52 protein-coding genes, 1 tRNA gene and 2 pseudogenes (2 of these 55 cut by a window edge) are annotated in these 57,671 nt (G+C 52.7%); 17 read left to right on the top strand and 38 right to left on the bottom strand.

Going from position 1 to position 57,671, the window contains the following annotated elements; all coding sequences use genetic code 11:
• Positions 1–1,462 (bottom strand): annotated as a pseudogene (locus tag RB620_RS02995) (glycoside hydrolase family 127 protein); it reaches 484 nt to the left of the window's first position.
• A gap of 124 nt (positions 1,463–1,586) precedes the next feature.
• On the opposite strand from RB620_RS02995, the gene RB620_RS02990 reads away from it, so the two are divergent.
• Positions 1,587–2,438 carry an AraC family transcriptional regulator gene (locus RB620_RS02990; RefSeq protein ID WP_308092033.1) on the top strand — a complete coding sequence of 284 codons (852 nt, stop codon included), beginning with the start codon at positions 1,587–1,589 and terminating at the stop codon, positions 2,436–2,438.
• A 230-nt stretch (positions 2,439–2,668) separates the two neighbouring features.
• Entirely contained in the window at positions 2,669–3,427 is a 759-nt protein-coding gene (locus tag RB620_RS02985; RefSeq protein ID WP_308092032.1) for an SDR family oxidoreductase, read from the top strand.
• 56 nt (positions 3,428–3,483) lie between these two features.
• Here RB620_RS02985 and RB620_RS02980 read toward each other — a convergent pair whose 3' ends face one another.
• A complete protein-coding gene (locus RB620_RS02980; RefSeq protein ID WP_308092031.1) occupies positions 3,484–3,864 on the bottom strand; it encodes a MerR family transcriptional regulator in 381 nt (126 codons plus the stop codon).
• 526 nt (positions 3,865–4,390) lie between these two features.
• Here RB620_RS02980 and RB620_RS02975 point away from each other — a divergent pair.
• Positions 4,391–4,792: a VOC family protein gene (locus RB620_RS02975; RefSeq protein WP_308092030.1), complete on the top strand. Its 402-nt coding sequence runs from the start codon at positions 4,391–4,393 to the stop codon at positions 4,790–4,792.
• A 547-nt stretch (positions 4,793–5,339) separates the two neighbouring features.
• Here the strand turns inward: RB620_RS02975 and RB620_RS02970 are convergent.
• Both RB620_RS02970 and nrdR read right to left on the bottom strand, forming a co-directional pair.
• Positions 5,340–5,415 (bottom strand) — tRNA-Ala (locus tag RB620_RS02970).
• A gap of 80 nt (positions 5,416–5,495) precedes the next feature.
• Complete coding sequence (gene nrdR / locus RB620_RS02965; protein WP_308092029.1) at positions 5,496–5,981, bottom strand: transcriptional regulator NrdR; 486 nt, start codon at positions 5,979–5,981, stop codon at positions 5,496–5,498.
• 110 nt (positions 5,982–6,091) lie between these two features.
• Here nrdR and RB620_RS02960 point away from each other — a divergent pair, with 110 nt between their 5' ends.
• Positions 6,092–6,298, top strand: coding sequence for an alpha/beta-type small acid-soluble spore protein (locus tag RB620_RS02960; RefSeq protein ID WP_308092028.1), 207 nt, complete (start codon positions 6,092–6,094; stop codon positions 6,296–6,298).
• A gap of 102 nt (positions 6,299–6,400) precedes the next feature.
• On the opposite strand, the gene RB620_RS02955 is transcribed toward RB620_RS02960, so the two are convergent.
• The 13 genes from RB620_RS02955 to RB620_RS02895 all read right to left on the bottom strand — a co-directional run bounded on the left by RB620_RS02955 (position 6,401) and on the right by RB620_RS02895 (position 20,897).
• Positions 6,401–6,979 carry a lytic transglycosylase domain-containing protein gene (locus tag RB620_RS02955; protein ID WP_308092027.1) on the bottom strand — a complete coding sequence of 193 codons (579 nt, stop codon included), beginning with the start codon at positions 6,977–6,979 and terminating at the stop codon, positions 6,401–6,403.
• Positions 6,976–7,572, bottom strand: coding sequence for a dephospho-CoA kinase (gene coaE / locus RB620_RS02950; protein WP_308092026.1), 597 nt, complete (start codon positions 7,570–7,572; stop codon positions 6,976–6,978). The genes RB620_RS02955 and coaE overlap by 4 nt, the downstream gene beginning before the upstream one ends.
• A 50-nt stretch (positions 7,573–7,622) precedes the next feature.
• Positions 7,623–8,354 carry an MntP/YtaF family protein gene (locus RB620_RS02945; RefSeq protein ID WP_308092025.1) on the bottom strand — a complete coding sequence of 244 codons (732 nt, stop codon included), beginning with the start codon at positions 8,352–8,354 and terminating at the stop codon, positions 7,623–7,625.
• A 137-nt stretch (positions 8,355–8,491) separates the two neighbouring features.
• Positions 8,492–9,352 carry a DNA-formamidopyrimidine glycosylase gene (mutM, locus tag RB620_RS02940; protein WP_308092024.1) on the bottom strand — a complete coding sequence of 287 codons (861 nt, stop codon included), beginning with the start codon at positions 9,350–9,352 and terminating at the stop codon, positions 8,492–8,494.
• 59 nt (positions 9,353–9,411) lie between these two features.
• Positions 9,412–12,090, bottom strand: a complete 2,679-nt coding sequence (polA, locus tag RB620_RS02935; RefSeq protein WP_308092023.1) for a DNA polymerase I — start codon at positions 12,088–12,090, stop codon at positions 9,412–9,414.
• 129 nt (positions 12,091–12,219) lie between these two features.
• On the bottom strand, positions 12,220–13,473 hold the full coding sequence (locus tag RB620_RS02930; protein WP_308092022.1) for an EAL domain-containing protein: 1,254 nt from the start codon (positions 13,471–13,473) through the stop codon (positions 12,220–12,222).
• Positions 13,418–14,968 carry a GGDEF domain-containing protein gene (locus RB620_RS02925; RefSeq protein ID WP_308092021.1) on the bottom strand — a complete coding sequence of 517 codons (1,551 nt, stop codon included), beginning with the start codon at positions 14,966–14,968 and terminating at the stop codon, positions 13,418–13,420. Before RB620_RS02925 ends, RB620_RS02930 begins: the two co-directional genes overlap by 56 nt.
• A gap of 190 nt (positions 14,969–15,158) precedes the next feature.
• Complete coding sequence (phoU, locus tag RB620_RS02920; protein WP_308092155.1) at positions 15,159–15,818, bottom strand: phosphate signaling complex protein PhoU; 660 nt, start codon at positions 15,816–15,818, stop codon at positions 15,159–15,161.
• A gap of 45 nt (positions 15,819–15,863) precedes the next feature.
• Positions 15,864–16,619: a phosphate ABC transporter ATP-binding protein PstB gene (pstB, locus tag RB620_RS02915; RefSeq protein ID WP_308092020.1), complete on the bottom strand. Its 756-nt coding sequence runs from the start codon at positions 16,617–16,619 to the stop codon at positions 15,864–15,866.
• A gap of 23 nt (positions 16,620–16,642) precedes the next feature.
• The gene (pstA, locus tag RB620_RS02910) at positions 16,643–17,518 is read right to left on the bottom strand and encodes a phosphate ABC transporter permease PstA (protein ID WP_308092019.1); all 876 of its coding nucleotides are present in this window, start codon (positions 17,516–17,518) and stop codon (positions 16,643–16,645) included.
• A 1-nt stretch (position 17,519) separates the two neighbouring features.
• The gene (gene pstC / locus RB620_RS02905; protein WP_308092154.1) at positions 17,520–18,386 is read right to left on the bottom strand and encodes a phosphate ABC transporter permease subunit PstC; all 867 of its coding nucleotides are present in this window, start codon (positions 18,384–18,386) and stop codon (positions 17,520–17,522) included.
• 206 nt (positions 18,387–18,592) lie between these two features.
• Positions 18,593–19,603 carry a PstS family phosphate ABC transporter substrate-binding protein gene (locus RB620_RS02900; RefSeq protein WP_308092018.1) on the bottom strand — a complete coding sequence of 337 codons (1,011 nt, stop codon included), beginning with the start codon at positions 19,601–19,603 and terminating at the stop codon, positions 18,593–18,595.
• Positions 19,604–19,733: 130 nt separating this feature from the next.
• Complete coding sequence (locus tag RB620_RS02895) at positions 19,734–20,897, bottom strand: methyl-accepting chemotaxis protein (RefSeq protein ID WP_308092017.1); 1,164 nt, start codon at positions 20,895–20,897, stop codon at positions 19,734–19,736.
• Between the two features lie 201 nt (positions 20,898–21,098).
• On the opposite strand from RB620_RS02895, the gene RB620_RS02890 reads away from it, so the two are divergent.
• Genes RB620_RS02890 through RB620_RS02875 form a run of 4 tightly spaced genes read left to right on the top strand, consistent with a single transcriptional unit; the run spans position 21,099 to position 24,369 of the window.
• Positions 21,099–22,283 (top strand): M20 family metallopeptidase, encoded by a 1,185-nt coding sequence (locus RB620_RS02890; protein ID WP_308092016.1) that lies wholly within the window; start codon positions 21,099–21,101, stop codon positions 22,281–22,283.
• Positions 22,280–23,035 (top strand): threonine/serine exporter family protein, encoded by a 756-nt coding sequence (locus RB620_RS02885; RefSeq protein WP_308092015.1) that lies wholly within the window; start codon positions 22,280–22,282, stop codon positions 23,033–23,035. The genes RB620_RS02890 and RB620_RS02885 overlap by 4 nt, the downstream gene beginning before the upstream one ends.
• A 15-nt stretch (positions 23,036–23,050) precedes the next feature.
• The gene (locus RB620_RS02880) at positions 23,051–23,482 is read left to right on the top strand and encodes a threonine/serine exporter family protein (protein WP_308092014.1); all 432 of its coding nucleotides are present in this window, start codon (positions 23,051–23,053) and stop codon (positions 23,480–23,482) included.
• Between the two features lie 20 nt (positions 23,483–23,502).
• Complete coding sequence (locus tag RB620_RS02875) at positions 23,503–24,369, top strand: AraC family transcriptional regulator (protein WP_308092013.1); 867 nt, start codon at positions 23,503–23,505, stop codon at positions 24,367–24,369.
• Between the two features lie 53 nt (positions 24,370–24,422).
• Here RB620_RS02875 and RB620_RS02870 read toward each other — a convergent pair whose 3' ends face one another.
• From RB620_RS02870 to RB620_RS02860, 3 genes are all read right to left on the bottom strand, one after another.
• Positions 24,423–25,145: a response regulator transcription factor gene (locus RB620_RS02870; RefSeq protein ID WP_308092012.1), complete on the bottom strand. Its 723-nt coding sequence runs from the start codon at positions 25,143–25,145 to the stop codon at positions 24,423–24,425.
• Between the two features lie 124 nt (positions 25,146–25,269).
• A complete protein-coding gene (pnpS, locus tag RB620_RS02865) occupies positions 25,270–27,048 on the bottom strand; it encodes a two-component system histidine kinase PnpS (RefSeq protein WP_308092011.1) in 1,779 nt (592 codons plus the stop codon).
• Between the two features lie 46 nt (positions 27,049–27,094).
• Positions 27,095–28,078 carry a bile acid:sodium symporter family protein gene (locus RB620_RS02860; protein ID WP_308092010.1) on the bottom strand — a complete coding sequence of 328 codons (984 nt, stop codon included), beginning with the start codon at positions 28,076–28,078 and terminating at the stop codon, positions 27,095–27,097.
• Positions 28,079–28,314: 236 nt separating this feature from the next.
• Here RB620_RS02860 and RB620_RS02855 point away from each other — a divergent pair, with 236 nt between their 5' ends.
• From RB620_RS02855 to RB620_RS02840, 4 genes are all read left to right on the top strand, one after another.
• Positions 28,315–28,629: an ArsR/SmtB family transcription factor gene (locus RB620_RS02855; RefSeq protein WP_308092009.1), complete on the top strand. Its 315-nt coding sequence runs from the start codon at positions 28,315–28,317 to the stop codon at positions 28,627–28,629.
• A 12-nt stretch (positions 28,630–28,641) separates the two neighbouring features.
• Entirely contained in the window at positions 28,642–30,051 is a 1,410-nt protein-coding gene (locus RB620_RS02850) for an arsenic transporter (RefSeq protein WP_308092008.1), read from the top strand.
• Between the two features lie 26 nt (positions 30,052–30,077).
• Positions 30,078–30,503, top strand: coding sequence for an arsenate reductase (thioredoxin) (gene arsC / locus RB620_RS02845; protein WP_308092006.1), 426 nt, complete (start codon positions 30,078–30,080; stop codon positions 30,501–30,503).
• A gap of 74 nt (positions 30,504–30,577) precedes the next feature.
• Positions 30,578–31,009 (top strand): protein-tyrosine phosphatase family protein, encoded by a 432-nt coding sequence (locus RB620_RS02840; protein ID WP_308092005.1) that lies wholly within the window; start codon positions 30,578–30,580, stop codon positions 31,007–31,009.
• Between the two features lie 50 nt (positions 31,010–31,059).
• Here the strand turns inward: RB620_RS02840 and RB620_RS02835 are convergent, their stop codons facing one another.
• A complete protein-coding gene (locus tag RB620_RS02835) occupies positions 31,060–32,301 on the bottom strand; it encodes a hypothetical protein (RefSeq protein WP_308092004.1) in 1,242 nt (413 codons plus the stop codon).
• A 142-nt stretch (positions 32,302–32,443) separates the two neighbouring features.
• Here RB620_RS02835 and RB620_RS02830 point away from each other — a divergent pair, with 142 nt between their 5' ends.
• Positions 32,444–32,578, top strand: coding sequence for a topoisomerase DNA-binding C4 zinc finger domain-containing protein (locus RB620_RS02830; protein ID WP_308092153.1), 135 nt, complete (start codon positions 32,444–32,446; stop codon positions 32,576–32,578).
• A gap of 294 nt (positions 32,579–32,872) precedes the next feature.
• Here the strand turns inward: RB620_RS02830 and RB620_RS02825 are convergent, their stop codons facing one another.
• Positions 32,873–34,276 (bottom strand): NAD(P)-binding domain-containing protein, encoded by a 1,404-nt coding sequence (locus tag RB620_RS02825; RefSeq protein ID WP_308092003.1) that lies wholly within the window; start codon positions 34,274–34,276, stop codon positions 32,873–32,875.
• Positions 34,277–34,361: 85 nt separating this feature from the next.
• Positions 34,362–34,811, bottom strand: coding sequence for a MarR family winged helix-turn-helix transcriptional regulator (locus RB620_RS02820; protein WP_308092002.1), 450 nt, complete (start codon positions 34,809–34,811; stop codon positions 34,362–34,364).
• 103 nt (positions 34,812–34,914) lie between these two features.
• Between RB620_RS02820 and RB620_RS02815 the strand changes: the two genes are divergently transcribed.
• The 3 genes from RB620_RS02815 (at position 34,915) to RB620_RS02805 (ending at position 37,862) form a co-directional block, all read left to right on the top strand.
• Positions 34,915–36,018 (top strand): NAD(P)-binding domain-containing protein, encoded by a 1,104-nt coding sequence (locus RB620_RS02815; RefSeq protein WP_308092001.1) that lies wholly within the window; start codon positions 34,915–34,917, stop codon positions 36,016–36,018.
• A gap of 20 nt (positions 36,019–36,038) precedes the next feature.
• Positions 36,039–36,551, top strand: a complete 513-nt coding sequence (locus RB620_RS02810; protein ID WP_308092000.1) for an arsinothricin resistance N-acetyltransferase ArsN1 family A — start codon at positions 36,039–36,041, stop codon at positions 36,549–36,551.
• Positions 36,552–36,722: 171 nt separating this feature from the next.
• Positions 36,723–37,862, top strand: a complete 1,140-nt coding sequence (locus tag RB620_RS02805; RefSeq protein ID WP_308091999.1) for a YfbR-like 5'-deoxynucleotidase — start codon at positions 36,723–36,725, stop codon at positions 37,860–37,862.
• A gap of 538 nt (positions 37,863–38,400) precedes the next feature.
• Here the strand turns inward: RB620_RS02805 and nagZ are convergent.
• From nagZ to RB620_RS02760, 9 genes are all read right to left on the bottom strand, one after another.
• Positions 38,401–40,008, bottom strand: coding sequence for a beta-N-acetylhexosaminidase (nagZ, locus tag RB620_RS02800; RefSeq protein ID WP_308091998.1), 1,608 nt, complete (start codon positions 40,006–40,008; stop codon positions 38,401–38,403).
• A 75-nt stretch (positions 40,009–40,083) separates the two neighbouring features.
• Complete coding sequence (locus tag RB620_RS02795; protein WP_308091997.1) at positions 40,084–41,721, bottom strand: response regulator transcription factor; 1,638 nt, start codon at positions 41,719–41,721, stop codon at positions 40,084–40,086.
• A complete protein-coding gene (locus RB620_RS02790) occupies positions 41,721–43,529 on the bottom strand; it encodes a cache domain-containing sensor histidine kinase (RefSeq protein ID WP_308091996.1) in 1,809 nt (602 codons plus the stop codon). Before RB620_RS02790 ends, RB620_RS02795 begins: the two co-directional genes overlap by 1 nt.
• 13 nt (positions 43,530–43,542) lie before the next feature.
• Positions 43,543–44,919 carry an ABC transporter substrate-binding protein gene (locus RB620_RS02785; RefSeq protein WP_308091995.1) on the bottom strand — a complete coding sequence of 459 codons (1,377 nt, stop codon included), beginning with the start codon at positions 44,917–44,919 and terminating at the stop codon, positions 43,543–43,545.
• Positions 44,920–45,040: 121 nt separating this feature from the next.
• A complete protein-coding gene (locus RB620_RS02780; protein WP_308091994.1) occupies positions 45,041–45,241 on the bottom strand; it encodes a hypothetical protein in 201 nt (66 codons plus the stop codon).
• A gap of 6 nt (positions 45,242–45,247) precedes the next feature.
• Positions 45,248–48,274: a DEAD/DEAH box helicase gene (locus RB620_RS02775; protein ID WP_308091993.1), complete on the bottom strand. Its 3,027-nt coding sequence runs from the start codon at positions 48,272–48,274 to the stop codon at positions 45,248–45,250.
• Positions 48,271–49,860 carry an SWIM zinc finger family protein gene (locus RB620_RS02770; protein WP_308091992.1) on the bottom strand — a complete coding sequence of 530 codons (1,590 nt, stop codon included), beginning with the start codon at positions 49,858–49,860 and terminating at the stop codon, positions 48,271–48,273. The genes RB620_RS02775 and RB620_RS02770 overlap by 4 nt, the downstream gene beginning before the upstream one ends.
• 122 nt (positions 49,861–49,982) lie before the next feature.
• Positions 49,983–51,728 (bottom strand): sensor histidine kinase, encoded by a 1,746-nt coding sequence (locus RB620_RS02765; protein ID WP_308091991.1) that lies wholly within the window; start codon positions 51,726–51,728, stop codon positions 49,983–49,985.
• 18 nt (positions 51,729–51,746) lie between these two features.
• Positions 51,747–52,421 carry a tetratricopeptide repeat protein gene (locus RB620_RS02760; protein ID WP_308091990.1) on the bottom strand — a complete coding sequence of 225 codons (675 nt, stop codon included), beginning with the start codon at positions 52,419–52,421 and terminating at the stop codon, positions 51,747–51,749.
• A 241-nt stretch (positions 52,422–52,662) separates the two neighbouring features.
• Between RB620_RS02760 and RB620_RS02755 the strand changes: the two are divergent.
• Positions 52,663–54,219, top strand: a pseudogene (locus tag RB620_RS02755) (catalase); the annotation flags it as partial.
• A gap of 57 nt (positions 54,220–54,276) precedes the next feature.
• Here the strand turns inward: RB620_RS02755 and RB620_RS02750 are convergent.
• From RB620_RS02750 to RB620_RS02725, 6 genes are all read right to left on the bottom strand, one after another.
• Positions 54,277–54,417, bottom strand: a complete 141-nt coding sequence (locus RB620_RS02750) for a hypothetical protein (protein ID WP_308091988.1) — start codon at positions 54,415–54,417, stop codon at positions 54,277–54,279.
• A gap of 557 nt (positions 54,418–54,974) precedes the next feature.
• Complete coding sequence (locus tag RB620_RS02745; protein WP_006040330.1) at positions 54,975–55,199, bottom strand: helix-turn-helix domain-containing protein; 225 nt, start codon at positions 55,197–55,199, stop codon at positions 54,975–54,977.
• Between the two features lie 167 nt (positions 55,200–55,366).
• Positions 55,367–56,062 (bottom strand): class D sortase, encoded by a 696-nt coding sequence (locus RB620_RS02740; protein ID WP_308091986.1) that lies wholly within the window; start codon positions 56,060–56,062, stop codon positions 55,367–55,369.
• Positions 56,059–56,505, bottom strand: coding sequence for a GtrA family protein (locus tag RB620_RS02735; RefSeq protein WP_308091985.1), 447 nt, complete (start codon positions 56,503–56,505; stop codon positions 56,059–56,061). The genes RB620_RS02740 and RB620_RS02735 overlap by 4 nt, the downstream gene beginning before the upstream one ends.
• Entirely contained in the window at positions 56,495–57,499 is a 1,005-nt protein-coding gene (locus RB620_RS02730) for a glycosyltransferase family 2 protein (RefSeq protein WP_308091984.1), read from the bottom strand. Before RB620_RS02730 ends, RB620_RS02735 begins: the two co-directional genes overlap by 11 nt.
• Before the next feature lie 24 nt (positions 57,500–57,523).
• A protein-coding gene (locus RB620_RS02725) for a glycosyltransferase family 39 protein (RefSeq protein WP_308091983.1) crosses the window boundary here: on the bottom strand, positions 57,524–57,671 show its 3' portion. 3,668 nt of this gene lie beyond the right edge of the window; 148 of the gene's 3,816 nt are visible here — the last part of the coding sequence; its start codon lies beyond the right edge, outside the window — the gene reads right to left on this strand; it ends in the stop codon at positions 57,524–57,526.

The following is a 57,671-nucleotide window of genomic DNA, read 5'->3' as shown; positions in this document are numbered from 1 at the left end:
TGAAACCATGAAGGAATTCGGAGCAATAGCGTAAACGATGCCGAGTCCGTTTTGTTTTGGAGCGAAAGATTGAATTTTACCTGCCCTGACCAAGGCAACGCGGATTGCTGCTTCAGCGTCACCGCGTTGTTGACCGCTTCGAACCCGAACTCGCTGCCGATGAACAGGTGCACGTACACTTGCTTTCCATCTTCGTCCGTATCGTAAATATAATCATTCAACGAGCTAAGAAGTCTCGCAACGTTCGGCGGACAACACGAGCAGCCGAACCATTTTTGCCGGACCACCTTGACATGATGCCTGTCCGGATTTTTAGCGCTTGCCTCCGGCCAGACCTCCATAGGATTCACGTAAAAGAAATGTTTTCCATCCCTGGACATGCTGCCCAGCACATTATTAAACAGCGCTCTCTCCATCACGTCCGCATATTCGCTCTTCGCTTCCAATCGAAGCATGCGGCGTGCCCAGAAAATAAGGCCGATCGACGCGCAGGTCTCGGCATACACCGTATCATTGGGCAAGTCGTAATCGAAGGTAAACGCCTCGCCAAGATGAGTGGCTCCTATGCCGCCCGTAATGTACATTTGCTTGCGAGTCGTGTTCGCCCATAGCCGTTCGCAGGCTTCACGCAGCGCAACATCCCCGGTTAGACGGGCAAGATCGGCCATTGCGGAGTACATGTACACCGCCCTGACCGAATGTCCGACGGCAACCGATTGCTCCCGAACCGGCAGATGGCATTGATACATCTCGAGATTGGGAGATCCCTGATTCCAAATATTTTTTTTGCGCGTCTCTCCCATTCCCCGATGAAGTAATGGGGCTGGCTGCCGCGCTCGTCAATGAAATAACGGCTTTGCGCCAAATACTTGTCCTCTCCGGTTACGTCGTGCAGCTTGACCAGGGCCAGCTCAATTTCCTGATGCCCGCAATATCCTCTCGTCTGACCGGGTTCCGTCCCGAACAAACTGCCGATCAGATCCGCAAACCTGCATGCGATCTCGAGAAGCTTCCGCTTGCCTGTCGATTGATAATAGGCTACCGCCGCTTCGATCAGATGACCTGCGCAATACAGCTCATGCGCTTCGTAAAGGTTGGTCCATTGCTTACCCGGTTCTTTGATCGTAAAGTAGGTGTTCAAATACCCGTCCCCATGCTGAGCCTGTCCGATCAAGTCGATGGCTCCATCGGCAATGAACTCCAAGTCGGGATCGGGATGATTGCGGAGCGAATAGGCAACGGCCTCCAGCCATTTGTACAAATCGCTGTCTTGAAAGATCCAGCCGCCGAACTCCCCTTCCTCCAAGCCTGCCGCTATTCTAAAATTTCGTATGGAATAGCTGGGTTCCGCTCCTTCTATTCGGTCGTTTAGTGCTTCCCATTGGTATGGAATCACCGTCTGGCGCACCAGCTCGATATAGTCGTTCCAGAATGTATCTTGAATCGTGACAGCCGTATTCATCAAGTCAGATCCTCCTATCTATAATAATTGACTCACCGCTGATCACATTATATTCTGGATTTAAAGCTGCAAACAGCAATGATTTGACCTAGTTCCTATAAAATTTAACACAGGTGATGATGCCATGAATGAAAGCGACTCTATCACTTTATCCATGCCGCCCCTCCCTTATTATCTGGGTTCGGGATGCTCCCGCTTTAAAGTCGGCGATCAACATCCGAATCGGAGAAACCTTGGCATCTATGATTTGCTAATTGTCGTCGAGGGGGTGTTGCACATTGGAGAGAACGGTCGGGAATGGAGTCTGAGCCGCGGCGATACTCTACTGTTGCATCCGGATGGGGAACATTATTCCGTAGCGCCATGCATGGAAGCAACGACTTTTTATTGGGTGCATTTCGAGCATGCGGGGAGGAACAGCGTAACGGATAAGACGGGCAAAGGAGCGCTTTATACCTCCCGTCCGTTTGGCAATCCCCATACGCTATCCCTTGAGAAGAAAATGCATCTGCAGAACCTGCAGCCTTTCGTCGAGCTTCTGGATGAAATGTTAGCGATGCCGTTCGACGGACGATTCTGGGACGAGCAAGCGATGCTCATCAAACTGTTGCGCATGCTCCAAGACATCCGGACAGGCGAAGCAGCTTCCATGACCAACAAGTTGGCCGAGCGGGCCGCTAGATATATCCGAACGCATTATCAAGAAAAAGTAACCAATGAAACGTTATCGGAGGAGCTCCACTTCCACCCTAATTACATTATCCGCTGCATGAAAGAAAAGGTTGGCCAGACTCCGATGGAGTATCTGCATGAGGTTCGTCTGGAACAGGCTAAGCGCCTGCTCATTACGACGGATTGGACGATCGAGCGCATAGCCGACGAAATCGGGTATCGTTACGCTCCCTACTTCTCCTCCTGCTTCAAGCGCGGCATCGGCATGTCGCCTCGTCAGTTCAGGAAGCAGTATTTCCATTAATGCAACTTTTTGCGGCTTCGAAGCTTACTCCGATTACTTTGCGGGGACCACGTAACCAATACACCTACGGCTCTGTTCGCGCGGAAGAACCCCTGACCTCATCGCTGCCCACACAGGGACATCTCTTTTTATCACCGAAAAATTAGCTGTTGACCTTCACACTAGCGTGAACCTTTATACTCTCCTTATAAAACCGCAACAAACATTTTGAATTGGGGAGGAACAAGATCATGAGGAAGTATGAGGGTAAGAAGGCTCTTGTAACGGGCGGTACGCACGGCATGGGAATGGCTGTGGCCAAATCATTGCTGGCGGGGGGAGCCGATGTCATACTGACAGGGCGCAGTCCTGAAAATGTAGAAAAAGCAAAGCGGGAACTGGGAGAACGGGCGCATGTCATTCAATCCAATGTGTCACTCATGGCAGATATTGATGCTTTAGCTGCATACGTCGACAAACGGTTCGGCGAGATCGACTTCGTCCACATCAATGCAGGAATCGCGCTGCTCGAACCTTTCACGGAAGTGACCGAAAGCACATATGACAAAACATTTGACATTAATACGAAGGGGGCATTTTTTACGGTTCAGCGACTGGCTCCGTTCATTCGAGAAGGCGGATCGATCGTATTTACGTCATCCGTGGCAGATGAAGGTGGCACCCCGGGAATGAGTGTTTATGGAGCTTCAAAAGCGGCGCTGCGTTCGCTTGCCTCAGGTTTTGCGGCTGAACTGCTGCCAAGGGGCATTCGCGTCAATGTGGTCAGTCCCGGCTTCATCAAAACGCCGACGATGGGTGTGGCAGGTTTCTCGGAATCAGAACGGGACACCTTTGAGGAGCTTGGCAATCAGATTACACCAATGAAACGTCACGGCTCGCCGGAAGAGGTGGCAAATGCTGTGCTGTTTCTCGCCTTCGAAGCCACCTTCACAACAGGCGCCAAATTGTCTGTAGACGGCGGTCTAGGCCAAGGTCTTTTCACCGAATAAGAGAATGGTTGCGCAGACGTTCGTTCGTCGCGTCCATGTCAAGAAGCTTATGCTCGCTAGATGGATGCCCGCAGGTTCTGCGTTTTGCTGGCAAGCGTTAGCGCAACCTGCCGCTCCAGCAGCCGCTTCAATTGCAGCATGGAATCAATCTGGTCTTTCACCTTACGCAGTTTTTCTTCGTAGATTTCCTGCATTTCTTCGCAGTATTCGTAATCGTCCGGCGACGCGACCTCGCACTGGAACAGGCTCCGTATTTCATCTGTCGTAAAACCCAGCTTCAAGTAGAGCTGAATCGATCGAATCCGATCGACGGCAGCTTCGCTGAAATCGCGGTAGTCGTTATCGAGTCTTTCGGCCGTAAGCAATCCTTTTTCTTCATAATGTCTTATTGCGCGCGAGCTGATATTTGTCAGGCGGGACAATTCGCTTATTTTCATTATTTCGGGCTCCTCGCACTAGAATTATTCCCATTATATGCGGGTGTGCCAAGGAAATAAAGAGTTCAAAATGGGACAAGGTGTTTCGTTTATGGAGCCTAGCAGGATATGACTCGCACAAGCTCGTCTATCCAACATGGGATGTCCGAATCCCTTATTATATGGCTGACGAAGCTTATTCGATGAGGAATTTTAGTGGTAGATTCAGACGCCGTTTTCACACCCCACAAAGTGACGGGCAGCTTCGAAGCTTACTCCGATTACTTTGCGGGGACCCCGTAACCAATACGCCTTCGGCTCCGTCCGCGCAGGCGAACCCCTGACCTCATCGCTGCCAGCGATGCGCTCTCCCGAGTGAGTCGGTTTCACTACCATAAATCTTCAAATCATACCTTCACCTTTCGTGGTTATCATTGTGTTCCGCTTTTCATTTATGTAAATCTCACAGAATCGTTCTCATAGTTGTTAATATATTACATGTAGATTTATATAATATGCTAAACTCTATATGGAGGTGGGGTAAACCATGAAGATAGTCAAATTGGAAGGACTTAAACTGATAGCAGAAGATGTTGCTCGATTGGCCCGGTTTTACCAGGAAGTCTTGGGATTTGCAATTGTTGTTGAAGAGGAGCATTACGTAGAATTCAGCAATTCAGGAGTGAGATTGGCCATTTGCTCTAAATCGCTAATGGCGGAGAATACCAATGGTTATTTTTCTTACAGGGAAAGTCGCACAGGACAAGCCTTCGAGCTTAATTTCCAATGTGATTCGCCGGATCAAGTATACGCCTTGTACGATGAATTCGTTTCGAAGGGAGCCATTGACGTCACAGCGCCACAAATCAAGTCCTGGGGTCATACTACCGGCTTCTTCGGCGATCCCGAGGGTAATATTCATTCCATTTTCGCGGTGAACCCTACGTAAATAAGCGGTAAAATCAACCACTACAACTCCATGTCCGAATCTTGATTATATGGCTGACGAAGCTTACTCGACGAGGACTTTTAGCGGTAGATTCAGACGCCGTTTTCACACCCCACAAAGTGACGGGCAGCTTCGAAGCTTACTCCGATTACTTTGCGGGGACCCCGTAACCAATACGCCTTCGGCTACGTCCGCACGGACTGAACCCGGGTTCGCTCCCCCCTTGGGCTCCACCAAAAACAACAAAAAACCACTTCAACTGATGTGGTTTGAATTTGTTGTTTGGTGGAGCCTAGGGGGATACGACTTGCACTAGCTCGTCTATCCACCATGGGATGTCCGAATCTTGATCTAATGGCTGACGAAGCTTATTCGGCGAGGACTTTTAGCGGTAGATTCAGACGCCGTGCTCGTACGTTTGAGGTATATGCTTCGTAGCATCCCTTCCACTTCCTGCGCGCGGACTGAACCCCGGGGTTCGCCCCCTAGGAGCTTCCACTAATAAAACAGAAAACCACATCCAACGGATGTGGTTAAATTGTTTTATTGGTGGAGCCTAGGGGGATCGAACCCCTGACCTCATCGCTGCCAGCGATGCGCTCTCCCAGCTGAGCTAAGGCCCCGAATCACGACAAGAATGATCATATCACATGGATGGAAATACTGTCAATCCATTTATGATTTATTTTGCATCTGTCATGAATTACGTTCTTTCGCTGCCCCCGCCGTTCATCGGATGCTTAGACAACAGGTTGTTCAGCTCTTTCATGAACATGTCGATATCCTTGAACTGCCGGTATACGGATGCGAAACGGACGTACGCGACTTCGTCGACCGGGTACAGCTGGCTCATGACGATGCTGCCGATCTCGCTGCTGTCGACTTCGGCGACGGCCGTCGTGCGCAGCTCCTTCTCGACCTCGGATACGATCACTTCGAGTTGCTCGACCGGAACGGGTCTCTTCTCGCAGGCGCGAATGAGGCCCCGCAAAATTTTGTCACGGCTGAATTCTTCGCGGCTGCCGTCCTTCTTGATGACGATAAGCGGAGTTTCTTCAATCATCTCGAAGGTCGTGAAGCGACGGTTGCACTTCTCGCATTCGCGTCGGCGGCGGATCGATTTGTTTTCGTTGGCCGGACGCGAATCCAGCACCTTCGTCCCCGCGAAGTCGCAATAAGGACATTTCATTGATTAGCGCCTCCTTCCTTACTTTCGTTGTTTTCTCCCATTGGTTTCCTGTAATGAACTTTGGAATAACGCACATAATACAGTTACCAACCGCAAGGAGGTGAACATCAATGGCAGCGTCCAACAACCTGGTTGTACCACAAGCGAATGCAGCTCTGGACCAAATGAAATTCGAGGTCGCACAAGAGCTTGGCATCTCGTTTCCGCAAGACGGCTACTACGGGAACATGACAACGAAAGACGCAGGCTCCATCGGGGGTTCCATCACTCGTCGCCTGGTCCAAATTGCCGAGCAATCCCTGGCTGGCCACAAATAACGTTGATTCATTAGGCTAGTATGAATAACAGAGGCTTTGGAGGTGCTTGTCCTGAAGCGACAAGCCCTTCAAGGCTTCTCTGTCTATATACGCATGTCGGAATTACTCGAAGTCGGGATACAAATCCTTGTACTTATTATAATAATAAATGACGCGTTGTACATAGTGCCTGGTCTCGCCGAACGGGATATCGCTTACGGATTCCAGCTTCCCGTTCCATTCCCCGCTATCAAGCCATTTGTTTACGTTGCCCTGACCGGCGTTATAGGCGGCCACGGCGGCGATTACGTTATGGTCGAACTGGTTCTTAAGCCAGCTTAGATACCAGGCGCCTACTTCGATGCTCACATCCGCGCGGTGTCGCAGCATATCGTCGTTCACGGTATCGAACCCCGCCTTCTCCACGACCCAATGGGCAGTCGTTGGCATCAGCTGCATTAAGCCGAGCGCGCCCTTCTTCGATTCCTTGCCCGTCTCGTAATTGGATTCGGCCCGAATGATGGCGGCGATCAGATGCGGTTCAAGATCGTAATTCGCGGCGCTGGCGCGAATATCTTCTTTGTAATGGACGGGATACATCCATGTTGCCAGCCAATCCGATTTCAAAAATAAGATCGCAATAAGACCAATCAACACAATGAGATAAAATCTTTTCTTCACCCGTATTCGTTTCTTCTTCATGTCATTTCCTGCTGCTTCCAAAAGATTTCGATCTGCTTGTTTGTTTCTTCGATCGTACCGCTATTGTCGATTACCCAATCCGCTAAGCCGCGTTTCTCCTCGATATCCATCTGAAGCGAAACTCTGCGCTCCGCTTCCTCGCGTTCCATCCCGTTACGCTCCATAAGCCGTTGCACTTGAACGCTCGCCGGCACGTAAACGACCATAACACCTTTGTACAAATGTGCTTGCTTCGTTTCGTACAATAAAGGAATATCCGCGACGACAAGCCGTTTCGGATCGGCTTCCGCATGCCGCCTGATCGTTTCCCGCATGCGCGCCCGAATAGCGGGATGGGTGATGCCTTCCAGCTTCTCCAGCATCGCTTTGTCGCGGAAGACAATATCGCCGAGTGCCTTGCGGTTCAGCGTGCCGTCTTCCTGGATGACGGCTTGTCCGAACAGAGAGGAAATCGCCTCCAGCACGGCTTCTCCCGGCTGGACGACCTCCCTGGCAACCGCATCGGCATCGACCAGAGCGGCTCCGCGCTCGGCAAGCATTCGGGATACCGTGCTTTTCCCGCTGGCGATTCCGCCGGTCAATCCGATAATCATGGTCTCACCTCAACTTAAAATGCAAGTTCAAAAAGTTCGGTTCATGGCGCTCACAGCAATCTCAGAATGCCCATCATAATAAGTAATATACCTGGCAGCACCGATAACGCCCGCCCCATGCCCTGCCTTGAAGAGAAGCGCAAGCCTAGCTGCGTTCCGCCGACGAGGAATACCGCGCTCGATACCGCGATGACGACGGCCGTGAGCATCGCCGGCAATCCGAGCAACGCGGCGCCGAGGCCGGCTCCGAACGCGTCCAGCGACAAGGCGACGCCGAGCATGACCGCTTCAGATGCCGAAATGATGCCGGACCGGTCAACGTCGGCAGCTTGCGGCGTACGCAGAATTTGGATCACGAGGCCCAACCTTTTTAATTCCAGCTTGATGATTTGCATGGCGGCGGCTTCTTCGTCGCGGGCGGTTCGATTGGTGTCGGCTAAACGAAGGCTATCGACAGCGCGGGCGGGACCCGCAATCGGTACTTGGTCTTCCGATGGATCTTTGTGATGCTTGCTGCGCCAAAGCTGGATGAGCGCCCAGCAGCCGATCGCGATTAGAATCGATGCGCCGATTATTTTGGCCGCGCCTTCCGAGACGAAACCGCTTAGCCACCCTCCCGCTTGCATGGATAACCATATGATGAGACCCGAACAGCACGCGATAATGAACACCGATACGATTGGGATCCGGATATTCCTAAGCCCGTACGTCACGCCGACCCCGAATCCGTCCAAGCTGACGGCGAACGCCAACACGACCAAGGATAACAGATGTGCAATCAACCTATGGCTCCTCCCCGCAATCAGCGGATGCCGGCTAACGGTTGATGTTGTTAGGGGCATACGCCTATCGTTCGTAACAACATCATCATATGCGGGGAGATGGCCGCGGTGCACAATGACAAGAATAAGAGTGGGATCTACTCGACAATCGCTGCTTTTGCTCTCTTCGGCTTCAATGACTGGCAGTTCTCGCAAATATGCGTGCCCCTGCCGCCGACAACGAACTTCTTGATCGGCCTCGAGCACGACGGGCATGGTTCGTCCTTGCGGCCGTAAACAAGCAGCTGATGCTGGAACATGCCCATCTCGCCTTGGCCGTTCACGTATGACTTCACGGATGAACCGCCTGCTTCCACCGCCCGAGATAGCGTCTCGCGAATCGCTTCGTACAGTCGTTTCCACTCGGAACCGCTTAAGCTGCCCGGCTCCCGCTCCGGATGAATCTTCGCTTGGAACAAGGCTTCGTCCACGTAAATATTGCCAAGACCGACGATATGCTCCTGAGCCAGCAGCAGCGGCTTGATGCGAGTCGATCGTTTCTGCAGCCGCTCGCGCAGCGCATGAAGCGTGAACTCCGCTTCCAGCGGCTCCAAGCCCAGCTTGTTCAGCGGCGGCAGCAGGAACTCCTCACCCGGCAGGAACAGATGCATCGTGCCGAATTGGCGAACGTCCTTGTAGCGAAGTTCGGTCCCGTCATCGAAGCGGAACAACACATGGGTATGGTTCTCGACCGGCTCATCCGCGCCGAATAAGCCATAACGACCTTCCATGCGCAAATGCGACACTAACACGAGACCGTCCAGCACGATGCGCAGAAACTTTCCTCTACGCTCCACGGTCTGGACGGTGCGACCGGCCAGCGCCCGTTCGAAAGCTTCAGGCTCCGCCGGTCTTTGTATAATTCTAGGGAGCTTCACGGTCACGGATTCGATCCGCTTGCCCGCGATCAGCTCGATTAACGTTCGTCTAACCGTCTCTACCTCCGGCAGTTCTGGCATGTCTCCTCACCCCTGACATCCATTATACTGCATCCGAGGCTCCGATGCCCGCGCTGCCGTTACTTCGCCTCGTACCAATTATCGCCGTAACTCACGTCCGCCTTGAGCGGCACGTCCAGCTTCAGCGCGCCGGACATGACGTCCGGAAGCAGCTGCTTCATGAGCTCCAGCTCGTCCGGCGGCACCTCGAACACCAATTCGTCATGCACCTGCAGCAGCATGCGGCTCTTTAGCCCGCGCTCGCGCAATGCTTCGTCCATCTGTACCATGGCCAGCTTGATGATATCGGCGGCCGTTCCCTGGATCGGCGTGTTCATGGCCGTCCGCTCGGCGAACGAACGCAAATTGAAGTTCGACGCGTTGATCTCCGGCAAATATCTTCGGCGGTCCTGCAGCGTCGTCACGTAGCCGTCGCGCTTCGCTTGAGCGACGATATCATCCATGTACTTGCGAACGCCCTTGAACACGTGGAAATATTGTTCGATGAACGCCGCGGCATCCTTCCGCGTGATGCCAAGGTTCTGCGACAGGCCGAAGTCGCTGATGCCGTACACGATGCCGAAGTTAACTGCCTTCGCGGAACGCCTCATATTGGCGTCTACCTGATCAGCCGTCACGCCGAACACGTCCATTGCCGTTTTCGTATGAATGTCCATGTCGTGGATGAACGCTTCCTTCAGGTTGTCGTCGCCGGATATATGCGCGAGCACCCGAAGCTCGATCTGCGAGTAGTCCGCCGCAAGAATCGTCCAGCCCGGCTCGGACGGTACGAACGCTTTGCGAATCTGGCGCCCCTCTTCCATACGGATCGGTATGTTTTGCAGGTTCGGGAATTGGCTGCTCAAGCGCCCCGTCGCCGCGATCGTCTGGCGGTAATACGTATGCACCTTGCCCGTCTCCTCGCGAATCTCCTTAAGCAGTCCCTCCACATACGTCGACTGGAGCTTGGACAGTTGGCGGAAGTGGAGAATGAGCGGAATGATCTCGTGGTAAGGCGCGAGCTCCTCCAGCACCTCGGCGTCGGTCGAATAGCCGGTTTTCGTTTTTTTCTTCGCGGGCAAACCGAGCTTCTCGAACAGGATCTCTCCAAGCTGCTTCGGCGAGCTGATGTTAAATTCCGTGCCTGCTTTCGAGTAGATGTCGGCCATGATCGTGGTGAGCTGCGATTCCAGGCTTTTGCCCAGCTTCTCCAGCTCTTCCCTCTCGACCTTGATGCCTTGATGCTCCATGCCCGCAAGCACGCGAGACAACGGCTGCTCCAGGTCAAAATAAAGGTTGCTCATACCGGTGCGCGACAGCTCCTCGGTGACGACCGGCACGAGACGCCTGACCGCGTCCGCCTTCAGGGCAAGATGGCGATACAGCGCTTCGCCGTCCGGCACCTTGAACTTCGCGCCTTTGCCATAGACGGCTTCGTCCGAAGGAACGCCCGACTGCCCTAGACGCTCGTTGATCGCGCTAAGCGACAGCTGCGTATCCGTCGGGTTGAGCAAATAGGCAGCGAGCTGCACGTCGCACGCCGCGCCTCCAAGCGTGAGACCGGACCAACGAAGCGCCAGCTCTGACTTGTGCATGTCGAAGCCGTATTTGGGACGGTCCTCCGCCGCGAGCCAATCGCGCAATCCGGCCGCGTAGGATCCGGTTACTGCATTCTGCGGCAGCACGAACACTTCGTCCTCCAGCGCGACGGATATGCCGAGCAGCTCCGCGTGATGCGGATTCTCGCCGATGGCTTCGATATAGAGGCCGTGCTTGTCCGACGATTCCAGCCGAGAGAGCAGCCGATCGATCGAATCGGCATCCGCTTCGGAAGCGACGACGGTCACCTTCAGCTCGGCAGCCGCGGCTCTCGCTTCCGACTCCGTCGCGCCGCTGTCCGAGCCCAGCTCCAGGCGCTCCAGCAGCGACTTGAACTCGAGCTTGCGCAAGCTGTCGCCGAGCTTCTCGTTGTCGTACCCGTCCCAGCGCAGCTCATCCGTATCCCGATCTAGCGGCACCTCGCGGAAGATCGTCGCCAGCTTCTTGCTCATGACGGCATCGTCCTTGTGGTTTTCGATGTTCTCCTTGAGCTTGCCCTTCAGCTTGTCCAAGTTGTCCAGCACGTTCTCCACGCTGCCGTAATCGTGAAGCAGCTTAAGCGCCGTCTTCTCGCCTACGCCGGGCACGCCCGGAATATTATCCGACGTATCGCCCATGAGACCCTTCAAATCGATGATCTGAAGCGGCTCCAGCCCGTATCGCTCGCCGATCGCTTCCGGCGTGTAGATATCCACGTCGCTGACGCCCTTGCGCGTCACCGCCACGGTTACGCCCGTCGATGCCAGCTGCAGCATATCTTTGTCGCCCGTCACGACGATCGTTTGCACGCCTCGTTCGTCGGCCTGCTTCGTCAGCGTGCCGATAATATCGTCCGCTTCATAGCCGGACAACTCGAACTGCGAGATATTAAACGCGGAGATCAGTTCCTTCAGAACCGGGAATTGCTCCGACAGCTCTGGCGGCGTCTTCTGCCTGCCGCCCTTGTATTCGGTATATCCTTCGTGGCGGAACGTCACCTTGCCCGCGTCGAACGCGACGAGTACATGCGTGGGCTTATGCTCTTCCAGCATTTTCAGCAGCATCGTCGTGAAGCCGAATACGGCGTTCGTATGCTGCCCGGCGGAATTCGTGAGCGGCGGCAAAGCGAAGAACGCCCGGTAGGCGATGCTGTTGCCATCGATTAACATCCATTTATCCATAGGAACGATACGCACCTTCTTCCATCCATCGATAGTTATTCTACTTCCTATCATACCACAAAATGGGCTTTCCCCAAGCATCCGCAGTCAGCATGAAGACAGCGATGCCGGAAGGAAAGCCCATCTCCCTTATCCGTTCTCCTTCGGGAACGGCTCCGGCCGCCCGATCAAATAACCCTGGGCATAATGGACGCCCATCTCACCCAATTTACGAAGTTCCTCCTCGCTCTCAATGCCTTCCGCAATTAACGACACCCCCATCTTGCCGCCGATATCGATCAGCGTTCCCATGACATGCTCTTTCATTTCGTTCTGATGAATGCCTTGAACAATCGACCGATCCACCTTCAGAAAGTCCGGATTCAGCTCCACGATCGATTGCAGCGACGAATACCCGGCGCCCACATCGTCGATCGCGATTTGATAGCCCTGATTGCGATAATGCTGCAGCGCCTTCTTCACGGCCGGATAATCCGCAATCGCACTCCGTTCGGTAATTTCGAAAACGACATGATGCGGCGACAGACGATGCTGCTCCAGCAAGCTGATCGTCTCGCCGGGCGAGAAGCCGGGATCCTCCATAATTTGGGCCATCACGTTAATGAACAGCTTCTGCCCTTCCTTCAGCTTGACGCAGCCGTCGATCGCGAGCCCTCGCGCCACCCGGTCAAGCGCGTACACCTGGCCTTCCTTCTCGGCAAAATCAAACAAGTCGAGCGGCCCGTCGAACAAGCTGCGGTCCTTCAGCCTGGTCAGCGCCTCGTAACCGAATATCTCTCCGCCCCGCAGCGACACGATGGGTTGATAAACAGGATACAACGTTCTTTCGGCCACGATCCGGCTGAATGCCCTGCGCTTGATGCTGCGCTCCAGATTGATGTCCGATTGGCCTTGCAGAATGGCGTTTTTGACCGCTTCGTACCAATAACTTTCGTTGTCCCACTCGCCTTGCGATTCGGTCACGGATACGCCTGCGCGCAGGTTGCCGCACGCAACGCCGTGTTTCTCCAAGAAACGTTGCTCCCACTGGCCTTTGACGTCAAGCGCGAGCTCCATCAACCAGTTCTCCAGCGCATGGCGTTTGCCTAACGGAAGTTTGATCGAAATAAATAAATCGTTATTCCGCCAATGCAAGGCGGTCTGCAGGAGACTCGCATGGAAGATCCGTTCCGCTTCGCATTCCGCGAACGACCTCCAGCTCGTGCTCAAGTCGGGCTGGGCATAGAGCAATCCCTCGTAGCCATGGCCCTTCCAAGAATCCCACGACATGTAGATGACGCCCAAATTACTGCCGTCCAATTCCAACTTCCGGTTATGTATCCAATCTTCAATCATGCGTCGCTCGATCACGTTTGCTCTCGTCCCTCTCCTGATGCGCTCCATCCAACTGCTCCATGACATACACGCTTCCGCTAGTCGCTTTCGCTTTTTTCTTCAGTCTTGCCGCCGTTCTGGAAATATCCCCCGGCGAGATCGGCACCCGAACGTCCCAAATCATAAGCGACAGCGACAAGGTGACGCCTTCCTGCGCGATTAGGTTGCCATGCCGATCCTCGACCGTCTTGACCTCGCTTCCTCCGTAGAACGGCTGCACCCGCTCGTCGAACAGTTCGATCAACTTTTGGCAGGCTGCTTCCGCAAGACCCGGATCCAGGATGGCAATAAAGTCGTCGCCGCCGATATGGCCGATAAAAGCGCGCTCATCCGCACCGTCCTTGAACGCGGAAGTCATGAGCCCAGCTAAGGTCCGAATCAGCTCGTCGCCGAGGCTGAAACCGAAGCAGTCGTTAAACCACTTGAAATAATCCAGATCCGCGTAAACGATCGCGGTCGGTTTCCTTGCCCCTATCCGTCGCTGCAGCTCGAATTGAATGCCTTCGTTTCCCGGAAGACCGGTAAGCGGATTCGCCGTGCGCGCTTCCTCCGTCCGCATCGTCGTGATGCATTCCAGAATATCCCGGATCGAAGTTGCCCCCGCCATGCTGCCGGCTCTCGTGATGATAACGATGTCGTACAGCCTGGAGAAATTTCTGGCCATCGCCAGCTGCGATACCTGTTCCACCGGCATATTCTCATCCACGATCAGCGGCTGGTTATCCATGATTCTATCGACAGGCCGGTTCCAATACAGCGGCAAGCCGTATTGGCCGGCCAGCAATTGGTACAGCTTCTCTTTCATGAGCAGCCCGACCGGCTCGCTGTCCTTCACGATCACGACGCCGTATGCTTTCGGGTCCGTATCGAACAAATACGCGACTTCCGAGACGCGGGCATGGAATTGGAACTGCTGGATCGGCGCCGCGAGCCTCCCAATCGGAATGGCGCCCATGCCGGAATCCATCCGGCTCGGTTCGATCGCAGCCTCCGCCGTCGCAGCTTGCACCTCGATTGTCTCCATAAGACTGTAATCGTGACGATCCACCTCTTCGGCGTGAACATAATAGGCGCTTTGCTCCATCGCTTCGAGCATTCCGTGGAACACGACAGATTCGGTCGATTGATGAGGGTCCGGGACCGCGTATGCCAGCCCGATATGCAACCAGCCGATTTGACCTGACGCTTCGCGTTCCTTCGCTTCGGCCGCCTGCATATGTGCCGCCGCAAGACGCTCCCGTAGCGACTGGGAAGCCTGCTCGGTCGTCCGCCTAATATCCGATCCTTTTTTGTTTCCGCCCATAAAAAACAAATAATCCTGTCCGAGCTTCTGTCTCCAGAACATGCCCCGCTGCTCCTTCTCCCACCGCGCAAGCGCCTTCTCGGCTTCCGCGTTCGGCAAATGGACCCGAAGGAACAAAACGGCGATTTCGCCGAACCGCCACATTTCTTTAATTTTTTTGATCAATTCTCGATTCAAAAGACCGAAGCCTATCTCGCCCATACGAATCCCCTTTGATCAAGCCGTGTCATTCGGCATGCGCCGTTTGCAGGTTCAGTTAGGCTAACCATAACAAAAGAATGTGAATTCCAATGCATGGTAACGTAAACTTTCGGTAAAATTCGACAAACTCGCGATCATACAAAAAAAGACTCCGCCGAGCAAGAAGTGCTTGCTCGGCGAAGTCTATTTTTTATGCGTTAAGATCAGGTCTGCTTCCCGTTACTAGATAGACGACGCTTTCGCCGATATTCGTGGCATGGTCGCCGAAACGCTCCAAATACCGTCCGACGAAGCTAAGCAACGACGCTTGCGTAATATTCCGCGGATTTTCCATCATCATGAGGGAAAGCTCTCTCGTGATTTGACCGTACAAGGCATCGACCTGATCATCGTCTTTCGCCATTTTGTAAGCCAAGTCCACGTTCTCATGGATAAAGGATTGGATCGATTCGTACGTCATCGTCTGAATGATTTCAGCCATGCGCGGCAAATCGATCAGCGGCTTGATAAGTTGTTGTCCCTCCAGACGAAGAACGACTTTGGCCACGTCAAGAGCCAAGTCTCCCATCCGCTCCAGATCGCTTGCAATCCGGAACGCGGATAAAATTCGTCTGAGATCTTTGGCGACGGGCTGTTGCGTAGCGATCAGTTTTGCTCCAATTTCCATCACTTTATCTTCCATTGCGTTGAGCTGCGGGTCTGCGCTTATGACGATACGAGCACGGTCCGCGTCGACGGATTTTAAAGCTTCCATGGATTCTACTAGCGCGTTCTCTACGAAATTGCCCATTTCTACCAACAAATTATGAAGCTGTTCCAATCCTTGATCGAATTCTTTCCGCTTTGTCATCATTATGGTTAAATCCTCCCGTTCGTTTGGAAACCGTTATTTGTATTAGCCGAAACGACCGCTAATGTAATCTTCCGTGCGTTGATCCGTAGGATTCGAGAACAATTTCTCCGTATCGGAATATTCGACGACCTCGCCGTTCAAGAAAAATACCGTCTGATTGGAAACCCGGGCTGCCTGATGCATGTTATGCGTAACCATCACGATGGTATATTTATCTTTTAGTTCTTGGGCAAGCTCTTCGATCTTGAGCGTCGAGATCGGATCCAGCGCCGAAGTTGCTTCGTCCATGAGCAGGATATCCGGGTTAACGGCAAGCGCCCGAGCGATGCACAGACGTTGCTGCTGGCCGCCGGAGATGCTTAAAGCGGAACGTTTCAGATGATCCTTGACTTCATCCCAAAGCGCGGCGGAGCGCAAGCTGTTCTCTACGATTTCGTCCAATTGTTTACGATTCGTAATGCCGTGAAGCCTCGGTCCGTAAGCGACATTGTCATAAATGGATTTCGGGAACGGATTGGGCTGCTGGAATACCATGCCTACTTTCTTGCGAAGCGTCTCTACGTCGACTTCGCCGGAATAGATTTCCGTGCCGCCTATGCTGAGTCCTCCCTCGATGCGCGTACCTGGAATCATGTCGTTCATCCGGTTCAACGTTCGGAGCAATGTCGACTTTCCGCATCCGGATGGGCCGATGAAAGCCGTAATGGCTTTTTCCGGTATCGTTAGCGTGACGTCCTTCAGGGCATGGAATGTTCCGTAGTACAGGTTCAATTTCTCTATATTAATCAAGGTTGTCATTTAGATTCCCTCCGTCTTCTGGATTACACATTTTTCTGATACTTGTTGCGAAGCAGGATGGCCGAGAAGTTCATTAACAGAAGCAGCACAAGCAAGACGATGATCCCGCTGGCGGCAAGCTCCTTGAACTCCGGCTGAGGCTTGGACAGCCAGTTATATACCTGTATCGGAATAACGGTGAAGGAATCTCTCAGACCTTCCGGAAGGAATGCGACATAAGTCAATGCGCCAATCATGACGAGCGGAGCCGTTTCTCCGATCGCCCGGGACATGGCAAGAATGACGCCTGTCAGGATGCCCGGAATAGCCGATGGCAGCACGGATCTGGATACGGTCTGCCACTTCGTAGCACCTAACGCGAACGATGCGTCTCGTCTCGATTTCGGCACCGCGCGAATCGCTTCCTGGGCGGACACGATAATAATCGGCAATACGAGCAGCGTCATGGTCAGAGCCCCCGCGATCAAGCTTCTATCCAAGGCCATCAGCCTAACGAATAAAGCCAGACCTAATATGCCGTATACGATGGAAGGTACGCCGGCGAGCGTACTGATGTTCAATTGGATAAGACGCGTAAACCTATTTTTTGATGCATATTCTTCAAGATAAATAGCTGCCCCGACTCCGAAAATAAAAGAGATCGGCGCCATAAGCAAAAGCATGTAAATCGTGCCGACAAGCGCGGATTTCATGCCTGAACCTTCCGCTTTGCGGGATGGGAACTGCGTGAACAGATCCGGCTGAAGACGGACGATGCCGTCCATCAAAATATCGATTAGCAATGCGCATAAAGCAACTACGCCGATGGAAGTCGCGATGACGAACAAAATATGCAAAGCAAAATCCATTCTTCTGCGGCCTGCAATTTGGGCGCGATTCGCGTCTTGGAAGATATTCATATTAGTATTCCTCCCTGAATCGTCTCGCTATATACTGGGCAAGAATATTAAGCAGGAAAGTAATGACGAACAAGGTCATACCGACTGCAAAAATGGAGCCGTACTCCACGGAGCCGTGAGGCGTATCGCCCAAGCTTACTTGCACAATATAGGCGGTCATCGTCTGGATGCTTTCAAGCGGATTGGCGGTCAGGTTCGGCGTCGAACCGGCAGCCAGCGTCACGATCATGGTTTCGCCGATCGCGCGCGAGAAGGCTAGAACTGCGGATGCTACGATGCCCGAGAAGGCGGCTGGAACGACAATCTTCAGTGCGACTTCAAAGCGCGTTGCGCCCAAGGCGTAAGCTCCGTCGCGCAATGTTCTAGGAACCGCGGACATCGCGTCTTCGCTAAGCGAGCTGACCATCGGAATAATCATGATGCCAACGACAATCCCCGCGCTCAAGGCATTGAATATGCCCGTTCCGTTGAATACGGTTTGAATGATCGGAGTGACTACGCTCAGCGCGAAGTAGCCATATACGATCGTCGGAACGCCGGCCAACACCTCAAGAATGGGTTTAATGACTTTACGTACGGACTTCGGTGCGTATTCGGACAAATAAATCGCGCTTGCAAGCCCGATCGGGACCGCAACAAGACAAGCGATTACGGTAATCAACATCGTGCCGCCAAGCAAAGGCAGAATTCCGAAGCTAGTCGGCGGGATTAGCGGCGACCACTTGGTGCCGAATAAGAAATCGAATATAGGTATCGTTTTAAAGAATTGGTAGGTTTCGGTAGCAAGGGTTACTACGATTCCGATCGTCGTTAATACGGACACAATGGCGCACAGAAACAGGAGTACGGGCATCACTTTATTCATCATGCTTACTCGCTCGTTTTTGAACGGATTGTGTTTTTTCGGTTCGGCTGTTGCCTTATCTTTCGTTGTCAAAGCATTGCTCGGCATGCGGCTGCCTCCCTCTTACGTTTACAATTCGTTAACATACTCGGCGCGAAAAATGTGATGTCCCACGAGACACCACATTTTCGTCACCCAGTGTAGTTACGCGTATCTCTTTGCTTCGAATCTTATTGGATCTTAGCTGCTTCTTCCGTGTACTTCTCGTCCGGAAGGGCTACGTAACCAACTTCGCCAGCCATCGAACCAATGTTAGCAATGTAGAATTTAACGAATTCCTTCACCTCAGGACGCTCAAGCTCTTTGTTGTTCGCGTAGATGAAGAGCGGACGGGACAGTGGAGCATACGTGCTGTCCTTGATCGTGTCGTACGTTGGTTCGATCGGGCCGTTGCCGCCGTCGATTGGAACGACTTTCAATTTGTCAGCATTTTCTTCGTAGTAAGCAAAACCGAAGTAGCCGATGCCGAATTTGCTGCCGGATACGCCTGTAACCAATGTGTTGTCGTCTTCGCTGAACGTGATCATGTCATTGCGGATGCCCGCTTTGTCAAGGATGGCTTCGTTGAAGTAGTCGTAAGTGCCGGAATCGGCACCTGGCGAGAACATAACGATTTCTTCTGCCGGCCAAGTGTCGCGAACGTCTTTCCAAGTTTTAACCGTGCTGCCTGTCACGAAGATCTTGTTCAGCTCTTCGACAGTCAGGTGGTCGATAAAGTCGTTATCTTTGCTGACTACAACGGACAATCCGTCATAAGCTACGGACAATTCCGTGTACTCGATGCCTGCAGTTTTGCAATCTTCAGCTTCTTCGTCTTTGATCGGACGGGAAGCGTCGGCAATCGCGATTTCGCCTGCGCAGAATTGTTTGAAACCGCCGCCCGTGCCGGATACGCCGACAGGAACGCGAACGTCTTTATGTTCTTTGCCGAATTCTTCAGCAGCTGCTTCAGTCAGCGGGAACACTGTGCTGGAACCGTCTACTTTGATTTCTCCGGACAATTTAACTGCTGGCTCTTCTGTAGGTGCGTCGGTTGCAGGCGCGTTTGTCGCTGTATTGTTGCCGCCGTTTGCACCCGTGTTTGTTCCACTGTTTGCATTGTTGCCGCATGCTGCCGTGAATACCAGCAATGCCGCCATCGCCAATGTTACGATCCCCTTGATACCCTTGCTCTTTACCAACTCTACCACTCCTCTAATTAATTTCTAACAGCTGCTCTTCACATGTTCTATACTACTAATCGATTGTTAATGCGGTATTCCCGTTTTGTAAACTGCGTGTTAAAAAATTCGGCTGTTTTGCTCTATCGATTTACATGAAGCTTCGGTGAAGGTCCCCGATATCGCGAGAGACTTGAAGCGACTGCTCGTAGGCCTGCCGCGACTGTTCGCCGATATGTTTCGCGCTGGCGCGATTATCGGCAGCTACATGGAATAATGAATTAAATGCGCCTTCGGCTTCTTTCACGAAAGATTCGCTGGATATCGTGGCCGAACGGCCGTTATGGACAAGCTCCGCGTTTTGGGCGATCGCCTTTAAGATGGATTCCGTAATGGACGAGATCTGGACGGCCGACTTCTTCGTTTGGCTGGCAAGATTCATGACCTCGGAAGCAACGACGGCAAATCCTTTGCCGTGATCGCCTGCTCTTGCCGCTTCTATTGAAGCGTTAATCGCGAGCAGGTTGCTTTGTTCGGCTAGTTCTTTAATTAATTTGGATACGCCGCCGATTGCGCCCGCTTCCTTCTGCAGCTCCTGCATGCGTTGTTCTTGCTGCTCCGAATTGGATGCAAGATCATCGAATGCCTCTCTCACTTTGTCCAACTCGTTTTTGCCCGACAACGTAAGATCCACCATCTCCAGAGACATTTTTTCGCCGCCATTGGTCGAAGCGAGAACATCGGATACCGCTTTTTCGATTTCTTTGACGCGCTTCCCGACCGTTTCGATGGTCTGCAGCTGCGACATCATGGATTCTTGCTGCAGGTCTCGAGATAATTGAAGCAAATCCGCCATCGTCATAATGCCCGATAACTTGCCTCTAGTCGTAACAATGACGCAATCGTATAATTTTTCCCCTTCTCTTGTCAGAGCCAAATCGATTAGCGCTTGAGGAGACATATTGTCATCGACAATTAGAGGTTCCTCGTTTGCCAGCTTAATGGCAGGCTTGTCATAAAAAAGATCCGCGCTAAATCGCTGACCCAGCTTGTAATAAAAGCGGTTGCGCATCGCGAGGCCGATCGGAATTGATTTGATGTCCGTAATGACGATACACTCGCACTCGGAGTTTCTTTTGAAAATGGACAACATTTCTCTGCAGCTCATTGCTGCTTCCGCGATGGGCGCTTCTCTCAAGTAGTCGCGAATCATAAGACTGCTGGACACCGACTTCAACTCGTCTCCCTGTCTCCCCATGACTTCGCTTGCATCTGCCGCTCTGTTCTCCGATTTCTCCGCCGTAATAACTGACACTTTCTCACATCCTTTTCCATGGCAATCGTTTCTATCTACCCACTACTATAGGCCCAATTCATCATCCTCGTTTCAAAGAAGTGTAAACGTAGTGTAAAATGTCGAACGAGTAGATGTCTTGTAGTCGTTTTCCTTCGCTATATTGATGCGCATTATGATAAACTGATATGCATGGAACGTTAATTATCGGAGGATGAAAGCATGAACGCCAAACAATTGATGTTGGACACCATAGATAACAAGGCGGATATCTTCCGCGCCATCTCGCGCGAGATCGGCAATCGGCCAGAGCTTGGGCATGAGGAGGTATTCGCCTCCGGATTGTTATGCGAAGAGCTGGAACGGCAAGGCTTCCGCATCGAGCGCGGCGTGCTGGGGATTGAAACCGCCTTCTTGGCCGTATACGATACGAGCAAGCCAGGTCCCGTCGTCGCGTTCCTATGCGAATACGACGCGCTTGAAGGACTGGGCCACGCTTGCGGGCATCACCTGATCTGCTCCATGAGCGCGGCGGCGGCCGTCGGGCTGAAGGAAGTTGCGGGAAGCTTCGGAGGGACGATCCGCGTGTACGGCACGCCGGCGGAGGAGACGAAAGGCGCGAAGGTGCCAATGGCCGCAGCCGGACTGTTCGACGATTGCGACATCGCGCTGATGGCCCATCCCTACCACAGCTTCGAGCGCTCCGGCCAATCGCTGGCGCTCGATGCGATCCGGTTCGAATACTTCGGCGTTGCCGCGCATGCCGCGGCTAGCCCGCATGAAGGCGTGAACGCGCTGGATGCGGTGCTTGCGCTCTTCGGCAGCGTGAACGCGCTGCGCCAGCAGACCCGGAGCGACGCCCGCATTCACGGCATCATCGACAACGGCGGCAAGGCGCCGAATATTATTCCCGACTATGCGTCGGCGAAGTTTTACGTACGATCCGGGACCAGAGCTTACACGAACGAGCTGGCCGCCAAGGTGCTGAAGTGCGCGGAAGCGGCCGCTCTTGCGACCGGCTGCACGCTTCGCGTCGGCAACTATGAGTATTCGTACGACGAGCTGATGACGAACGAGACGCTGTCGGCCGTGTTCATGAATAATCTTCGGGAGGCGGGCATCCCTCCGGAAGAGATCGAGAACGGCAAGGACCATGGCTCCTTAGACCTCGGCAACGTATCGGTCCGCTGCCCGGCGATCCACCCTTACGTGAAGATCGTCGAAGAGCGGTTCATGCTCCATTCGGAAGCGTTTCGCGACGCGGCCATGACGGAGAAGGCACTGGACCGGATGATCTTCGGGGCCAAGATGCTCGCAGCGACAGCCTACGACGTGTTGGCGGACGGCAAGCTTCTCGCAGGCATCAAGGACGAATTCCGGCGGCAGAGCGAGGCCACGGCAAAATGACGCACGAGAACACGCATCTGATCACCCAAACCTGCCTGCTTGCCGGCAAGATCATCCTACAGAACGGCGGCGAGACGTACCGCGTGGAAGATACGATGGTCCGGATCGCGGCCGCTTTCGGCATCGAGCAATCCCATAGCTTCGTGACGCCAACCGGGCTGATCTTCGCGATCGACGGCGCGTCTCAGGTGACGAGGCTGATCCGGATCTCGGAGCGAAACACCAACCTCAGCAAAGTGGCCATGGTAAACGATATTTCCAGGCGAATATGCAGCGGGCGATTGGAGCCGGGGGAAGCTTATCGCCTACTGAAGGAATTGGATGCCGTCAAGCATGAATATCCGACCGGTCTAAAGGTTTTGGCGGCGGCCATCGCAAGCGGCTGTTTCCTCATCATGTTCCAGGGAAGCTGGCAAGACTTCCTCCCCGTCTTTGTGACAGGCGGACTCGGTTTTTTATTTTTCCAATTCGTGCACCGGATCGTACCGATCAAGTTTTTCGCCGAGTTTCTGACCGCGCTCCTGATCGGCACCATGTCGGTCTTGGCTGTCAAGCTCGGCGCCGGTCACGATCTGGACAAAATCATCATCGGCTCTGTCATGCCGCTTGTGCCCGGCCTTCATATTACGAACGCCGTGCGCGACCTGATGGCCGGCCACCTCGTATCCGGGCTGTCCAAGGGCGCCGAGGCGTTCCTAACCGCTTTCGCCGTTGGTTCCGGCATCGCGGCCATTCTTTCCATCTTTTATTAGGAGCTCGATCTCGTCATGGATATTTTCTCGCAGCTCGTTACGAGCTTCGTCTCATCCGCCTTGTTCGGATTCATATTCAACTCGCCGACTCGGCTGCTCGTCCACTGCGGCTTTGTCGGCATGGCCGGCTGGATGGTTTATTACGCCGGCATAGAGCTGGGACTGGACGTCATACCAGCGACGCTGATCGCCGCGTTCTTGGTCACCGTCATTAGCCAGCTTTTCGCCAAGCTTTACAAAACGCCGATCATCATCTTCAGCGTAGCGGGCATCATCCCGCTCGTGCCAGGCGGCCTCGCTTACGACGCAATGAGGCATGTCGTCGAAGATCAATACGATACCGCCGTGCAGCTCGCCGTGAAGGCGTTCATGATTTCGGGCGCGATCGCGATCGGCCTTATTTTCTCCGAAGTCATCAACCAAATCATACGGCGAACGGCACGCTGACAAGACGGGAGGTCGGAACGATGGACGCATTTAACGAGAAAGTCCGATACGAGAATCCGCTGTTGTCGGTGCGAATATTCCAGACTCAGAGGTACATGTCGGGGTATACGAATTGGCATTACCATAAGCAGCTGGAGCTGCTGCTCGTCTTGAAGGGCAATCTGGACGTTTATTTGGAGCAGGACAGCTACCACCTCGGCCCCGGCGACTTGGTCGTCATCGGCGCGTCCGAGCTGCATCGCGACAAAAGCGCCAAGGATCTTGATTACATCGTGCTTCAGTTCGACCTGGAGCAGTTCTTCGACCATAGCTCCATTCCGTATATCCGTTATTTCTCGGCGACGCATGCGCCGCTTAGCAAAGCGAATTATATTTTTGAGGAAAATGCGGAGGTAAAAGCGGAGATCGCGAGCTGCATCAGCCGGATTTTGGAGGAAGCGACGAACAAGACGACGGGGTACGAGCTTGCGGCAAGCATTCTGATCAAAAAAATATTGCTCCTGCTGCTCAGGAACGATACGCGCAAAATGCTCGTCGAGCAGGACAACTTCGATAAGGTGCGCCTGAAGCCGGTGCTCGATTACGTGGAGAACCATTTGACCGATCGGATCCAAGTCGAGGAAGTATGCAAGATTGCCAATATGAGCTATTACTACTTCGTCAAATATTTCAAAAAAACGATCGGCCTTTCCTTCACCGAATACGTCAATTACCGGAAGGTCAAGTGGGCGGAACGTATTCTGCTTACCAAGGATCTGAGCATCTCCGAGGTTGGCGAGAAGATCGGCATGCCGAATATGGCCCATTTCTATAAGATGTTCAAGAAATACAACGACTGCTCCCCGAAACAATTCCAGCGCAAGATGTCGACGTGGCAACGCCAATAAAGGTTTGCGAAACCTCGCTATTCTTCGAGGAAAACAAAAAAAGCTCGTAACCCCTATAGTTTAGGGCTTGCGAGCTTTTTTGGCATGACTAGCTTATAACCGACGCCTCGGATCGATTCGATCTGCACCGACTGCTGCCCGAGCTCCAGCTTCTTGCGAAGCGAGCTGACGTGCACGTCGACCGTCCGTTGACCGCCGATGTAATCGAAGCCCCACACGACGTTCATCAGATCGTCGCGCGTAATGACCATTCCCGGCCGCTGCACGAGATAGAGCAGCACCTCGAACTCCTTCGGGCGGAGCGGTATCGGCTCGCCGTTCACGACCACTTCGTACTTCTCCGGGTAAATCGACAATTCGCCGACCGTAATCACCTTCTCGTTCGATACGACGGGAGCCGGCTCATCCTGCTGGGTCCTACGCAATACGGCCGATACGCGGGCGAGAAGCTCCGCCACGCCGAACGGCTTCGTAATATAGTCGTCCGCTCCGTGCTTCAGCCCCTGGACAACCTCTTCTTCCGCGTTGCGCGCGGTCAAGATAATAACGGGAGTGCGAACGCCATGCTGGCGCAACCGGCTAAGCACTTCGAAGCCGTTCATGCCGGGTAACATAATATCCAAGATGATCAAGTCAAAGCTACGCTGAAGCGCCGTCTGCAGCCCTTCGCTGCCATGGTCGATAACGGTCGTCTCGTAGCCTTCTTGGGTCAAATTGTATGACAATAACCTTGCTAATGTCGGTTCGTCTTCAATGACGAGCACTTTGTGCGACATGTCGACCTCCAACCTAACCCGGCACGCGGCGGCATAATGCCTCGCGTTGCATAAGGTTAATTAATTCTTTGTTAACATTTTATCATGTTTTCATTCGAAAGGGGTAACCCTTTTTCTACATCCTCTACTGGATGACCGGCAGGTCGATCGTGAACGTCGTGCCTACGCCAACCGTGCTGGATACCGAAATCGTGCCTTTATGCAGCTCCACGAGATGCTTCACGATGGACAAACCGAGACCCGTTCCGCCTGAGCTGCGGGATCTGGCCTTGTCCACGCGGTAGAACCGTTCGAAGATGCGAGGCAGATCCTTCTTCGGTATGCCGATGCCCGAATCGCTGATTTGAATCCGAACATGGTCTTCGCCAAGGGCAAGAATGCGAATCGCGACGCGTCCGCCCTCAGGCGTGTAGTTAATGCCGTTGGAGAGCAGGTTCATCATGATTTGGCGCAAGCGGTCTTCGTCCGCCTCCAAGTACAAACCCGATTCCACGTTTGGATCAAGCGTGATGCCCTTGCGCTTCGCCTCCGATTCGAGAAGTGTAACTGTCTTGGCAATAAAGCCGTCCATCTCGACAGGAGAGAAGATGAGCGGCACCCTTCTCGATTCGATCTTGGATAACTCTAGTATGTCGCCAATTAGCCGATTCAGTCGATCGCTCTCGTCGAAAATGATTTGGAGAAACGATCTGGCCGTTTCTTCGTCCTTCACGGCGCCGCCGAGCAGCGTCTCCGCGAATCCTTTGACCGCCGCGATCGGCGTTTTCAGCTCATGGGATACGTTCGCGACGAATTCGCTGCGCATCCGCTCCAACCTACGAATCGCGGACACGTCCTGGAGCACGAGCAGAACGCCGCTGAAATCCCCGCCGTCGTTCTCGTGAACCGGCACCAGGTTCAGCTCGAGCAATCGTTCTTCCGGGAAGTAGAACGTGATCTCTTCACGTAGATGCTCCCTCGTGTCCAGCGCCTCTTGAATGATCTGGGCAAGCTCGTACTGCTGCTTCGCTTCGGCGAAATGCCTGCCGACTAGCTCGCGCGCGGAGAAGCCGAGCACTTCCTCCGCCCTCCGGTTCATAAGCAGGATTTGCCCGTTTACATCGATCATGACGACGCCGTTGATCATGTTCGCGAGAACGCTCTCCAGCTGGCTCTCGTTTTGTTTGATGCGGCTCATCTGCACTTGAAGGCTGTCGGCCATGGCGTTAATCGCCGTTCCGAGCTCGCCGATCTCGTCTTGTTTCGTCGTCTTCACCCGCGCGCGGTAATCCATGTTCTTGATGCGCTTGGCCACTTTCGTGATCTGCTCGAGCGGCCTCGTCAAGCTAAGCGCGATCCGGTAGCTGATCAGCGCGGCGACGGCGCACAGAATCCACAGGCCGGCAATCAGCACGACCGTCAATTGATCGATGCTGCCTTCCACCTCTTGCAAGCTCATTGACAGCCGAATGACGTACGTGTCGCCGCTAACCGGCATTTCCACCGGAATCGCAACGTAGATCAAGCTCTCGCCGATCGTGTCGCTCGATCTGATGGACTGGCCGATTCCGTGTTCGAACGCATCCTTCACTTCCTTGCGGGTCGCGTGATTGTCCATCTTCCGGGCATCGTAATCGGAGTCACCGATGACGACGCCGTCGCTGCGTATGAACGTGATGCGGGCGTCGGTGTATCCCTTAAGCTCAACGGCTTCTTCCGTATAATAAACGTATTGCTCAGATGGATCGCCTTCCAGCCATTCCATCTTATTGGCAATCAGATGCATTTCCCGCACCATATTGTCTTCCAGCGCGCTGATATGATTATCCTTGAACGTCTTCATCATCAAGAAACCCGCAGCCGTTACCGATAGAGCAGTCATTGCGATGATGATGAGCGTCAGCCTCGTGCGAAAGCTGTTCATGTCCGTTCACTCCTTACCCAATAGGCCCGCGTAAATCTGCCAACGTTTATCGTACATGCGTACGGACCGTTTCGCCAGTCTTGTTTTTGTTAAGTTTATGTAAAACGTAATGGTGCACCGTCGCGATCGGCTGTTGAATCAGAATCGACAACACGACGGGAACGGCGGCCAACGGACTAAAGTAGCCCATGGCAAGCACGATGCCGAGCGAAATATTGCGCATTCCGGTCGCGTATGAAACGGTCGTCTGCACTTCGCGATCGCGCAGGCCGGCCGTAAACGCGAAGCCGACCGCGTAACAGACTCCGACGAGGACGACGACGATCGGAACGAGCACCGCCATATCATGTTTTAGCTTGTCCACGTATGGGGCGATAGCGGAAGCGTTAAGCGCAACGACGGCGACGAAACAAAACTTGGAGATCGGTGCCGCAAAAGGCTTCGATTGCTCCGCGATTTTCCCTTTGCTCCACTCGTTCAAGGCTACGCCGATGATGGTCGGCAGCACGATCAGAATCGTCAAATCCAGCATCAGCGGACCGGATTCAACCGCCACATCCGTTCCGAAGAAAAGATGGATCCCGGCCGGCACGACGAGCGGGCTAAGCAACGAATCGAGCACGACCATCGCGAGCATGAGCGGCACGCTGCCGCCCGACATGCCTACCCATAAGACGGACGACACGCCGAGCGGAATAATGGTGAATAAAACCAGGCCGACGACATACGGCGAATGGGCGCCGAAGATGGCCGTGCCCGCCGCATAAGCAATGACGGCGGATACGACATGGGCGAGCAGAAACGTAAGCAGCATGATGCCGGGGCGTTTCATCACGCCTTGCAGCTGGCGCAGCCCGCAGCCCATCGCCATCGTGAGCGTAACGAACGCGAACAAATAAGGAACGGCCGGAACGAAAGGGCTCAGCGGCCGCTCGAGAAGAAATCCGAGAACAAGCGAACACGGTATGATGAGGAACATCCATTTTTCGAACGTTGCGTTAAAGCTTAACCCGAACTTGCGAATATCCATGACCGAATCTCCCCGCCTAGTCTCCACTTCACCCCACAAATGCCAATGACAAGGGTTACGGATTTACTACTTAGTGCTTTCGACAAAATATAACAATAACCTTCTTTAGCGTTTGCAATATCCCGTTTAGTAAGCCGCGACTTGACTCCTTTCGATATAATCAATTGATTATATAATTAGTTGCGTATATAATAATATCGATCAACACACATATTATCAAATAAAAGGAGCGAACAATGAACAAGATCGATGAGATATCTGAATGCATGAAACTTCTCTCGGATAAAACTCGATTAACCATACTGGCTTTATTGAAAGAAAAAGAAATGTGCGTATGTGACATCGTAGAAATTTTGGAAACAACACAGCCCAACGTTAGTCAACATCTAAGGAAGCTTAAATCCGGTGGTCTTGTTAATGAAAGCAGGCGAAGCCAATGGATTTATTACTCCTTGAATACGAATTCCAAGCCCTATTTACAAAATGTAATGGAGGAGCTCCCTTCCATGAAAGAAAAGCTTAACGCTCGAACGAACATAAAATGCGATTAACCAGGAGGTAACATGCTCGCGCTTGCTTCGATTATTTTTATCGTTACTTTGATTTTTGTCATATGGCAGCCTAAGGGGCTGAATATAGGTTGGTCCGCATCCGCTGGTGCAATTATTGCCTTATTGTGCGGCGTGGTCACTTTCTCTGATGTTTGGGACGTTACCCTAATTGTATGGAATGCTACACTAGCGTTCGTGGCGATCATTCTTATCTCGTTAATACTTGACGAGATCGGATTTTTTGAATGGTCGGCGCTTCATATGGCTCGTTTTGCTGGAGGAAACGGACGTCTCATGTATGTCTACGTTATTCTTTTGGGTGCAGCCGTAGCGGCATTTTTCGCTAATGACGGGGCGGCTCTCATCCTAACACCTATCGTTCTCGCTATGGTGAGAGCTCTGAAATTCGACGATCGGCTCATATTGCCCTATATCATGGCCAGCGGTTTCATTTCCGATACCGCCTCTCTTCCGCTGATCGTCAGTAACCTTGTAAATATCGTGTCAGCGGACTTTTTCTCCATTTCTTTTGTGGAATATGCAAGCCGCATGATTGTACCAACCTTGTTCTCTATTGTTGCAAGCTTGCTCGTATTGTTCCTTTATTTCCGGAAGAACATCCCGGGCAGCTATGATCTGAAGCAACTGAAGAAACCAAAAGAAGCGATTAAAGATTTACGTCTGTTTAGAATATCTTGGGTAATTCTCGCTGTGCTTTTAGTGGCTTATATGCTAAGTGAATTCATCCATGTCCCTGTCTCCATTATTGCTGGAGCTGCAGCAATCGTTTTCCTTTTCCTTGCTAGGCAGAGCCATGCGATTCATACTTGGAAACTGGTCAAGGGTGCACCGTGGGCTGTCGTTGTATTTTCCATTGGTATGTATGTAGTCGTTTATGGTCTGCGTAATGTTGGACTTACCAACGAGCTAGGGAAAGTGTTTCAATGGGTTAGCGAACAAGGGCTATTCATTTCAACAGTAGGTTCAGGTTTTATTGCCGCGCTTTTGTCTTCCATCATGAACAACATGCCGACCGTCATGATCGATGCTCTTGCGATTAAAGGAACGGATACGGAAGGCATTGTTAGAGAATCACTGATTTATGCAAATGTTATTGGGTCCGATCTAGGTCCAAAAATTACGCCGATCGGCTCTCTTGCAACCTTGTTGTGGTTACACGTGCTTTCGCAAAAAGGGGTTAAAATTGGTTGGGGCTATTACTTTAATGTCGGCATTATTTTGACGATTCCAACCCTACTCATAACCCTTATCGGTTTGTACTTATGGCTGCTTGTGATTGACTCCGTTACCATGAACATTTGGATCATCATCGCGGCTATAGCAGTTATAGCTAGTCTTGCTATGTTTGTCTTCAACAAACTTCAATTTAGTAAGCAAGCCAAAAACCAAGCATCCAACTAATAATGAAATTAAAGGAGAAAAGACTAATGGAAAACAAACCACTTGTTTATTTTTTGTGCACAGGGAACTCTTGCCGCAGTCAAATCGCAGATGGTTTTTTGAAAGCACTTGGTGGAGACAAATACGAAGTAAAGAGTGCTGGACTTGAAGCACATGGTTTGAATCCCCGTGCTGTCGCAACGATGAAAGAAGCCGGCATCGATATTACGGACCATAATTCCGATGTTATTGATCCAGAGATTCTGGGCCGAGCTGATTATGTCATCACGCTTTGTGGCCACGCGGATGAGCACTGCCCCGTTATTTCGAATAAATACGTTGTGAAGTGGCATTGGGGATTTGACGATCCAGCTAAGGCAACTGGTACCGAGGAAGAGGTAACAGCGAAGTTCCGTGAAGTACGAGACTCAATCAAAAGCCGTATAAGTGAGTTTGTTGAAACAGGTAAATAAGTCTTGTGTTGTGCACCGCCTTCGACTCCAGTTGCTGTTGAATATCTTCAAACGAAAATAAGGGGAACGACTGCATGCAAAAGAATTATCACAATCTTATCGATGATAAAATCTTCTTCGGCGGCGCTGCCGATGTCGAGGATATGTTTAAAAATGAGGGCATCGAGATCGTTGTAGATCTGCGTGGCGAAGCGACCGAGTGCGCTTTTCCAAACGAGAACTTGAAATGGATTCAGGTCCCGCTTGGAGACAATGCAGAGGAACCACAAGATCAACTATTCAAGCAAGCTGTAAGCCACGTTGTAGAGTCATACAGGAGCGGCAAGAAGGTTGGTTTCCATTGTGGTGGTGGAAGCGGTAGAACGGGAGCTGTGGCGGTTGGAACGCTTATTGAACTGGGCAAGAGTCACTCCATTGAAGAAGCAGAAACATTGGCCAAGTCCATCCGACCTAAAGTTAACGTGAAGTCTCCACATCGTGAGGCATTACAAAAGCTCTACCTTTAATTTTATATGAGAGGATGGGGCCTAGTCTCCATCCTCTTTTCATTCAACTTTCAACTTATTATTCTCGAATCTTCGTGTTGCCTAATGAACCATCGTATTACTTGTGAGGCTACTACCTTTAAGCATTTTGCGAAAATCTCTAATTGATCTTTGGGACATTCATTTCCTTTAAACCTATAATTGGTTTTAGCATGGGCAATTCTATTTCTTGTATCGGATACTGATGCAGCCAATTCATTAAGCGCCTGCTTCCTATCTTCCTTACTGCTGTTTGTAGTTATTTTTGAAAAACTTTTCAAATGGTTTGGCAAAGGAGTTGATTTAATTATATCCAAACAGTCACAACATGTTTCTATAGTTAATCGAATTGCCTCTTTATCTTTCTTATAACTCCCCAGATCTTCAAATGTCTTCTCTAATTCTAAAACGTAATCTGAATCAGGACTTAACGCTCTTGGACTATCTAATTTATTGAGTATTGTATCAAGCATTTCTTTTTTCACAACAGTCTGAGATACGAATTCAATCACTTTCGTAAAAGATAGTATTAAATATTCTTGATCATTTATTTGTGCTGTTGAATTAAAAATTGTTAAAATGTCATTTATTCCTCTGCCTCTTATTAATGGCCGAAGGCGTCTTTTTTCTTCTGCCGCTGTTAATTCGTATTCCTCCTCACCCAAGTAACTGATCCTAGGAGAAATATAAAGTGCGATATCGTAAGTAGTGCTAAGTTCGTACGTATACGATTGTATTAACTCATCAATTATTTCCTTGTCTATATCATCTTCTGACCTAATATCAATGAATAGATCGTCATAAAAAATTGGAGGTGAATGCTTGTCGTAATCATTCATCTGGGTTATTAATAATGCAAAATTCGTAAATTCATCAACAAGATCAAAAAAAATATCCTGATCATTAATTGAAAGTGTTGTTTCAAATGAGTGGGGACTGTGATTATTGTATGCTACTACCCTATCCCTGTCTTTTGAATCAACTCTAATCAAAACATGTTTTGAACTCACATATTTATAATTATCAATTATGCTCGCTACTTGAACTTCACTTATCGCCTCAAAACACTCTCCTAGGGTTCTATCATAACCTTCACCTGTGTGTGGAAGTTCGAATCTAATTTCTGTGTCATAGTCAATTAATATGTCTTCATCTTCATAATCTTCTAAGGCATTAATATCATAAAAATCATATACATCTATTCTGTGTTCATCAAAATAAGCTAACAATATCTTAATTGATTCATATATTTGATCATCAACAAATTTTATCATGAGTCCCCCTTAATAATGGAAAAATTCTACTTCCTATATTAACCTATCCGACGGAGGAAAATAAACAAGAAAACTTCTGCTGAAATAGGGGATTGCTATGAGTTAAAAATTAAACCCTAGGGACGCACCGAGTGCTAGGAGTATTAAGGAACAAATTCCCCAGGAGGCACGTACTTGTCCTCGCTGTGGTAATAAAATGGTTTTGAGAAAAAGCTCTAAAGGTGAATCTTACGGATGTACATCATACCCTAAATGTCGTAACATAGTGTCGGCATAAGCACCATATTCGTTACTCTTACTAAATAAACACTTGTAAAGGCAAACGACTGATAACCGTCTGCCTTTGTATTTCAGCAGCAAGGTACCGGCTGCTTGATGCTTGCACTTGGTTTCAATTTCAACAAAGATATCCCATTTCTCAAATCACGAAATACTGACTTCTTACTTGTTACTGTAGTCCATTGCCAAGCGTTCCTTACATTCGCCTCGATTTCTAAACTACGCTTAAGTATGCGTTGTTCCATTACATAATCATTCATCATCTTTCGATAGAGCCTTCTTTCGGTTTAATTTAGGAACATGTGGAAGGTCCACATGAAGAGGTGTCAGCTTCAATTTTTGGACCGCAGCAGCTGCTCGAGCTAACAACAGGGATTGGTTTTATCGACAGTTTCACTGGTTTTGGGCCGCAGCAACTGTCATCATCAGTAGTCAAAGATTGTGACACAGAGCATACCCCTGTTTCTGGAAGGTGAAGTTTCACTTCGCGGGCAGCTTCAAAGTCACCATCTAATGCAGCCACTACACTTCTTACCTGCTCATATCCGGTCGCAAGTAAGAATGTCGGTGCTCGACCATAGCTTTTAGAACCTACTATATAGAAATTCTTCTCTGGTTGACGGAGTTCAGTTTCGCCGTGTGGTCGAACTGTACCACAGCTATGAATATTAGGGTCAATTAACTCTGCAAGTTGCGGAACTGACTCAATGGACGAATCCGCTGTATAACGCAGTTCACGTAAGAAATCGAAATCCGGTCTAGCCCCAGTGGCTACGATTACCTCATCAATCCGGTCGATCACATAGTCTTTACCCATGGAGCTTCCGAGTAAATTGAGCGCCGATGTGCCGTCCAGCTTTTTGATCTGATACACCAAAAATGGTGTATGGACTCTTACGTTGCCATTCTGAACATATTGCTGAGCACGCGTTCCGAGCGCACCTCTTGCTGGTAATCCGTCGTTTTCACCGCCGCCGAAAGCATCTGCAACTCTTGGCTTTCTGAGCACCCAATGAATTGTTGTTTCTGGCACCTGCAGCTTCAACTCATGAAGAAGAGTCAAAGATTGAATAGCGGAATGACCGCTGCCTATAACCACTACATTTTTTCCGGAATATCGTTCTCGGATAGATCCAAGAATGTCCGGAATACCATACGTAATCTGTTCGGCATGTTGTTTCTCGCCATCGGCATAATTGCCACTCGCTCCAATTGGATTCGGAGTAAGCCAGGTTCCGGTCGCGTCGATAACAGCTGATGCTTCGATACGATCTACATTCCCATTTTGTTCGTACTCGATAATGAACGGTACATTTTCTCGGCCGGCCGTTTTCATTTTATCTAAACCCTTACGATGGATAGCCGTCACTGTGGATTCGAGTTTTAGGAATGGTCGGACTTGCTCAAGGTTCGACAGTGGTTCAAGGTATTGTCTTACGAGCTCCTCACCTGTAGGTAGTTGATCTTTATCAGGAGATTGCCAGCCGCTTTCGAGCAGAAGCTCCTTGGCCGCTGCATCTATATTAAATTCCCATGGCGAAAACATTCTTACATGCTTCCAGCTAAGTACGGATGATCCAACTTCTGCCCCTTTCTCAAAAAGAACAAAGGGCTTGTTTCGCTTTACCAATTGTGCTGCCGCAGCCATCGCAACTGGACCTCCGCCAATAATGGCTGTTGGTAGTGAATGATTCAAGTCGATTTCCTCCTCAAATTGTTTTTGTGCCAGTTAAATTCAATAATTTGCGATTTGCAAGTATATATCCAAAGGTAAGCCCCCGTTATTTTGGAGGCACACAACATGAACCGGACTGAAGCATCGCATCGTTAAACAATTGAATTGATCGGAGCACCGTCTCTCTTTCAAACTCCGACATTCTTGACAAAACGCCATTCAATTGAGCATTTACAGTAAGGTTAATGCTATTTTCAATACTTAATCCTTCAGGAGTGAGCGACAAAATATTGATTCTGTTGTCCGTAGGATGCGGGGTTTTCTTGACTAAATCCTTCTCTACCAGTGTTTTCACTTGCCTGCTGAATGTTGTAATATCCATCCCTAAAGCACCTGCGATTTCCTGCATGGATGGTTTATGCTGGCGGTTGATTTCATATAAGATATGACTTTGAACAAGCGAAACTTCTTGACCACAGCAGCTGTCGCAACATTGTTCGTTTAATAAACCGAAGTTTCTAGAAAGGATCTGAAACATATTCCGTACATTTTCCATTGGCATAACCTCCTGAAGCAGTTATAACATTTATATTTGTAATTTGCAAGTGTTAATGTATAATCAATCCAAGAAAATGATCTAACTCTGGGAGGTTGTTATTATGCTGGATGTCATTATTATTGGCGCCGGACCTTATGGCATATCCGTCGCTGCTCACGCTGCTGCACGCAACTTGTCGTATAAGTTACTTGGTTACCCCATGGATTTTTGGAGAAATCAAATGCCGCAGAATATGTTTATTCGCACACCTCATGATTTAGTGAGCTTTTCAGATCCGGAAGGAAGGTTCACCATTCAAAACTTCTCTTTCGAAACGAATATCAAGCTTGAATCCCCTTTGCCGCGATCTGTGTTCGTTCAATATGCGTTTTGGTTCGCCGAGAAGACCAGCGTAGAATTTACGCCAGAATTGGCTACATCTATAAGACGTAATGGTGATTCCTATGCCGTAAGCACGGAAGGTGGCCAACAATTGGCAGCCAAGCATGTCGTCATTGCGACTGGGATTAAAGATTTTCAATATGTCCCCTCCGTATTCGAGGGTCTGCCATTGAAGTTTGTTTCTCATACATTAGGCTACACCAGTTTTGAGCAGTTTCGAGGGAAGGACATTATCATTGTCGGTAGCGGTCAAAGCGCATGGGAAGCTGCAGCGCTTCTTTATGAGGCAAAAACGAATGTTCAGCTTATTTATCGTAGTAAAGCTCCAGTATACGGAGGCAATCGTACCCAGGAAGTTATTTTGAGGGGAGTCGGTAATATCTTTTATAAACTTCCCCGGCTGCTCAAAAAGAAACTTTTGCAAGTCGGATCGGCAACAGTCCCGATTGCACACTTTTTACGTCCTTACGTAGAAGGGAAAGTTCCTCAGATAGGTAACGCATCAATTGATAAGGCTTTCGTTACAGATAACAAGCTACATCTGCAGTTATCAAATGGTAATGTGGCGGCCGCGGATCACGTTATAGTGGCCTCAGGATTCAAAATCGATTTAGAGCGTCTTGCCTTTTTAGATAACAGTATGAAGTCCGACATTGTTCGGGAAGAAGGTTACAATCAGTTTCCTAAACTAAATCGGCATTTTGAAAGCAACCTCAAAGGACTATATTTTGCGGGGCCGCTTACTTCCCATAGTCATGGACCAACGTTTCGTTTTATACTTGGGCTAGAAAAAACGGCTAAAACCATAATAAATTCCATCTAATTGCGGTCGGAGGTCTAGTTATGCAAGGAATCGTTATTAGGAAAGCTACCGTTCAAGATCTGAATGATATTCTGGATATTTACAATCAAGGCATTGAGGATCGTATTGCAACCCTGGAAACTGAGACGAAGACTCTCCAATACATGAGAGAATGGTTCGAAAATCATGGTGAGCGATATGTTGTTCTTGTAGCGGAATTGGATGGCACAGTCGTCGGTTGGGCCTCCCTAAATCGATACTCTTCGCGCTCAGCGTATGATGGCGTTGCAGACCTGTCCATTTATATTGAGAGAGCTTCTAGAGGTCGAGGAGTCGGTCAGAGGCTTCTTCAAGAGTTGGAGGCTGAAGCCATCCATTATGAATTTTATAAAATTGTCCTCTTTACATTCCCATTTAACGGGCAGGGTCAAGGCTTGTATCGGAAAAGCGGTTATCGTGAAGTTGGGGTGTTCTATAAGCAAGGGATTCTAGAAGGTGAGTTTGTAGATGTGATGGCTATGGAAAAGCTGCTCAAATCGAACAAGTCTATCTAAACTTAAAGAGTATCATTAGCTAATTCTGTTTGGGCTATAAAGCTTCTTTAATATTGAATCAAGCATTCCATTTCGTATTTGGTACCATATATATTGATACGCACTAAGAAAGCATAGACGGCGTTTCCGGTGAAATGTGTCATTATCCGCTATAAGGGAGTGAGACCGCTCTTGAAAAACAGCCGATTCACGAATGCCATCATTCAGATGCAATATGTTTCCAGGTGGAAGGAGTTCTCGCCACGCTACAAAGACAATGCCGCGAGCCACAGCTTCCGCTGCGCGTCCATCGCCATCATGGTCGGCATCGTCGAGGAGAAAATCTTCGGGAACACGCTCGACAAGCTTACGCTCGCGGCCAGAGCGCTGCTTCACGATTTGAACGAAACGGTGACAGGCTCAATCAAATACGTAACTAAGAAGGACGCGCATGTGGCGGACCATATCCGTAAACTGGAGACGGAGGTCAGCAAAGAAATCGTCTCGTATCTCTCCCGCTCGCTCCAGCCGCATTTCTACGATTATATTGTCCGCGCCGAAGACGATTCTTATATCGGTCAGCTCGTGCAAGCGGTCGATTCGTTCGACGCCATGTTGTTCTGCATGCGGGAATACGAGCTGGACGCCAATCCGTACTTCAAGGCTAAATTCGAGCAATTGCGTACCGAGCTCACCGCTTCTCCATGCCCCTCGGTCGTGTGGCTCATGCAGGCGCTTGAATCCGACAAGGGCGTTCGGCAGTTTTTGGACCATATCCTCAATCTCGATTTGATCGAGCGTTGGGGAGGCAGCTTCAATCTCATTCCCGACAACGACGCCACCCACTCCTTCCGCGTAGCCGCGATGTCGCTGTTCAACGGTTTGCTGGAGGCGGAACGGTTCGGGCAAAAAAATATCGACCTGTACCGTCTGCTCGGCAAGTCGATCATGCACGATATCGTGGAGGGCGTGAGCGGCGACGTCGCTTCCCCGATCAAGAAATCGTCTGCCATCGTCAGGGAAGCGTTCGAACGCTACGAGCAAGAAGTCGCACGCAAGATGGTGGAGCAGCTGCCGCCGTTTTTCCATGAGGAGATGATGGATTTCCTCGTGAACGCTAAGGACGATACGTATGAGGGCGAATTGGTCGATATCGCCGATAAGATCGACGCGCTGATCAAGAGCAATCTCGAGATGCGCAACAATCCCCACTACGGGGAGAAGTATTACCAACAGCTCGTCCATATCCAGCACCATTACGAGAATCCTTGCGTCATCTTTTTCCTCGCTTATATCCTGCACGACCTGACGTACGATCACTTTGTGAGGTAATGGCGCATTGCAGACCACATGCCGCTTCAATCGGATTGCGAAGCCGGTGCGGCAACTGAAGTATGCCGTAACCGACCCTACAAGGCTGTCGATTCATTGTGAGAAAACGTGGAAGAGGAGCGAAAATCGATCATAATCAGGCTGTAATGGAAATGAGCGACCTTATTTTGATTGTTTGGAGTGATATTAAAATCTAACGGAACTCAGCGACGTTATTCGTGGGAAATCCAGCAAAAACGCGGACTTCGGCAAAAAATAAGGGCCCTCGGTTCCGTTAGATTTACTAACGGGCGTTTTTGGCTGAAATAACGGCTGTCAGTTCCGTTAGAGCTGTTCATGCTGGATTTATTGCCTCGCAATTGCCGCAATTTCACCTATGCACAGTTCATCGACAGTCTCGCACGGTCCGTTAGCCAAAGACATTGCAGTGCACGGAGTAGCGAAACATAATGCGTGCGGCATAGCGCCAAGAGAACTCGGCGCAGCACAAAAGCCTCTCCTTCGCCAGTGAAGGAGAGGCTTTTATCTGCTTTGCGTCTTACTCCGCGCTCCAGCCGAACGGGTACGCCGGCGAAATTTCGAGCGGCAGCTTGCCTTGCGGCTTCAGGTCGCCAAGCAGCGCCTTCGCGGCGGAGGAGAGAGCCAGCGGCCTGCACTCGTAAACCGCAAGGTAAGCGAGCACATCCGGATAAAGCAGCAGGTCGAGCGGATTGCGGACGGATACCGCGACGACGCGATCGCCCGCTTGGTCCACCGCTTGGCGCGCGATCTCGCTCTCCAGCGGATGTTTGGACGCATCGTACGTCACGACGACGATCTGCTCGAACTCGTCCAAGCCGGCAAGCGGATCGTCTCCATCCATACGGCGTTCAATGACGTTCGCACCGTAATGGGACAGGAAGTCGCCGAGCGTGCCGTCGCCGGCAAGCATCTCGTCGGCGACGGACACCGGCACGATGCTCGGCCATAAGACGAGCGTGCTTGCGTCGCGCTTCAGCGGCAGCAAGCCGCCTTCGTTCTTGACAAGCGTAACGGAGGCTTCGCTCCAGCGGCGCGCGACCGACTTGTTCGCTTCCGTACCGATGGCCGCCGCGACCTGTTCCCAAGGAGCGATCGGCTCGTTTAGCTCTAGCTTGTTCTTAAGGCGCATAATGCGGTTCAGCGCTTCGTCGATGCGGGCTTCGGCAAGCTCGCCGCTTTCGACCGCCGCGGCAACCGCTTCAAGCGCGGCGCGCTGCTTGTCGATCGTATGGCTGACAAGCACCATGTCGGCGCCCGCTTTGATCGCCATGACGGCACCTTGCGCAGGTCCGTAATGTTCGTCGATCGCGCTCATCTCAAGGCAATCTGTGACAACTACGCCGTCGTAGCCCAGCTCCCCGCGCAGCAATCCTGTGAGCACGTTCTCGGACAACGTGGACGGAACGCCGCTCGGTTCAAGGGCAGGCAAGACGACATGCGCCGTCATGATGCAATCCGTGCCCGCCTCGATCGCGGCGCGGAACGGAAGCAGCTCGATCGCGTCCAGACGCTCACGGCTATGCGGAAGCACGGGAAGCGCGTGGTGGGAATCGACGGACGTGTCTCCGTGACCCGGGAAATGCTTCACCGTCGCCGCTACGCGAGCGGATTGATAACCTTCGACGGCCGCCGCGCCAAGCTCCGAGACCACTTCGGAACGGTCGCTGTACGAGCGGACGTTGATAACCGGATTGTCCGGATTGTTGTTGACGTCGATGCAAGGCGCGTAGTTTAGCGTTATGCCGAGCTGTCTCAGCTCTTCGCCGCAAACTCTGGCCGTTTCGCGCGCGGCCTCGGCAGAGCCCGTCGCTCCAAGCGCCATATTGCCCGGCATAAGCGTAACGCCGTCGACCAGCCTGGCTACCATGCCGCCTTCTTGGTCGATCGCGATGAACAAAGGCGGTCGTCCCGCTTCCGCCGCATGCGCTTGAAGTTTCGCGGACAAGCCGTGAACTTGCTCGGCGTCCTTCACGTTGCGAGTGAAATAAATCGCGCCGCCGATGCCGTATTCATTGATCAATTGGCTGATTTCCGCCGTCGGCTCATATCCGTGAAATCCGAATACGAACAGTTGGCCGATCTTTTCCTTCAAGCTCCAGTCGATCCAATTCCCCTGTTGTCCCAAATTATTTCATCCTCTCAACCTGTTGTCGTCCATCCACGGCATTAATGCCCCGATGGTAATCTCTTTGTTGGACCGCTAATGTTCTCCCGCATCAACCGAAGACGGATCTACCGTCTGATATTTGGCCCTGAAGTCCGTCGGATTGTCGCCTGCATACTTCATGAACACTTTCGTGAAGTACCTTCGCTCCGCGTACCCGACCTCCTTGGCGATCTGTGCGACGCTTTTCTGCGATTCCGCCAACATCGATTTCGCGCGTTCCATGCGCTCCCGCGTGACGTATTCGATAAACGTCTCGCCGTAAGTCTGCTTGAACAGCAGACTGAAGTACGACGTGCTTAACCCGACATGCGTCGCCGCTTCCTCCACGCTGAGATCGCGGCAAAGATTGCGATCGAGGAACGTCTTTGCTTCCGACATGGACAGCTCCGATTGTTTTTTCTTATCGATCGACCTCTCCGTCACGGCGTCCGTGACTTGGCGGATAAAGTTCAGCAGATCCTTAATAATGAACCTCCGGTCCAGCCTGCGCCAAAGCAGCTCTTCCTGCTCCCTTGTAAATACGGACATCTCTTTCATCTCCCGCATCAAGTGGAGCACGAAGAAATGGAGAAGAGGCTTCACTCTCGCACCGTTATGTTCATTCAGATGCTGCAGCTGCGCGGCGATATGATCCACTTCCAAATTAACCGCGGCCGAATCGCCGCGCTTGACGGCGCTTATGAGCTTCTCGGCGGTCACCCAGAATGCCTTGTCTTCGCCCGGACTTCGCTGCCCGTCGGTCGGATACAGCGTGATTGAGTCGTGGACCGGCGTCAGCTGCATGCCCAGCTGCACAAGCTTATACGCCTCGGACAGCTGCTCGACGGTCGCCAATTGCCGGTAAATGCCCGCGTTCAGAGACAGCTTGACATGGTTCTTGACGGCGGTAAGCAGCATGCTCGCCCATTCCTGGACGCGCGCGTCGTCGAATTCGGACGCTCCCGCCGTCTCGATGAGCACGCACCATTCGCCGTCCCTCATCTGGATGACCGCGTGATGGAGACCGTTGGTCTGCAGCTTCTCCCGCAGCACGTTGCACACCGCGAAGTTCCAGAGCTTGCGCTCCTTATCCGTCCAATCCCGCCAATCCTTCGTCTTCTCGGAGCTGATGTCGAGATCGAGCACGATCATGACGAATTGCTGGAGCCGAAGCTGCTGCTCGTCGCCGGTGAACAGCCAGTGGCTGCCGGAGAAATCCGTATAGTCCATGATGATGTCGTACAAAATTTTTTCGCTGGCCAGGTCGATCATTCGGCCCAGCTTCTGCTGCTCTTCGTACAGCTGCTTCTGCTTGCTCCGCTGATTGGACATTACTCTGGCGATTACGCCCGTAAGCTCATCGTACGGAATCGGCTTTAGCACGTAATCATTCACTCCGTATTGGATGGCGGCTCTTGTATAAGCGAAGTCCTGGTAGCCGGACAACATAATAATATCGCACGGCATTTCGCGATCCCGGATTTGGCGGACCAGCTCCAGACCGTCCATTACCGGCATCCGAATGTCGCAGAGGAGAAGCTGTATCGATTCTTCCTCCAGCATCTGCAGCGCTTCGGCGCCGTTCTTGGCGGAGCCGGCAACCTTCAGTCCTAACATTTCCCAGGGAATAACCTTCTCCAAATTTCGGGTAATATGCGCTTCATCATCTACCAGGAGTACCTTGTCGGCCATCAACTTTCACCTCTGCTCTTCGGAATTACGCATCTGATCGCCGTGCCGTTGCCTTCCGAGCTGCAGATCATCATGCCATAGCCCGGCCCGTAATGAATACGCAGCCGATCGGCGACGTTGCGGATGCCAAGTCCTCTGCGTTCGCCAAGCTCCGCTTCGTCATGCGTCTTCCTGGACGGATTGTACCCTTCGGCAAGCTTCTGCAAGACGTCTTGGCTCATCCCTTTGCCATTGTCGCTGACCATGATGATCAGAGCATGCGGCTCCACTGTTACGTTGATCGAAATAACCCCGTATCCATCCTCGTAACCGTCGAAACCGTGCTGAATGCTGTTCTCGACGAGCGGCTGAAGCGTCAGCTTGAGGATCGTAAATTCGAACGCTTCTTCCGGCACATACAGTTCGTAAGTGAACAATTCTTCGAACCTGTACTTCTGGATCTCCAGGTAGCTCCGCACATGCTCGACCTCTTGCTTGATGCCGATTTCCTCGGAGTGATGCATGCTCGTTCGCAGCAGATTGCTCAGGCGCCGGACCATCAACATGATTTTGGCACCTTCGTTCTGCGCTGCAAGCGCGTTGATCGATTCAAGCGTATTGAACAGGAAATGAGGTTTGATCTGCGCCTGCATGAGCATCATCTCCGCATGCTGCTTCCGCTCTTGTTCCCTTCGAACGTCGCTGAGCAGATTGCCGATGCGTTCGACCATGCTGTTGAAGCTGTTGGCGAGCAGCACGGTCTCGTCCTTGCCTTGCGCCGTAACGCGGATATCCAGCAAGCCTTGTTCGACGAGCCTCATTTTGCGAACGACCTTAATGATGGATTTCGCTACTCGGTTCACGAAGAAGACGTTGAACAGAACCGCCGAGAGCAGCCCGAGCACCGTGATCATGCCGATCCACTGGACGAAGCGGACGTTCTCGTTCGTCAAGGAATTCCATGGCTGCACCGACAGCAGCACCCAGTCGTTCAGTTCCAGCTGATAAGAGGAGACGAGACTGTCCACCCCGTCGAACTTCATCCGGGCGCTCTTGTAATCCTTCGTCAGCTGCGGCGTGGAATTCGTATAACTATTGATGCTCTTGCCGTCGTATTCCTTGTTGCTGTCCAGCATGATGAGGCCGTTCTTGTTCATGATAAAATAACGCGACCCTTGCGAATCCGGATCGGGGTTTTGAAACCCTTTCAGCATGCTGCTGACGTCCTCGGTTTTGTATTGGGTAACCATGATCCCGATGTCGTTAAACGATTCGATGTCCTTCACGACGCGGAGCATCGTGAATAGCGGAGGGTCCACGCCCGTCAGATCCTTCTGTTCATGCGGGCCGATCCAGAGCGGGATACCGCCGAGCTTGATGACGTCGTCGTACAAGGAATGTCCTCGAAGCTGCTCGAACGTGATCGGCCGGAACGTCGTTGGATCGTTGCGGTTGGACCTGTACATCGTGCCGTCGCTGGAATACATGACGACGTAGCTGACGGCGGGATGCTGGAACAGGATGCTGCTTATCTGCTTTTCGTCCTGGTTAATGCGAATCAGCGTGCTCGGATCGTCCATGGGGAGATCGTTCTGTTTTAATATATCCTGAACCTCCGAGCTAATCACGTTGCCGTTGGACATCTGGTCCAGCTCGCGGAAGAAGTAGGAAATATTCCCTCCGATCGCTTTCATCGTAATTTCGGACTGCTCGCTGTATTTCTTCTCCAGCAGCGTCTCGGAATTAAGGAAGGAGAAGATGCCTAGACCGATCATCGGGATGATAATAAGCGATATGAAGGCCAGCATCAGCTTTGGTCTTAAATTCATTTCGCCTGGCCTCCTATTGGCTGTCGTTGACGCTCAAGCTATCATTCGCCGCAGTATGTCCGAGGCCGGTCTTGTTCACTTGAGCCTTATTGGCTTTGTCTTGGACCTCCTGAATCGACTGAGCCACCTTCTCCGGCGTGCTGAGCTTTCCGATGAGCTTCTGCAAGCCAACGCCGATCTCGGAGGTGACGCTTGGCTGGACGATCGCGTCGAAAGCCGGCCAAGTGCTCGAAGCTTGCGACATGACGGTCAGCACTTCGTTCATGATCGGGTCGGTGCCCGTCAGGTCGGTGAACTTCATGGAAGGGAGCAGCTTATCTTCGTTCATCGCCCGCTTCTGCACTTCTTCGTTAAAGAAGTTCGCGATAAAAATCTTGACCACTTCAATCTGATCGGGGGACAGATTGGAATAGAAGCCGAAGCCGTTGGAGTAAGACGCGTTGATCGACCCTTGGTCGCCAAGCCCGCCAGGAATGGACGGGAAGGAAAAAAATCCGATCTGTCCGCGCAGATTGCCCGCTTCGACGCTCGTGAAGTGGCTCATGTCCCATGTACCCGTGAACACCATCGCTGCTTTGCCGCGCAGCAGCTGCGAGCCTTGCTCCGCATACTCAAGTCCGAGCGCGCCTTTGGGAAAATAGTTTTTTGCGATGAGCTCGGCATACGCCTCGAACCCTTGGATGAAGCCGGGATCGGTCCACTTCGTCTCTCCGGTGAGCAGTCCGTTAAAAGCATCGATGCCCACGTAACGGACCATGATCGTGTTCCACATCATCCCCGTGGCCCAAGCGTCCTTCGCCGCGAGGCCGAACGGCACGTAACCCGACGCTTTGATCGCCTCCGCCGTGTCGAGCAGTTCGTCCCACGTATTCGGGATGGCAAGGCCCAGCTCCTCGAAAATCGTTTTGTTATAAAAGATCCCTTCGCTATACCCCCCGTAAGGAACGCCGTACACGCGGCCGTCGATCGTGAATTCGGACAAGCTCTCGAACTTGTCCGTCAAATCCAGCTCCTCCAGGATCGGAGTCAAATCAAGCATGCGCCCCGCTTTAACGTATAACTTCAGATCCGCGCCTCCGAACACTTCGAAGATGTCCGGCGGATTGCCGGCGGCCATCTCTTGCTTCAGCTTCGTGTCGCGGTTGACGATCTCGTCGATGCCTTCGAGCTGGAACGTTACCCCTTCGTTCTCGGCTTCCGTCTTCGCGACGACGTCTTCCAGCACGCGCAGCCTCGCCTGGCTCGTTTCTTTGATCTGGGTATGCCGAAGCGATAACGTTACTTGCTTGAATTCCGGCTTCCCCTCATTCGGTTCGGCGTCCCCGGCACAAGCGGCCGTACCCGTCACGATAACTAGAAGAACTGCGATCAGGAAATAACTTCTGCGCAAGCTAAATACCCTCCTTGATCCACTCTCGCTTTCTCCCATGCTCCTATTATAGCCGTTACCGCGCATAAGGAAGGAGGTCAAAAAAACGACAACGTGGGGATACAATTCTACTTTTTCTCGTTCATCGGCGGAGCTTCTCGGTCGCTTCCTTGACGATTTCGTAAAATTTTTTCCATTCTTCGTTCACTTGATGCGGTCCGATCCTCTCCGGCGTTCCGTTCTCCGCCCGTCCGTCTCCCGACTTGCCGCCTGACCCGCCTGATGCCCACGGGATCGGCTGCCTCAGCCGATCCATCCTGCCCTGCCTGCCTTCATTCTCCACCTATGCTCATCCTTTCAGCCAGACGTCCCGCAGCGCGAACAGCTCCTTCAGCTCATCCGTGCTCATCTCTGTAATCCATTGCTCCGACCCGCCGACGACCTGATCGTTTAAGGTCTGCTTGCTGTCGATCATCTCGTCTATTCTCTCTTCCAGCGTTCCAAGCGTAATAAATTTATGCACCTGCACTTGCCGCGTCTGTCCGATGCGGAAGGCGCGGTCCGTCGCCTGATTCTCGACGGCGGGATTCCACCAGCGGTCGAAGTGGAACACATGGTTCGCAGCCGTCAGGTTGAGACCCGTTCCGCCGGCCTTCAAGGATAGGACGAACGCGCAGCAATTTGTCTCTTCCGACTGGAATCCGGCAATCATCTCATCCCGTTTCGCTTTCGGAACGCCGCCGTGCAAGTATGGCACCTTCATCCCTAGCGATTGCTCCAGTGCGTCCTTAATACGCTCTCCCATATCGACGAACTGGGTGAAGATCAGGCAGCGTTCTCCCTCTGCCGCGATTTCCTCGCACATCTCGAGCAGCCTCGCCATCTTGCCCGAACGTTCGGCGTCCCATTTCTCTTCTTCCTTCTCGTGCAGCAGGAGGGCCGGATGATCGCACAGCTGCTTCAGCTTCGTAAGCGTCGCCAGAATCAAGCCGCGCCTCTGCATCGCGTCCAGCGTATCCAGCTTCTCCATGAGATCGGATACGATATTTTCGTACAACGTCCCTTGTTCCGCCGTCAGCGTCATAAAACTTTTGGTTTCGATCTTATCCGGCAGCGACAGCTGAATGGCGGGATCCTTCTTCAAGCGGCGCAGCATAAAAGGTTTGACCCACTGCTGCAGCCCTTGGATCAGCTTCTCGTCGCGAGTCCGCTCGATCGGCGCGACGACCGCCTTACGGAAGTCGGCCATGCTGCCAAGGTAACCCGGGTTAATGAAGTCGTAGATCGACCAAAGCTCCGTAAGCCGGTTTTCCATTGGTGTGCCCGTCAGCGCGATCTTATGTCGCGCATTCAGCCGCCTGATCGCTCCCGATTGTTTGGTGTAAACGTTTTTGATATTCTGCGCTTCGTCAAGGCACAGCGCATTCCAGTCCACGGCGCCGATATCGTCCTCGTCCAGCTGCGCCAGCGAGTAGGACGTAATGACCAGGTCCGCTTGCATGGCCGCTTCCCGCAGCTCCTCGCCTTTCGCCCGTTTGCCTCCGTAATGAAGATGGACTTTCAGCGACGGAGCGAACCGGATAAGCTCCCTCTCCCAGTTCCCGATGACCGAGGTCGGGCAGATGAGGAGCGACGGACCTGCTTCGCCTTCGCCAGCCGCTTGGACGCAGCATAAATAAGCAATGAACTGAATCGTTTTGCCGAGTCCCATGTCATCCGCGAGCACGCCGCCGAGGCCGAACCGGCGCAGGAAGAGCAGCCAAGACACGCCCTGCAGCTGGTAGGGACGTAATTCTCCAAGGAAACGCTCCGGGAGTTCCGCCTGTGGGATGCTGGATACTTGCTGGAGCTGCTCCAACCACGCGCCCAAATGCTCGTTCAGCTCGACCTCGGCGCGGAGGCCGTCTTCCCTTTCGACGTCCAGATCGAGCTCCGATCCGCCGCGCAAGTGCATCTCCAGCACGTCGCGGAACGACAAACCCTTACGCTTGCCGACACGCTTCAGCCAAGAACGGATTTCCGCGACATCCTGCGGATCGAGGTGAACCCACCCATCGCCTACACGGACTAATCGGCGGTTCTCCTCGGCCATCCGCATAAATTCCGATTCCGACAGATCGAGGTCGCCAAGCGCCAGCTTCCAGTCGAACTGGACGATCTGATCGAGCCCGAACATCGGCTGGGCCGCGGAGCCTACCGATGATTTCATCTTCGCTCGCAGCCTTAACTTACGGTTCCTCACCGCTTCCCACCATGCCGGAAGCAGGACGGGCTGGCCGGCCTCAAGCAATCTGATGCTGTCATGCTCCATAAAGCTCCAAGCTTCTTGCTCCGTCAACCGCCAGCGCAGTTCCCGGGCGGCTTCTCCCTCCTGCCGCTCTTCTGCCGCGCCGTCCGTCCGACGATCGTCCGGACCATCCTCCGTCAATCTTTCGTCTTCCGCGCCGTCTTGCCTATGTCCCATGGCATTCGTCGCCAGATGAGGCAGCACGCGAGCCCACTTCGGCTCTTCTTTGGCCAGCTTGACGGCTACTGCCTCGATCCAGTCATCAGGCAGCCCGGATGGCCGTTCCGCTTCATCCGCTCCCGGATTCGCATCATCCGTCCTCCACTCGCCGTTAACGGTCTTCGCGATCGGGATCCAGTCTCCGCCCGACTGGCTTTGCAGAGCGGGACGGAGCCTCCAGCCATAACCCTCTTGCGGCTCGAGCAGCTGCAGCGCGACACGGAACGGCGACATATCGCGACGGACGCCGATCGAGATCAGCCATTCCTCTTCGTCGACGCCTCTCTGTCTAAGCACGCCCTCGCCCATCGCGGATCCGATCGCCGACCAAGCTCCCGACGCCGCGGGTTCGTTCGCGATGATGTCTTCCACGGCCGCGCCGAGCCATCGTTCCGCGCCCGAATCCCCGTTCGCGGCCGCTTCGCGCAGCGCTTTCTCCCACGCTTCGCTAAACTCCGCTTCTTCTTCCGGGAACCACGGTTTCCAGCTCCTCCGCTCTTCCGTCCAGCGCTGCCAATCGGGCATATACCAGCCTCGCAGCAGCATCGTTCGGATCATGGCGGCGAGCCGCATCAGAACGGCAAGCCGATCCGACCAGGTCACTTCCAGCAAACGAACGTTCATTGGCATGGACAAGTAGTCGACAGCCATGAGCGGGGCAAGCCGAAGCAGGCTTTGGCCGCCGACCCGCTGCTCCTCCACGTCCGCGCCGTACCAAGTCGGCTTATGCCAGGCGAACAACAACGACCGCAGCCGGCCTTCCGATAGATCTTTGCGATCGATGGCGCTTAGCAGCAGGGCGGGCTGCCCCTCTTCTTCGCCCCACATTCCGTCAACCGTCACAACACGCAGGTTCGTCAATGCTCTCATGTTCCGATTTTCCCTTTCCACAGCTCTTCCTGAAGCGCACGAAGGCGCTGATATTTACTCGTTAGACCTGCCAGGTACGACTCCCAGCGTTCCGATTCCTTCATTCCTTTGTACAGCCGCTCCAGCTTCTTGAGCTGCTTGACGGCGAACCGGTACCCTTGCCGGTTTCTCGTTGCGATATTCGCTTCGATCGATTGGTGGTATAGCGGAAGCAGCGACTCCGGCGATATTTTGACAACCTCGCGCAGACCGGCCGCGTCGATCTCCTCGAGTTTCGCTCCAACGAGCATCTGTAGATCCGCCCAATCCTCGTAACGCTTGACGTTCAGCCAATGCTCGGACAGCTCCGTATACGAATAAGGCAGGAGCTCGGTCATGTACGTCGTCCAGATCGGCTGCTCTGGCCGATCTTCGTCAGCCCGCCGGCACAGTGTCATGAACGGTCCGATATTGCGCGCGTTCCGCGCCGCGTGGACCCGCTCGAACAGATAGGCCATCCATTGCTCCGCTGATTCCCATTTGCCCGCTTCCATCCGCTGCGCGACGCATGGGTAGACCAGTCTCTGCGTCCGTTCGAAGGCGCTCTTGGCGAAGTGCGAGATCGATGCCGCGTCATCGCCGTCAATGAAGTAGAACATGCCTGCCGCCGCGTGCAGGAACGATTCGTCCTGATCTGCTTCCTTCCGCTCGGCCGCTTCCAGCAGCTTCGAGAGCTCCAGCTCGAACCACTCTCTGCGAACCGTGAGAACCTCGCAAAACGCGAGATACAGAAACGGCCAATCGAATAGCTGGCGTTCCGCGAGCGTCGCCCTGCGCTTCACGCGTCCCGCAAGCGCATCGGCTGTAGCCCATTCCCCCTCGCTCATGGCCTCCGGCTCAAGCTCCGCGAGCAGCGCGTAGCCATGCTCGAGCCAAGGCTCCGCCATCCGGATAAACGACATTTCGTGATAATACCGGCTAAAGCTGTCAACCGTCAGGATCGCCCGCTCCGCCTGCTCCAGCGCGAAGAGGATCGAAGTCAGCCAATGGAGCCGCTGGAGCGGCTTCTCCCAATCCTTCGACAACCCTTTCAGCGAGGACAACACAGGCTGAAGTGCATGCAGCGAATGCCGGCACTTCCGGAACGTCTCGCCATATTCCGTTTCCATCCAATCGAACCATTGCGCGGCCGTTCCTTCCGGCCCCGGATCACCCTGGAAGGCATCGCGGGGCTGCTCGCGCCGCTGCTCATCTTTCACCAGCGTGCTTGCCGGAGCCAGCCCGAGCAGCTTGAAATACGAACGTTCCGCCGCCTCATCGCCTTCAAGCTCGGCGCACAAATAGAAGTATACGGCCGCCATATGTTTGCAGAAGCCGACATAGGGGCAGGTACATGTGCTGTAACGGAATTGATCCGCGTCGATAACGACCGCGTACAGCTCGGAGCCTCTTACGATCCCTGTCAGAATGTCGCGCGTCGTTTCCTTCACGTTCTGTACATGGCCGTCCTTGTAATAGCTCCACCCGCGCTTGATCATGGTGCTCGCCATATTCGCGCTCAGTTGCCCTTCGAGTGCGGTCTGGATTTTGTCGTCAAATAAGCGCATTTCTGCCGTTCACCCGCTTTCTTTCCGTCCGCTTGCATTCTTTCCATTATACCAAAAAAACGCCAACGCGACGAATAAGGCTCGCCGGATGACGTTTGTGCGGGATCATGGAAAAGGATGTATTATAGCGGGATACGAACGGTAAACTTAATCTGGTCAGGCGCCGGAGCGTCCATAGCCACCTCGCCCTTGCAACGGTCGGCAATCGACTTGACGATCGACAAGCCTAGTCCTTGATGACCGTCCTGCTTCGTGGAGAAACCTGCTTTGAACAGCGGCTTCCTGGCTTGCAATTCCGCATCCAGGCAGCGGTTCGAAATGATAATCTCGACGACCTGCTTGCTCTGCGTCACGATAAGCTCCACCTCTCGGAGGCTCTCTTCATATTTGAGCACCTCGTCGAACGCGTTGTCGATCAGATTGCCAAGAATCCGATTCATGTCGAGCGTCTTGCCTCCCATCCCCTGGAGTTCCAGCCCGTTGAAGCTGCATTCGAACCGAATGCGGTAGCTCTCGGCCTGCGATATTTTGGATCGGATCAATGCTGCGATCGCCGGATTGCCGATGTTGATATATTCGTTGATCGAACGAATTTCGCCCGTTAACTCTTTCGTATAAGCGACAAGCTCCTTCTGCTTGTTCAACTCCGCCAGCGAATGGATCGTCTGGACATGGTTCAGGAAATCGTGGCGTTGCGCCTTGATAGAGTGGAACAAGCTGTTGATCTCCTCAGTATACGTCTCCTGAGCGACCTGAACGGCCTTCTCGCGCGTGTATTTGTAATACCTTAAAGCTACGTACGCGATCATGACGCTGGCGATCGACAAGAACAAAATGATGAGTCCGAGATTCAAGAACTGGTTGTCTAGCTTCCGCTGGATAACCTCATAATCCGATGCGATGGTGAGCACGTAGCTGTCCAGCTGCTTGCCGTATTCGTCGGAAATTTTGATCCCCTTATCCTTTACGTATACGGGAATAAAAAGCTTGTAAATATGTTTTCCGCCCGCTTTGTCCTCCAAAGTTACGATTTCGTGGTTCCGGTAAGCCTTGCGGACAAGCTCTTCGTCGCGATCCGACTTGACGGTATAATTACCGTAGATGACGGGGCGCTGAACGAGATGCTCCTTCTCCTTGCCTTCATCCGTCAACGTCCATACGCCGTCCGGGAACGTCGCCGGATTGATGGCCGCGATCTCAAGGATGGAGTCGCTGTTGCTCTCCAGCTCGGAGATCAGCCGCTCGGCTCCGGTTATTCGGTTGTATTCGTCCAAATTGGCGAACTTGACGTATGGATCGATCAAGTAGTTGGTCGTGCCGTCGTAGTAATACCCCCACTTGTACACCTTGTCGAGCTCGGTGGATGACACTTCGAACGGTCCGCTCCAGAAGTTCTGCATCGTCTGGCCCAGCCACTCTTCCTTCACGGCTTCTTGCGCGAACAGTTGCTGGAACACCTTGTGCCATGGATCCCAGCTCTTCGTGCTTTTCCCCAGCTGGGATTCATCCGACGAGCGGTACAATACGATATCGTCCGCCGTCTTCTTAAGCAGCGTGATGTGAGCGATGTCCAGCTTCTTGCTCAGCTCCTGCAATTGCTCCGCGTTCACCTTCTCCACGTCCGGATCAAGAGCGTATTGGGCAGCAATGGAAGCCGTCCGCAGCTCCCTTCCGATCTGCTCCTCGTAATGTTCGGCGCCCATGCGGGATTGTTCGACCGCTATCTCGATTTGGTTGGCTAGCGTTAGCAGCTCCTGCCTATGGCCTTCTTCCAATGTTGCTTTCGTCAAAAAATAATAGACGGTGTTATTGATCAACACCAACGTAATAATGACGCCGATCGCGATCAGCCATAGATTGCGTTGCATGACTTACATCTTGCCCCTTTACCTTATTTTTGTAAGCAGCAGCCTGAGCGCCCAGCCGCGTTCCGCGCGCTTCCTGTACTTCGGCAGGGAGCGGTAAACGCGGAGTCCCTCTTCGGCGGCGCTCTTCGACTCTGCTTCCTTCCCCATCCGCTTGTATACCTCCGTCAACCGATAATAAGATTCGCAAGAGGAAGAGTGGATTTCCTGGAACGAACGCAAATAAGAGAGCGCCTGTTCCTGCCGATCGGCCGCGTTCAAAGCAGCCAGCCTAAGGTATGGCGCGCCGTACTTGACTTTGGGATTGAGCTCAAGCGCCCGGAGCATTGCAGCTTCCCCTTCCGGCCTCCGGCCTTCGGCCGCGAGCGCTTGGCCCAGATCATCCCAATACTCCGCGGAATCGTCAAGCACGCGCCGCAGCGGCTCCAGCAGCTTGAGCGCCTCGCCGTAGTTCTTCCGGTCGATCTGCAGGCGGGCAAGCTCCTGCTTTGCGGACACGTCGTTCGGCGATGCCGCGATTTGCGACTTCAGCTTGCGGATTCGGGCGCTCCGCTTGAGCGGCTTCACCAAGCTCGGGGAGATGCCGACGAATCTCCGATCGATCACATACAAAATCAATAACAAAACGATAATGGCAACGATCGGGTTGCCGAGCAACCAGGAAAGCCAAAGAAATATAATCGTCAATTTGAACATGGCTTCAATCCTCCGAAATGACTATTCGTCTTCCAACAATCTCGTTCAATCATACCACAATCAGGGAATCTGTAGCTCATCATGATACGAATTTCCCCCGTCAATCCCGAATATTCGAGCTTTCCGCGCAACATACTACACGGGAAACATTCCCATCGAGGCAGAGGAGGACAAACGCGACATGCACAAGGACGACCCAGGCAAGGCACCGGAGAATCGCGGCGGCGCGCTTGCGCCGGGCGAGACGGAACAGACGCTCACGAACCGGCAAGGACATCCCATAACGGACAATCAGAACATTCGGACGATCGGCAGCAGAGGTCCGTCGACGCTCGAGAACTATCATTTTATCGAAAAAATATCCCACTTCGACCGGGAACGCGTGCCGGAGCGCGTCGTGCACGGCAGAGGGGCAGGCGCCCACGGCTACTTCGAAGCCTACGGCAAGCTCGGCGACGAGCCGATTGCCAAGTATACGCGCGCGAAGCTGTTCCAGGAAGCAGGCAAACAAACGCCGGTATTCGTACGATTCTCCTCCGTCATTCACGGCGGCCATTCGCCTGAAACGCTTCGAGACCCCAGAGGCTTCGCCACGAAGTTTTATACCGAGGACGGCAACTGGGATCTCGTCGGGAACAATCTGAAAATTTTCTTCATTCGGGACGCCATGAAGTTCCCCGACATGGTCCATGCATTCAAGCCGGATCCCGTGACGAACGTGCAGAGCATGAAACGGTTCTTCGACTTCGTCTCCCAGACGCCGGAAGCGACCCATATGATTACGTTCCTGTTCTCGCCATGGGGCATCCCGGCCAACTACAGGCAAATGCAAGGCTCGGGCGTCAACACGTACAAGTGGGTCAACGCGGAAGGGAAAGGCGTGCTCGTGAAATACCATTGGGAGCCGCTCAAACAAGGCATTCGCAATCTGACGCAGCAGGACGCGGAGAAGCTTCAGGCCAAAAACTTCAACCACGCCACGCAGGATCTGTACGAAGCGATCGAGCGCGGCGACTACCCGGAGTGGGAGCTCCAGGTGCAATGGATGAGCGACGACGAACATCCGGAGCTCGACTTCGATCCGCTCGACGACACCAAGCTGTGGCCGCCGGAGCAATTTCCGATGCTGCCCGTCGGCAAAATGGTGCTCAATCGCAATCCGGCCAACTATTTCGCCGAGGTCGAACAAGCCGCTTTCGGCACCGGGGTGCTCGTCGACGGCCTCGACTTCTCGGATGACAAGATGCTGCAAGGCCGTACCTTCTCCTATTCCGATACGCAGCGTTATCGGGTAGGCAGCAACTACCTGCAGCTCCCGATCAACGCGCCGAAGAAACACGTCGCAACGAACCAGCGCGACGGCCAGATGGCGTTCTACGTCGATATCGCACCGGGACAAAACCCGCATATCAATTATGAACCTTCCTCGCTTGGCGGACTCTCGGAAGCGGACCGCCCCGGTGAGCCTCATGAGCCGGCATACAACGCCAAGCTGACGCGACAGAAAATCGACCGCGAGAACAACTTCGCGCAGGCGGGCGATACGTACCGGAAGCTGGAGGAGTGGGAGAAGGACGACCTTATCGCCAATCTCGTCGACGCGCTCGGCACGTGCACCGACTTCATCCGGGAGAAGATGGTGGGCTACTTCACGGAAGCGGACGCGGATTACGGCAGGAGAGTCGCGGAGGGACTAAAGGCGGCGGGCAACGGCAACGATGGTCATGTCGGCACATTCCCCGCAAACGAAGGTATGGAGATGGCTTCCGAGCTCGGCCACTCTACGGATGGGTATTGATCAAACCGCATCGCGAATGTAGCAAGAAAAGACAAGAAGAGCCGCCGGGCACAAGCATTAACCGGTCGGCTCTTCTTCGCTAAGGAACAGCTTTTGCTTCTTGGTCGGTATTTGGATCCGCACCGTCGTTCCGACTCCGCCTCCTCGCCTGTATCTGGACCATCGTTCCGATTCCGAACCGGAAATGGAACGAGACACGCGGTGCTCGCCTCACTGAAGCCGAAGCTGAACGCGCTGATGACGCTTGCTTTTTGACAAGCAATGTCTAACGGACACTGAGAGGCTGTCGATTTAATGTGGACAACACTTGTCGACTCCAATCGTCGTAGTAGTGGCCACGAGTCGTGTGTTAGATTCTGTAACGGTTGTCAGTGAGGCTAAATGCGTCTTTTGGGCTGGTTTGAAATTATTACGGTTGTGGTGGAGCTTATTTGGCACTAAAACGGCATAATGGGGCTGATTTCGATGAAATAAGCTCGCTGGCAACCTTTACAATTTTGAGAATGGCGTTTAAGACGAAATAAGCGCACTGGCAACCGTTAGAAGCGGGTATGTTTGGTTTTGTCAGGGCCATTCAGCTGCGGCCGCAGCCACCATGGAGGAGGAAGGAGTGTAACCGGCATCGATCGTAAAGTTTGTTACCCCTGCAAAAAGAAAAAGACAGCATATCAGCTATGCCGCCTTAGTCATTTCGTACCATTCGGTGCAGTAAGGGCTTTCGCCCCGACAAACTTGAATGGAGAGACTGGATTATGTTAGATTTGTAACTCCCCAAGCTTAATCAGCTCGACAACCGCTTGCGAACGACCTTTGACGTTCAATTTTTGCATCACGTTGGAAATATGATTGCGAACGGTTTTCTCGCTGATAAATAATTGTTGCGCAATATCCCGCGTCGTTTTGTCCTGTACCAGCAGCTCGAATACCTCTCGTTCACGATGCGTCAGTAAAAACTTGCTCTTGTGGTCGCTTCCCTTCAAAGATGTCACCCCTCCTTGCTCGGGTTTTTATGGTATAACAAGGTCAAGGGATACAGTCAACTTATCATATGAAGGGGGCGGGTCAATGGTGCTGTCTATGCGCAAAATGGGCACGTTAGAACCGCTGTTATAGAGGTTGTTCAAAAAGTCCGCTTTTGAACTCGAACCTATTGTTCCATCGCGGCATGGACGATAAGTCTGTGCGTGGGGTTCACGACGGGGTCGCAAGTGATGAGCGTCAGACGTTTGTCTTTGTTATTGTAATTCAGGACGGAGACATCGGACGGCTCCACGATAGAGAGGTCGTATACGATGTAGGTGAACTTGCCGGACCGCGTCTCGACGATAATCTCGTCGCCGATCTTCACTTCGTTCAGCCGGTTGAACAGCTTGCCCTTCGCTCGCATCCGGTGCGCCGCGATGGCCGCGTTGCCGACCTCGCCGATCGGCGCCGTTTCCTTCAAATGCGCCGCGGCGGATCTCATGTTCTTCTGCGTCGCGCCTTCAAGCACCGGGAGCTTCAGCTTGATGCTCGGTATCCGGATCGTCGCGATCGCCTCCTGCTTCGGCTGGCTTGTCGCGGGCGCCTTCGTCGCGGACGGCTCGGCTGATGCGGCCGCAGATTCCGTGACGGCAGGTTCCGTCGCGTCCACTTCCTCTTCCTCCAAGGATTCGCTGAACAACGTCGTCAGTCCGTCGTATTGTTCGCGCGCTTCCTCCCCCGCTTCTTCGTCCAAAGCCGCGATTTCCCACTGAGCCATCAGCTTTTCCTGCTGCCTGTCGTTGTACCATTCGCTCGCTTTCGGGTATGCCAGAATCAATACGCCAACAAGGACCAAACCATAAGCGGCTATTTTCCTCATGTTTGACCTCCAGTCTCGGCTGCGCGGACGGGGGCGAACACCCATTTTTTGCTGCCGTAAAAGTTCAAGCCCAAGATGACTAGCGTAACGGCGAGCTTCGCCGCCCACTCGGACCAATCAAAGAGTTGAACGGCAACGCCCATCAACGCGATCGAGAGCAGCAGCATAACACCGTTCCAGACCAGAAAGCGCAGCTGGCGCCGCCAATTCGCCGGCTTGCCGTTGCCGGCCGCAACCGATCCGCTCCGGAACGTAATCGCGTTGTTCAGCAGATAGCTGTTCGCCATGCCAGCCAAATACGCGATGGCTTGCGCGGCCGCGTAATGAAAGGACAGCCAGGTCAGTAGCGCGAACATGCCGAAGTCGATCGCCGTATTCAAGACGCCGATCGCCCCGAACATGACGAATTGAACGAACCAGCTGTCGCGCGGCTTAGCGGCCATCTTGATTCGCGCGTCTCGGGGCTTCCGCCCGCTCCGGCCGATCTTGCGCCGCTTGCTCCTTATACCCTAACGTCTCGCGAACGATGTAGAGCGGCCGGTCTTTCGATTCATCGTAGATACGCCCAATATATTCACCGATGACGCCCAGAAGAATGAGAATAATCCCATTGAACAGCAAATTGATTGCGACTATGGACGTCCATCCGGCTTCCGTCGTCGACGTGAACAGACGCTGGTACAAGACGACGAGCAAATAGATAAAGCTTCCGAGCGACAAGAAAAATCCAAGATAAGTCGCGATCTTCAGAGGCTTGTACGAGAAAGAGGTAATGCCGTCCAGCGCGAAGCCGATCATCTTCTTCAGCGGATATTTGGTCTCGCCGGCGAATCGTTCCTCGCGGACGTATTCCACGCTTGTCTGCCTGAATCCGATCCAACTGATCAGTCCGCGAACGAAACGGTTTTTTTCTTTCAGCCCGCGCAGCACGTCGCATACTTTGCGGTCGATCAAGCGGAAGTCTCCCGTATCGAGCGGAATATCGACGTTCGTCATGCTGCGCAGCAGGCGATAGAACGCCAGCGCCGTCAGCTTCTTAAACATCGTCTCGCCCTTGCGCTTCAGTCTTCTGCCGTAGACGACCTCGTACCCTTCCTTCCACTTATCGATCATCGCGAGAATGATTTCGGGCGGATCCTGCAAGTCAGCGTCAATGACGACGATGGCATCGCCTTCCGCATAGTCCATGCCGGCAGAAATCGCGATCTGATGGCCGAAGTTGCGGGAGAAGTCGATCAGCCTCACGTTCGGATCGACGCTCGCGATGAGCGCCGTTTTGTCCGCCGTCCGGTCCCTGCTGCCGTCATTGACGAAGATGAGCTCGTACGGCTCGCCGGCGGAATCCATCACTTCCTTCAGCCGCCCGTATGTATGGTCGATCACCTCTTCTTCGTTGTACATCGGCACGATTACGCTATATTTGATTTGTCCGCTCATACGGCATAACTCCTCGCAAAATTTCTAGAATAACCAACTTGGGAACCAACGGAGCAGCACGTCGACGTACCACTTCGGCACCAGCATGCCCGAGAGAGCCGGGTAGAACAGGATGAACAACGCTACCGCTGCGGCAACGTACAGATTCCGAGCCTTGGCGAAAGCCGGATAT

The sequence above is a fragment of the Paenibacillus sp. LHD-117 genome (assembly GCF_030929555.1).
GTDB lineage: Bacteria > Bacillota > Bacilli > Paenibacillales > Paenibacillaceae > Pristimantibacillus.
The sequence above is the reverse complement of the archived record's forward strand: the minus strand, read 5'-3'. Positions and strand labels throughout refer to the sequence as shown.

Coding starts and splice junctions, on each gene's coding strand:
- polA (WP_308092023.1), bottom strand. CDS start 12,090: ATGGATAAATGGATGTTAATCGATGGCAACAGCATCGCCTACCGGGCG.
- RB620_RS02835 (WP_308092004.1), bottom strand. CDS start 32,301: ATGATAAAATTTGTTGATGATCAAATATATGAATCAATTAAGATATTG.
- RB620_RS02930 (WP_308092022.1), bottom strand. CDS start 13,473: ATGGAGCGCATCAGGAGAGGGACGAGAGCAAACGTGATCGAGCGACGC.
- RB620_RS02790 (WP_308091996.1), bottom strand. CDS start 43,529: ATGAATTTAAGACCAAAGCTGATGCTGGCCTTCATATCGCTTATTATC.
- phoU (WP_308092155.1), bottom strand. CDS start 15,818: ATGACAAAGCGGAAAGAATTCGATCAAGGATTGGAACAGCTTCATAAT.
- RB620_RS02980 (WP_308092031.1), bottom strand. CDS start 3,864: ATGAAAATAAGCGAATTGTCCCGCCTGACAAATATCAGCTCGCGCGCA.
- RB620_RS02810 (WP_308092000.1), top strand. CDS start 36,039: ATGCAAGGAATCGTTATTAGGAAAGCTACCGTTCAAGATCTGAATGAT.
- pnpS (WP_308092011.1), bottom strand. CDS start 27,048: ATGAACAGCTTTCGCACGAGGCTGACGCTCATCATCATCGCAATGACT.
- RB620_RS02885 (WP_308092015.1), top strand. CDS start 22,280: ATGACGCACGAGAACACGCATCTGATCACCCAAACCTGCCTGCTTGCC.
- RB620_RS02815 (WP_308092001.1), top strand. CDS start 34,915: ATGCTGGATGTCATTATTATTGGCGCCGGACCTTATGGCATATCCGTC.
- arsC (WP_308092006.1), top strand. CDS start 30,078: ATGGAAAACAAACCACTTGTTTATTTTTTGTGCACAGGGAACTCTTGC.
- mutM (WP_308092024.1), bottom strand. CDS start 9,352: ATGCCAGAACTGCCGGAGGTAGAGACGGTTAGACGAACGTTAATCGAG.
- RB620_RS02985 (WP_308092032.1), top strand. CDS start 2,669: ATGAGGAAGTATGAGGGTAAGAAGGCTCTTGTAACGGGCGGTACGCAC.
- RB620_RS02840 (WP_308092005.1), top strand. CDS start 30,578: ATGCAAAAGAATTATCACAATCTTATCGATGATAAAATCTTCTTCGGC.
- RB620_RS02770 (WP_308091992.1), bottom strand. CDS start 49,860: ATGCGCTTATTTGACGACAAAATCCAGACCGCACTCGAAGGGCAACTG.
- RB620_RS02960 (WP_308092028.1), top strand. CDS start 6,092: ATGGCAGCGTCCAACAACCTGGTTGTACCACAAGCGAATGCAGCTCTG.
- RB620_RS02740 (WP_308091986.1), bottom strand. CDS start 56,062: ATGAGGAAAATAGCCGCTTATGGTTTGGTCCTTGTTGGCGTATTGATT.
- RB620_RS02860 (WP_308092010.1), bottom strand. CDS start 28,078: ATGGATATTCGCAAGTTCGGGTTAAGCTTTAACGCAACGTTCGAAAAA.
- nrdR (WP_308092029.1), bottom strand. CDS start 5,981: ATGAAATGTCCTTATTGCGACTTCGCGGGGACGAAGGTGCTGGATTCG.
- RB620_RS02855 (WP_308092009.1), top strand. CDS start 28,315: ATGAACAAGATCGATGAGATATCTGAATGCATGAAACTTCTCTCGGAT.
- RB620_RS02990 (WP_308092033.1), top strand. CDS start 1,587: ATGAATGAAAGCGACTCTATCACTTTATCCATGCCGCCCCTCCCTTAT.
- RB620_RS02880 (WP_308092014.1), top strand. CDS start 23,051: ATGGATATTTTCTCGCAGCTCGTTACGAGCTTCGTCTCATCCGCCTTG.
- pstA (WP_308092019.1), bottom strand. CDS start 17,518: ATGAATATCTTCCAAGACGCGAATCGCGCCCAAATTGCAGGCCGCAGA.
- RB620_RS02890 (WP_308092016.1), top strand. CDS start 21,099: ATGAACGCCAAACAATTGATGTTGGACACCATAGATAACAAGGCGGAT.
- RB620_RS02875 (WP_308092013.1), top strand. CDS start 23,503: ATGGACGCATTTAACGAGAAAGTCCGATACGAGAATCCGCTGTTGTCG.
- RB620_RS02765 (WP_308091991.1), bottom strand. CDS start 51,728: ATGCAACGCAATCTATGGCTGATCGCGATCGGCGTCATTATTACGTTG.
- RB620_RS02775 (WP_308091993.1), bottom strand. CDS start 48,274: ATGAGAGCATTGACGAACCTGCGTGTTGTGACGGTTGACGGAATGTGG.
- coaE (WP_308092026.1), bottom strand. CDS start 7,572: ATGATTATCGGATTGACCGGCGGAATCGCCAGCGGGAAAAGCACGGTA.
- RB620_RS02925 (WP_308092021.1), bottom strand. CDS start 14,968: ATGGGCGAGATAGGCTTCGGTCTTTTGAATCGAGAATTGATCAAAAAA.
- RB620_RS02870 (WP_308092012.1), bottom strand. CDS start 25,145: ATGTCGCACAAAGTGCTCGTCATTGAAGACGAACCGACATTAGCAAGG.
- RB620_RS02955 (WP_308092027.1), bottom strand. CDS start 6,979: ATGAAGAAGAAACGAATACGGGTGAAGAAAAGATTTTATCTCATTGTG.
- RB620_RS02975 (WP_308092030.1), top strand. CDS start 4,391: ATGAAGATAGTCAAATTGGAAGGACTTAAACTGATAGCAGAAGATGTT.
- RB620_RS02795 (WP_308091997.1), bottom strand. CDS start 41,721: ATGGCCGACAAGGTACTCCTGGTAGATGATGAAGCGCATATTACCCGA.
- RB620_RS02735 (WP_308091985.1), bottom strand. CDS start 56,505: ATGGCCGCTAAGCCGCGCGACAGCTGGTTCGTTCAATTCGTCATGTTC.
- RB620_RS02820 (WP_308092002.1), bottom strand. CDS start 34,811: ATGGAAAATGTACGGAATATGTTTCAGATCCTTTCTAGAAACTTCGGT.
- RB620_RS02760 (WP_308091990.1), bottom strand. CDS start 52,421: ATGTTCAAATTGACGATTATATTTCTTTGGCTTTCCTGGTTGCTCGGC.
- RB620_RS02730 (WP_308091984.1), bottom strand. CDS start 57,499: ATGAGCGGACAAATCAAATATAGCGTAATCGTGCCGATGTACAACGAA.
- pstB (WP_308092020.1), bottom strand. CDS start 16,619: ATGACAACCTTGATTAATATAGAGAAATTGAACCTGTACTACGGAACA.
- pstC (WP_308092154.1), bottom strand. CDS start 18,386: ATGATGAATAAAGTGATGCCCGTACTCCTGTTTCTGTGCGCCATTGTG.
- RB620_RS02850 (WP_308092008.1), top strand. CDS start 28,642: ATGCTCGCGCTTGCTTCGATTATTTTTATCGTTACTTTGATTTTTGTC.